55 protein-coding genes, 1 tRNA gene and 2 pseudogenes (1 of these 58 only partly in view) are annotated in these 56,997 nt (G+C 55.1%); 23 read left to right on the forward strand and 35 right to left on the reverse strand.

What is annotated here, in order from left to right; all coding sequences use genetic code 11:
• Positions 1–255 precede the first annotated feature (255 nt).
• Together msrQ and msrP are read right to left on the reverse strand one after the other, a co-directional pair.
• Positions 256–870: a protein-methionine-sulfoxide reductase heme-binding subunit MsrQ gene (gene msrQ / locus ACR0JF_RS21660; protein ID WP_170663141.1), complete on the reverse strand. Its 615-nt coding sequence runs from the start codon at positions 868–870 to the stop codon at positions 256–258.
• A 3-nt stretch (positions 871–873) separates the two neighbouring features.
• A complete protein-coding gene (msrP, locus tag ACR0JF_RS21665; protein ID WP_170663140.1) occupies positions 874–1,776 on the reverse strand; it encodes a protein-methionine-sulfoxide reductase catalytic subunit MsrP in 903 nt (300 codons plus the stop codon).
• A gap of 198 nt (positions 1,777–1,974) precedes the next feature.
• On the opposite strand from msrP, the gene ACR0JF_RS21670 reads away from it, so the two are divergent.
• From ACR0JF_RS21670 to ACR0JF_RS21680, 3 genes are all read left to right on the forward strand, one after another.
• Entirely contained in the window at positions 1,975–2,934 is a 960-nt protein-coding gene (locus ACR0JF_RS21670; protein ID WP_170663138.1) for a hypothetical protein, read from the forward strand.
• A gap of 128 nt (positions 2,935–3,062) precedes the next feature.
• Positions 3,063–3,878 (forward strand): cyclase family protein, encoded by an 816-nt coding sequence (locus ACR0JF_RS21675; protein WP_170663136.1) that lies wholly within the window; start codon positions 3,063–3,065, stop codon positions 3,876–3,878.
• 77 nt (positions 3,879–3,955) lie between these two features.
• On the forward strand, positions 3,956–4,882 hold the full coding sequence (locus tag ACR0JF_RS21680; RefSeq protein WP_480669876.1) for a class I SAM-dependent methyltransferase: 927 nt from the start codon (positions 3,956–3,958) through the stop codon (positions 4,880–4,882).
• 57 nt (positions 4,883–4,939) lie between these two features.
• Here ACR0JF_RS21680 and clpB read toward each other — a convergent pair whose 3' ends face one another.
• Entirely contained in the window at positions 4,940–7,558 is a 2,619-nt protein-coding gene (clpB, locus tag ACR0JF_RS21685; RefSeq protein WP_170663132.1) for an ATP-dependent chaperone ClpB, read from the reverse strand.
• 192 nt (positions 7,559–7,750) lie between these two features.
• Between clpB and ACR0JF_RS21690 the strand changes: the two genes are divergently transcribed.
• A complete protein-coding gene (locus ACR0JF_RS21690) occupies positions 7,751–8,335 on the forward strand; it encodes an isopropylmalate isomerase (protein ID WP_170663130.1) in 585 nt (194 codons plus the stop codon).
• Here ACR0JF_RS21690 and ACR0JF_RS21695 read toward each other — a convergent pair.
• A complete protein-coding gene (locus tag ACR0JF_RS21695) occupies positions 8,305–8,622 on the reverse strand; it encodes a hypothetical protein (RefSeq protein WP_170663128.1) in 318 nt (105 codons plus the stop codon). The genes ACR0JF_RS21690 and ACR0JF_RS21695 overlap by 31 nt on opposite strands.
• A 139-nt stretch (positions 8,623–8,761) precedes the next feature.
• Here ACR0JF_RS21695 and pyrF point away from each other — a divergent pair, with 139 nt between their 5' ends.
• Positions 8,762–9,466 (forward strand): orotidine-5'-phosphate decarboxylase, encoded by a 705-nt coding sequence (gene pyrF, locus ACR0JF_RS21700; protein ID WP_170663126.1) that lies wholly within the window; start codon positions 8,762–8,764, stop codon positions 9,464–9,466.
• Between the two features lie 388 nt (positions 9,467–9,854).
• Positions 9,855–11,108 carry a DNA polymerase IV gene (locus ACR0JF_RS21705; protein WP_170663124.1) on the forward strand — a complete coding sequence of 418 codons (1,254 nt, stop codon included), beginning with the start codon at positions 9,855–9,857 and terminating at the stop codon, positions 11,106–11,108.
• A gap of 3 nt (positions 11,109–11,111) precedes the next feature.
• Here the strand turns inward: ACR0JF_RS21705 and ACR0JF_RS21710 are convergent, their stop codons facing one another.
• Positions 11,112–11,972, reverse strand: a complete 861-nt coding sequence (locus ACR0JF_RS21710; RefSeq protein WP_170663122.1) for an N-formylglutamate amidohydrolase — start codon at positions 11,970–11,972, stop codon at positions 11,112–11,114.
• 147 nt (positions 11,973–12,119) lie between these two features.
• On the opposite strand from ACR0JF_RS21710, the gene ACR0JF_RS21715 reads away from it, so the two are divergent.
• From ACR0JF_RS21715 to ACR0JF_RS21735, 5 genes are all read left to right on the forward strand, one after another.
• Positions 12,120–12,194 (forward strand) — tRNA-Val (locus ACR0JF_RS21715).
• 91 nt (positions 12,195–12,285) lie between these two features.
• Entirely contained in the window at positions 12,286–12,411 is a 126-nt protein-coding gene (gene ykgO / locus ACR0JF_RS21720; RefSeq protein WP_008755722.1) for a type B 50S ribosomal protein L36, read from the forward strand.
• A gap of 202 nt (positions 12,412–12,613) precedes the next feature.
• Positions 12,614–13,630, forward strand: coding sequence for a Fe(3+) ABC transporter substrate-binding protein (locus ACR0JF_RS21725; RefSeq protein WP_170663121.1), 1,017 nt, complete (start codon positions 12,614–12,616; stop codon positions 13,628–13,630).
• Positions 13,631–13,749: 119 nt separating this feature from the next.
• The gene (locus tag ACR0JF_RS21730) at positions 13,750–14,304 is read left to right on the forward strand and encodes a helix-turn-helix transcriptional regulator (protein ID WP_170663119.1); all 555 of its coding nucleotides are present in this window, start codon (positions 13,750–13,752) and stop codon (positions 14,302–14,304) included.
• The gene (locus ACR0JF_RS21735) at positions 14,301–14,834 is read left to right on the forward strand and encodes a GNAT family N-acetyltransferase (protein ID WP_170663117.1); all 534 of its coding nucleotides are present in this window, start codon (positions 14,301–14,303) and stop codon (positions 14,832–14,834) included. Before ACR0JF_RS21730 ends, ACR0JF_RS21735 begins: the two co-directional genes overlap by 4 nt.
• A gap of 164 nt (positions 14,835–14,998) precedes the next feature.
• Here ACR0JF_RS21735 and ACR0JF_RS21740 read toward each other — a convergent pair whose 3' ends face one another.
• The 3 genes from ACR0JF_RS21740 to ACR0JF_RS21750 form a co-directional block, all read right to left on the reverse strand.
• The gene (locus ACR0JF_RS21740; protein WP_480669881.1) at positions 14,999–15,655 is read right to left on the reverse strand and encodes a lipid-binding SYLF domain-containing protein; all 657 of its coding nucleotides are present in this window, start codon (positions 15,653–15,655) and stop codon (positions 14,999–15,001) included.
• A 164-nt stretch (positions 15,656–15,819) separates the two neighbouring features.
• Complete coding sequence (locus ACR0JF_RS21745; protein ID WP_170663115.1) at positions 15,820–16,680, reverse strand: tyrosine-protein phosphatase; 861 nt, start codon at positions 16,678–16,680, stop codon at positions 15,820–15,822.
• Between the two features lie 67 nt (positions 16,681–16,747).
• Positions 16,748–18,406, reverse strand: a complete 1,659-nt coding sequence (locus tag ACR0JF_RS21750) for a sulfatase-like hydrolase/transferase (protein ID WP_480669883.1) — start codon at positions 18,404–18,406, stop codon at positions 16,748–16,750.
• Between the two features lie 342 nt (positions 18,407–18,748).
• On the opposite strand from ACR0JF_RS21750, the gene ACR0JF_RS21755 reads away from it, so the two are divergent.
• Positions 18,749–19,642: a helix-turn-helix domain-containing protein gene (locus ACR0JF_RS21755; RefSeq protein ID WP_170663113.1), complete on the forward strand. Its 894-nt coding sequence runs from the start codon at positions 18,749–18,751 to the stop codon at positions 19,640–19,642.
• A 21-nt stretch (positions 19,643–19,663) separates the two neighbouring features.
• Here the strand turns inward: ACR0JF_RS21755 and ACR0JF_RS21760 are convergent, their stop codons facing one another.
• Complete coding sequence (locus tag ACR0JF_RS21760) at positions 19,664–20,434, reverse strand: hypothetical protein (RefSeq protein ID WP_170663111.1); 771 nt, start codon at positions 20,432–20,434, stop codon at positions 19,664–19,666.
• 74 nt (positions 20,435–20,508) lie between these two features.
• Positions 20,509–21,024: a DUF805 domain-containing protein gene (locus ACR0JF_RS21765; RefSeq protein ID WP_170663109.1), complete on the reverse strand. Its 516-nt coding sequence runs from the start codon at positions 21,022–21,024 to the stop codon at positions 20,509–20,511.
• Between the two features lie 393 nt (positions 21,025–21,417).
• On the opposite strand from ACR0JF_RS21765, the gene ACR0JF_RS21770 reads away from it, so the two are divergent.
• The 3 genes from ACR0JF_RS21770 (at position 21,418) to ACR0JF_RS21780 (ending at position 26,245) form a co-directional block, all read left to right on the forward strand.
• Positions 21,418–21,717 carry a hypothetical protein gene (locus ACR0JF_RS21770; RefSeq protein WP_170550033.1) on the forward strand — a complete coding sequence of 100 codons (300 nt, stop codon included), beginning with the start codon at positions 21,418–21,420 and terminating at the stop codon, positions 21,715–21,717.
• Positions 21,718–21,841: 124 nt separating this feature from the next.
• A complete protein-coding gene (locus tag ACR0JF_RS21775) occupies positions 21,842–23,386 on the forward strand; it encodes a ShlB/FhaC/HecB family hemolysin secretion/activation protein (protein ID WP_480669886.1) in 1,545 nt (514 codons plus the stop codon).
• Between the two features lie 1,326 nt (positions 23,387–24,712).
• Positions 24,713–26,245, forward strand: coding sequence for a phospholipase D family protein (locus ACR0JF_RS21780; RefSeq protein WP_170663105.1), 1,533 nt, complete (start codon positions 24,713–24,715; stop codon positions 26,243–26,245).
• 467 nt (positions 26,246–26,712) lie between these two features.
• Here the strand turns inward: ACR0JF_RS21780 and ACR0JF_RS21785 are convergent, their stop codons facing one another.
• From ACR0JF_RS21785 to ACR0JF_RS21825, 9 genes are all read right to left on the reverse strand, one after another.
• A complete protein-coding gene (locus ACR0JF_RS21785) occupies positions 26,713–27,894 on the reverse strand; it encodes an adenylate/guanylate cyclase domain-containing protein (RefSeq protein ID WP_170663103.1) in 1,182 nt (393 codons plus the stop codon).
• A 424-nt stretch (positions 27,895–28,318) separates the two neighbouring features.
• Complete coding sequence (locus ACR0JF_RS21790; protein WP_170380082.1) at positions 28,319–28,489, reverse strand: hypothetical protein; 171 nt, start codon at positions 28,487–28,489, stop codon at positions 28,319–28,321.
• A gap of 263 nt (positions 28,490–28,752) precedes the next feature.
• Positions 28,753–29,307, reverse strand: coding sequence for a CIA30 family protein (locus ACR0JF_RS21795; RefSeq protein WP_480669889.1), 555 nt, complete (start codon positions 29,305–29,307; stop codon positions 28,753–28,755).
• Positions 29,308–29,318: 11 nt separating this feature from the next.
• Positions 29,319–29,771, reverse strand: a complete 453-nt coding sequence (locus tag ACR0JF_RS21800) for a TspO/MBR family protein (protein ID WP_170663101.1) — start codon at positions 29,769–29,771, stop codon at positions 29,319–29,321.
• A 13-nt stretch (positions 29,772–29,784) separates the two neighbouring features.
• Positions 29,785–30,288, reverse strand: a complete 504-nt coding sequence (locus tag ACR0JF_RS21805; RefSeq protein WP_170663099.1) for an aggregation factor core — start codon at positions 30,286–30,288, stop codon at positions 29,785–29,787.
• Positions 30,289–30,424: 136 nt separating this feature from the next.
• Positions 30,425–30,808, reverse strand: a complete 384-nt coding sequence (locus ACR0JF_RS21810) for a nuclear transport factor 2 family protein (protein WP_170663097.1) — start codon at positions 30,806–30,808, stop codon at positions 30,425–30,427.
• 144 nt (positions 30,809–30,952) lie between these two features.
• Positions 30,953–31,333, reverse strand: coding sequence for a VOC family protein (locus ACR0JF_RS21815; RefSeq protein ID WP_170663095.1), 381 nt, complete (start codon positions 31,331–31,333; stop codon positions 30,953–30,955).
• Positions 31,334–32,347: a zinc-binding alcohol dehydrogenase family protein gene (locus ACR0JF_RS21820; protein ID WP_170663093.1), complete on the reverse strand. Its 1,014-nt coding sequence runs from the start codon at positions 32,345–32,347 to the stop codon at positions 31,334–31,336.
• Positions 32,348–32,373: 26 nt separating this feature from the next.
• Positions 32,374–32,664, reverse strand: coding sequence for a putative quinol monooxygenase (locus ACR0JF_RS21825; RefSeq protein ID WP_170663091.1), 291 nt, complete (start codon positions 32,662–32,664; stop codon positions 32,374–32,376).
• Between the two features lie 104 nt (positions 32,665–32,768).
• Here ACR0JF_RS21825 and ACR0JF_RS21830 point away from each other — a divergent pair, with 104 nt between their 5' ends.
• Positions 32,769–33,656, forward strand: a complete 888-nt coding sequence (locus ACR0JF_RS21830) for a LysR family transcriptional regulator (protein ID WP_170663090.1) — start codon at positions 32,769–32,771, stop codon at positions 33,654–33,656.
• A gap of 32 nt (positions 33,657–33,688) precedes the next feature.
• Here ACR0JF_RS21830 and ACR0JF_RS21835 read toward each other — a convergent pair whose 3' ends face one another.
• From ACR0JF_RS21835 to ACR0JF_RS21885, 11 genes are all read right to left on the reverse strand, one after another.
• The gene (locus tag ACR0JF_RS21835; RefSeq protein WP_170663088.1) at positions 33,689–34,594 is read right to left on the reverse strand and encodes a haloalkane dehalogenase; all 906 of its coding nucleotides are present in this window, start codon (positions 34,592–34,594) and stop codon (positions 33,689–33,691) included.
• Positions 34,595–34,823: 229 nt separating this feature from the next.
• Positions 34,824–36,713, reverse strand: a complete 1,890-nt coding sequence (locus ACR0JF_RS21840; RefSeq protein WP_170663086.1) for an SLC13 family permease — start codon at positions 36,711–36,713, stop codon at positions 34,824–34,826.
• A gap of 340 nt (positions 36,714–37,053) precedes the next feature.
• Positions 37,054–38,160, reverse strand: a complete 1,107-nt coding sequence (locus ACR0JF_RS21845; RefSeq protein WP_170663084.1) for an alkene reductase — start codon at positions 38,158–38,160, stop codon at positions 37,054–37,056.
• Between the two features lie 112 nt (positions 38,161–38,272).
• The gene (locus tag ACR0JF_RS21850) at positions 38,273–38,869 is read right to left on the reverse strand and encodes a TetR/AcrR family transcriptional regulator (protein WP_170663082.1); all 597 of its coding nucleotides are present in this window, start codon (positions 38,867–38,869) and stop codon (positions 38,273–38,275) included.
• A 242-nt stretch (positions 38,870–39,111) separates the two neighbouring features.
• Positions 39,112–39,753, reverse strand: coding sequence for a 3-oxo-tetronate 4-phosphate decarboxylase (gene otnC / locus ACR0JF_RS21855; protein ID WP_170663080.1), 642 nt, complete (start codon positions 39,751–39,753; stop codon positions 39,112–39,114).
• A complete protein-coding gene (gene otnK / locus ACR0JF_RS21860; RefSeq protein WP_170663078.1) occupies positions 39,750–41,027 on the reverse strand; it encodes a 3-oxo-tetronate kinase in 1,278 nt (425 codons plus the stop codon). Before otnK ends, otnC begins: the two co-directional genes overlap by 4 nt.
• A complete protein-coding gene (locus tag ACR0JF_RS21865; RefSeq protein ID WP_170663076.1) occupies positions 41,024–41,821 on the reverse strand; it encodes an N-acyl homoserine lactonase family protein in 798 nt (265 codons plus the stop codon). The genes otnK and ACR0JF_RS21865 overlap by 4 nt, the downstream gene beginning before the upstream one ends.
• Entirely contained in the window at positions 41,818–42,105 is a 288-nt protein-coding gene (locus ACR0JF_RS21870; protein WP_170663074.1) for a putative quinol monooxygenase, read from the reverse strand. Before ACR0JF_RS21870 ends, ACR0JF_RS21865 begins: the two co-directional genes overlap by 4 nt.
• A complete protein-coding gene (locus ACR0JF_RS21875) occupies positions 42,105–43,616 on the reverse strand; it encodes a tripartite tricarboxylate transporter permease (RefSeq protein ID WP_170663072.1) in 1,512 nt (503 codons plus the stop codon). The genes ACR0JF_RS21870 and ACR0JF_RS21875 overlap by 1 nt, the downstream gene beginning before the upstream one ends.
• Positions 43,617–43,620: 4 nt before the next feature.
• Positions 43,621–44,370 (reverse strand): hypothetical protein, encoded by a 750-nt coding sequence (locus tag ACR0JF_RS21880; RefSeq protein WP_170663070.1) that lies wholly within the window; start codon positions 44,368–44,370, stop codon positions 43,621–43,623.
• Between the two features lie 57 nt (positions 44,371–44,427).
• Positions 44,428–45,435 carry a tripartite tricarboxylate transporter substrate binding protein gene (locus tag ACR0JF_RS21885; protein WP_170663068.1) on the reverse strand — a complete coding sequence of 336 codons (1,008 nt, stop codon included), beginning with the start codon at positions 45,433–45,435 and terminating at the stop codon, positions 44,428–44,430.
• Between the two features lie 135 nt (positions 45,436–45,570).
• On the opposite strand from ACR0JF_RS21885, the gene ACR0JF_RS21890 reads away from it, so the two are divergent.
• From ACR0JF_RS21890 to ACR0JF_RS21910, 5 genes and pseudogenes are all read left to right on the forward strand, one after another.
• Positions 45,571–46,659, forward strand: a complete 1,089-nt coding sequence (locus ACR0JF_RS21890) for an isocitrate/isopropylmalate family dehydrogenase (protein WP_170663066.1) — start codon at positions 45,571–45,573, stop codon at positions 46,657–46,659.
• The gene (locus ACR0JF_RS21895; protein WP_170663065.1) at positions 46,656–47,687 is read left to right on the forward strand and encodes a Gfo/Idh/MocA family protein; all 1,032 of its coding nucleotides are present in this window, start codon (positions 46,656–46,658) and stop codon (positions 47,685–47,687) included. The genes ACR0JF_RS21890 and ACR0JF_RS21895 overlap by 4 nt, the downstream gene beginning before the upstream one ends.
• The gene (locus ACR0JF_RS21900; protein ID WP_170643587.1) at positions 47,684–48,361 is read left to right on the forward strand and encodes a GntR family transcriptional regulator; all 678 of its coding nucleotides are present in this window, start codon (positions 47,684–47,686) and stop codon (positions 48,359–48,361) included. The genes ACR0JF_RS21895 and ACR0JF_RS21900 overlap by 4 nt, the downstream gene beginning before the upstream one ends.
• Positions 48,362–48,763: 402 nt before the next feature.
• Positions 48,764–49,111 (forward strand): aldehyde dehydrogenase family protein, encoded by a 348-nt coding sequence (locus ACR0JF_RS21905; protein WP_480669902.1) that lies wholly within the window; start codon positions 48,764–48,766, stop codon positions 49,109–49,111.
• Positions 49,080–49,955, forward strand: a pseudogene (locus tag ACR0JF_RS21910) (aldehyde dehydrogenase family protein). Before ACR0JF_RS21905 ends, ACR0JF_RS21910 begins: the two are co-directional and overlap by 32 nt.
• A 194-nt stretch (positions 49,956–50,149) precedes the next feature.
• On the opposite strand, the gene ACR0JF_RS21915 reads toward ACR0JF_RS21910, so the two are convergent.
• The 4 genes and pseudogenes from ACR0JF_RS21915 to ACR0JF_RS21930 form a co-directional block, all read right to left on the reverse strand.
• A complete protein-coding gene (locus ACR0JF_RS21915) occupies positions 50,150–51,949 on the reverse strand; it encodes an NAD(P)/FAD-dependent oxidoreductase (RefSeq protein WP_170663063.1) in 1,800 nt (599 codons plus the stop codon).
• 148 nt (positions 51,950–52,097) lie between these two features.
• Entirely contained in the window at positions 52,098–53,840 is a 1,743-nt protein-coding gene (locus tag ACR0JF_RS21920; protein WP_170663145.1) for a sigma-54-dependent Fis family transcriptional regulator, read from the reverse strand.
• A gap of 281 nt (positions 53,841–54,121) precedes the next feature.
• A pseudogene (locus ACR0JF_RS21925) lies at positions 54,122–54,760 on the reverse strand (LysR substrate-binding domain-containing protein); the annotation flags it as partial.
• A 21-nt stretch (positions 54,761–54,781) separates the two neighbouring features.
• Positions 54,782–55,051: a LysR family transcriptional regulator gene (locus tag ACR0JF_RS21930; RefSeq protein ID WP_170663061.1), complete on the reverse strand. Its 270-nt coding sequence runs from the start codon at positions 55,049–55,051 to the stop codon at positions 54,782–54,784.
• A 79-nt stretch (positions 55,052–55,130) separates the two neighbouring features.
• Between ACR0JF_RS21930 and ACR0JF_RS21935 the strand changes: the two genes are divergently transcribed.
• Together ACR0JF_RS21935 and ACR0JF_RS21940 are read left to right on the forward strand one after the other, a co-directional pair.
• On the forward strand, positions 55,131–55,868 hold the full coding sequence (locus ACR0JF_RS21935) for an isochorismatase family protein (RefSeq protein WP_480669897.1): 738 nt from the start codon (positions 55,131–55,133) through the stop codon (positions 55,866–55,868).
• A 245-nt stretch (positions 55,869–56,113) separates the two neighbouring features.
• Entirely contained in the window at positions 56,114–56,491 is a 378-nt protein-coding gene (locus ACR0JF_RS21940; protein ID WP_480669899.1) for a hypothetical protein, read from the forward strand.
• A gap of 31 nt (positions 56,492–56,522) precedes the next feature.
• Here ACR0JF_RS21940 and ACR0JF_RS21945 read toward each other — a convergent pair whose 3' ends face one another.
• Positions 56,523–56,997, reverse strand: the 3' portion of a protein-coding gene (locus ACR0JF_RS21945; protein WP_170663056.1) for a class I SAM-dependent methyltransferase. 203 nt of this gene lie beyond the right edge of the window; only the last 475 of its 678 coding nucleotides appear in the window; its start codon lies off the right edge, out of view — the gene reads right to left on this strand; its stop codon occupies positions 56,523–56,525.

The following is a 56,997-nucleotide window of genomic DNA, read 5'->3' on the forward strand; positions in this document are numbered from 1 at the left end:
GCGTCTCCACCGCCTCAGCAGCGCCCCAGCGCCTCAGCAGCGCCGGTGAAGGGGGTTCTAAGGTTTACCCCACAAAGCCGCAAGCGGAAAAAGCAAAAAAGTGGAGAAAAGTTTGAAATCTCCATTTTACAACATAAAAACAAAAACTTAATGGATGCAATTACCGCGCAGGCACACCCAATCACCGCTCCAACTACCCGGAATCACTGCCACCAGATCATTGTCCACACAGTTACCCACAGACTCGGTCAAAGCTCACGCGGAATCGGCCTGCCTCAGCCGGGTCAGCAGGCCCGGTATCGGCAGACGCGCGAGCAGCAGCCCTATGATCGCGGCGAGATAGAGAAGTGGCTCCAGCTGGAAACCCTTCGCCAACATCACATAGTGGATACCGCCAAGCAGAACGGCCGGATAGACCAGTTTGTGCAGCTTGCGCCAGCGCGGGCCAAGTTTGCGTACTGACCAATTGTTCGATGTCACGGCCAAAGGCAGCAGCAGAATGAACCCCGCCATGCCGACAGTTATATAGGGGCGCTTGAGGATATCAGCCCAAATCTGGCCAAGCAGCTGAACGTCCAGCACCAGCCAGACCAGCAGGTGCAGCGCGACGTAGGAAAAGGCCAGCACGCCGATTGCTCGGCGGAACTTCATAAGGTTCAAGCCAAGATGCTGGCGCAGAGGGGTCACCGCCAGGCCAAGGATGAGCAGCTGCAGGGCCAACTCCCCGAGTTTATGTTCAAGCGCTGTGATCGGCTCGACCCCAAGCCCCCCTGTGAGCGCAAGATACAGGAACCAAGGGGCAGGAAGGGCCCCAGCCAGATAGACAGCCCAAATGGGGATCTTGCGTATGGCCTGGTTCACCGCCTGCATGGCTCAATAGTATTCCTTGAGGTTCATACCTTCATACAGGCTGGCGACCTCTTGTTCATAGCCATTGAACATGAGCGTCGGGATACGCTTGGCAAACAGACCGCCGCCGATCTGGCGCTCGGACGCCTGCGACCAGCGCGGATGGTCCACATTCGGGTTCACGTTACTATAGAAGCCATACTCACGGGGCGCAGACATGTTCCAACTGGTTGGCGGCTCATCCTCGGTCAGAGTGATCTTTACGATCGACTTGATCGACTTGAACCCGTATTTCCAGGGCACCACCAATCGCAGCGGAGCACCATTCTGGTTCGGGATCGGACGGTCATAGATGCCTGTCGCCATGATGGTCAGCGGGTGCATCGCCTCATCCAGACGCAGACCCTCGCGGTAGGGCCATTCAAGAATCGGGAAGCGCGTGCCGGGCATCTCATCGGGACGGTAGGCGGTTTCAAAGGCCACGTATTTAGCGCCCTCCTGCACACCCGCCATATTCAACAGGTCGGCCAGTTCGAACCCGTTCCACGGAATCACCATCGACCACGCCTCGACACAGCGGAAGCGGTAGATGCGTTCTTCAACTGTCATCTCGGACATGATGTCCTTGAAGTCATAGGTGCCGGGGCGATCCACCAGACCGTCGATCTCAATGCTCCAGGGTTCAGTCACGAGGGTATGGGCATATTTGGCTGGGTCGTCCTTTCCAGTGCCGAATTCATAGAAATTGTTGTAGCTGGTGATCTCTTCCCAGGTGTTCGGCTCCAGCGTTTCTTGCGCGGCAGCGGGGTGGGCTATCGCGGTCAGCCCGACACCTGCCAGCCCGGCCATAACCTGCCGCCGGTTCAAAAACGCCGCCCTTGGGGTGACGTCGGCATGTGTCAAAGTGTTGGTCCAGCGATGCGCCATTTGGGTCTCCGTAGTGAATCCGCCTCAGGGTGAGGTAGTCCGCTGATAGCACAGAGCCAAGGAAACAGGCGTCACGATTGAGCGAACAGACTGTAACGCAACTGCGTCAGCCCGTGACTAAGGCATATTTGGCGACTGGTTCTAGCAGTCTCAATCAAGTATGCGGGAATCATCCAATAGTTGATCAGAGTTGGTCCCGTGCTCGTATTTCAGGCCTTTCCTTTTTCGCTGTCCGTTTTGTGGCGCTATATCATTGTCTTTCCCGTCCTGCTGGTCGCGCTAATCGTCTACGGGTTGATAGGCGGGATACTGAGCGCGCTGATCGGGCTGCTCATTCCGGGCCTGTCGATTTTGATTTCGTTTTTTGTAGGCGCATCCTCAGGCGTCATCCCGATGTTGGTCGGCAGCCGTTTGGGCCTGCAAGCCTGCGAGGTTTCTCCGAGTAACAGTTACCGCAAGTTTGTCTTTCCGGCGGTTATCTACGGCGCCGTCGAAGCCATTGGGATCAGTGTGGCCGCCGCGCTAATCGCCGCGCTCTCCATCGGTGCCGTCAGCGTAGGGGGCGGCGTTCCCGAGGACCCGGCCGCGTTCTTCGCGACCCTGACGCCCATGCATATCACGATGTTCTCAGGTGTTGTGATCCTGCTCTTTGCAGCGATCTGCGCGCTGAGGGCCGGATTTCTTGTACCGATTGCGGCGGCCTCGATCGGGCGGGACCCCAATGGCCGCCCTTATACGCCATTCAACCATTTCGGTGCTTTCTTTCTGCAGCTTTTCGCCGTGGTGGCGATCAGCTTTGTCGGTGCTATCTTTTTCTTTGCTCTGTTTATCGTTGGACTTACCGCAATCTACGGTCCGAGCACCTTAGTCGACGATGTTCAATTAATCGGCGAGATGACGACTGGAGCGGCGCCGTTTTCCGTCACTGCGCCGATGATTGCAACGGTCGTGGCCTATACTCTTCTGGCCAGCTGGGCTTTCAGCTATCAATGCGCCGGCGGGGTTCTGGCTTATCTGCGCCTCAGCGGTGGTGCCGTGCGCAAGGCTCCAAGCACTGAGACATTAACTCAACCCGCACCGCAGCCCACGACCAGCTCAGGCCCCAAAATGAGTTCGGAAGAGCTGCGTGCCCTGCGCAAAAGCCGTGAGTTCCGCTAGGACGCCCAGCGCGTCTTAACAGATAGCACCCTTTACACAGAAGGGGTCAGCGCGGCACTCTGCCTGATAGGTGGTACGGTCCGCGACACCGGTCGCCCGACCCTGCCACCCATCAGGGAGGATACCGTATGTGTGATATCTGCGTAATGAATGCCGTCAAAGACAAGATGCTGTCCCGGCGGAGCTTCTTCAAAGCCGCCGCAGCCACTGGCGTGGCAGCCGCCGTAACAGGCGCGCGTGCTCCGGCGGCATTGGCCGCAGGGCATGGCGGGGTCGAGGACATGACTCACACCCTCAGCCCCGAGTTTCCGACATGGGGAGGAGAACCGGGCGTCTCCGCCGAACAGGCGTTCAACTTTGCGGATCACGGGTTCAACCTGTTCAACTTGTCGATCAACGAACATACTGGCACCCATATCGATGCGCCCCTGCATTTCTCGGCCGACGGAACCTCAGTCGATGAGATCCCGGTGACTGATCTGGTTGCGCCGCTCTGCGTCGTGGATATCGCCGCCCGTGCCGCCGAAGATGCCGATACCCGCGTGACGCCTGATGACCTCAAGGCGTGGATCGCGGCGAACGGAGACATCCCAGACGGCGCCTGTGTCGCCATGCATTCCGGCTGGGGTGGGAAAACTGCGACCGACGAGTTTCGCAATTTCGACGGAGAAGCGCAGCACTATCCCGGCTTCCACGTCGAGGCCGCCCAGATGCTGATGGAGGAAACCGGCGCTCGATCCATGGCGGTCGACACGCTGTCGCTGGATCACGGCATGTCCGCCGATTTCGCCACCCACTATGCCTGGCTGCCCACCGGCCGGTTCGGGATCGAGTGTCTGGCCAATCTCGACCGCGTCCCAGCCGCCGGGGCCACCCTGGTGATAGGAGCGCCCAAACACAAAGGCGGCACCGGAGGCCCCGCCCGGATTTTCGCGTTGATATAAAGAACGACCCGCCAAGTTGGCGGGTCTTAATTTTTGTCGAGCCCGATTTTGACGAAAGCAACCGCGACGAGGCTGAAGTGTTTTACGTTCCGCAAAGCGCAATTCCCGGTTTAAGTCGAACCGCCCTTGGCGTTTGTGCTTTTTGCGCTCTTGTGAATCGCAACCCTACATACCGACGCGTATTTTATGATCCTTTTGCCGAACAGCTATTTCGCGACGGAGCTGTCGAAGGCGCCGAAGTCCTGGAACAGGCGACCGATTGGAATGCCGTTCTCAAGTTTGCAGATGATCGCGGCGTCGCTCGGCGGCTGGTCGCGTCGGTTCTGTGGCGCAAGACTTTCATGCAAAGCCGGACCCTTTCAGCAATCGCGCATGGCGCACGGCAGATCGTCATTCTTGGCGCGGGGCTCGATACACTGGGCCTGAGACTGTCCAACAGTCATAGCCGCATACCAGTGTTTGAAGTCGACCGCCCCGAGACCATCGAAGCCAAGCGATCTTTGGTTTGTTCCAATTTCGGTACGCCGCCCAACATCCACTACACAGCGGTGGATTTTGCACGTGAGACAACGCTCGATAAACTTCGATCCCTTGGCTATGACCACGAACAAGGCACGATCTTTATCGCCGAGGTATCGCTGGAATACGTGCCGCCGCCAGAAGTTGCAGGTGTTTATGCGATGATCCGTTCGAACGGCTCGCGAGATACGCGTTTCCTGCCGACATACGCATCAACTGCAGCGGCCTCGCAGGCGCAACAGCAGATCGACAGCATCGACAATTCCGTAGCCGGGATTGGTGAACCCTTTCGCTTCAACATCGCTCCTGATGAGGTTGATGCCTACGCGGCCGAGCAACGGTTTTCTGTGCTGGAGCACATTTTTGGGCGCAAAGGGATCGAAGGTTATTTGGCTGAATTGGGGTTGGGAACAGAGACAATGGATTTTCCAATAGACTCTCTGGACGCTTCTTCGTTTTCCCTTGTTCAGTTGCAGCCCAGCTAATGGATTGTCACCTCACAGGCAAAAAGGCCCGCGGCAATGCGGGCCTTTCTTTTCAGATCAATGCACCACGGCATCATCCGGGCGGGGGCGTTCTGACGTCCCCAGCCGGTCACCAATGATCAGACCATCGGAGCCTGCAGTCACTGGCACCGTCTCGCCATCCTTGATCTCACCGGCCAGCAGTGCCTCGGCCAAGGGGTTCTGCAACGCACGCTGGATCACGCGCTTCAGTGGGCGCGCACCGAAGACCGGGTCATACCCTTCATCGGCCAGCCACTGTTTTGCGCCCTCGTCCAGAACCAGCTCGATCTTTCGAGCGGCCAGACGTTTTTGCAGACGTGCCATCTGGATATCGACGATACCATCCATATCGGCCCGCTTGAGCCTGTCAAAGATGATCGTTTCATCGAGTCGGTTCAGGAATTCCGGCCGGAAATGTGCCCGGACCGCATCCATCACATCCCTCCGTGCCTGCGCGCTGTCGGCCCCTTCGGGCAGTTGGCTGAGCGCCTGAGACCCGAGGTTCGACGTCAGGATGATCAACGTCTGCTTGAAATCAACAGTGCGGCCCTGACCATCGGTCAGCACGCCATCATCGAGGACCTGCAGCAACACGTTGAACACATCCGGGTGCGCCTTTTCGACCTCGTCAAATAGCACGACCTGATAGGGTCTGCGCCGCACGGCTTCGGTCAGCACACCGCCTTCGTCATACCCAACATAGCCCGGAGGGGCACCAATCAGACGCGCAACCGCGTGTTTCTCCATGAACTCGGACATGTCGATGCGCACCATCGCATTGTCGTCGTCGAACAGGAAGTTCGCTACGGCCTTGGTCAGTTCGGTTTTACCTACGCCGGTCGGGCCGAGGAACAGGAACGAGCCCAGCGGGCGGTTCTCATCGTTCAATCCGGCTCGCGCACGGCGCACGGCGTTGGCCACGGCTGTCACCGCCGCATCCTGACCGATCACGCGAGAGTGCAAATCGTCTTCCATCCGCAGCAGCTTCTCGCGTTCCCCTTCCAGCATTTTCGAGGTCGGGATACCGGTCCAGCGTTCGACCACGCTGGCGATTTGCTCGGGACGCACGGTTTCCTCGGCCATCATGGCGTTACTTTCGGCGTTTTCGGCCTCGGTCAGCTTTTTCTCAAGCTCGGGGATGACGCCATAAGACAGCTCACCGGCTTTCGCCAGATTGCCTTCGCGTTTGGCGATTTCCAGGTCAGCGCGCGCCTTGTCGAGCTGTTCTTTCAGATCACGCGCACCCGCGAGCTTGTCACGTTCGGCCTGCCACTGGGCGGTCATCTCAGCCGATTGCTCCTGCAGATCGGCCAGATCCTTTTGCAGGGTTTCCAGACGATCCTTCGAGGCCGCGTCGTCTTCCAGTTTAAGCGCCTCTTCCTCGATCTGCATCTGCAGGATCTGGCGATCCAACTGATCAAGTTCTTCCGGCTTGGAGTCCACCTCCATCCGCAACCGCGACGCCGCCTCATCGACAAGGTCAATGGCCTTGTCGGGCAGGAACCGGTCGGTGATATAGCGATGCGACAAGGTCGCCGCCGACACCAATGCGGAATCCGAGATACGCACGCCGTGGTGCAGCTCGTACTTTTCCTTGATGCCACGCAGGATGCTGATCGTGTCCTCGACGGTCGGTTCGGTGACCATCACGGGCTGGAACCGGCGCGCAAGGGCCGCGTCTTTTTCCACGTATTTGCGATACTCATCCAACGTGGTCGCGCCGATACAATGCAGCTCGCCCCGAGCAAGCGCAGGCTTGATCAGGTTGGCGGCATCCATCGCGCCGTCGGATTTACCGGCGCCGACCAGCGTATGCATCTCGTCGATGAAAAGGATGATTTCCCCGGCGGCCTCGGTAACCTCGGTCAGCACCGCCTTGAGGCGTTCTTCGAATTCACCACGATATTTCGCACCAGCAATCAGCGCACCCATATCCAGCGCGAGCAGCTTCTTATCTTTCAGCGATTCCGGCACGTCACCGTTGATAATGCGCAGGGCCATGCCCTCGGCAATCGCGGTTTTACCAACGCCGGGTTCGCCGATCAGAACAGGGTTGTTCTTGGTACGACGCGACAGAACCTGCATCGAGCGTCGGATTTCCTCGTCCCGTCCGATGATCGGATCAATCTTGCCTTCAGCCGCCGCCTCGGTCAGATCGCGCGCATATTTCTTGAGCGCGTCATAGCCTTCTTCCGCCGACGCGGTGTCCGCGGTGCGACCCTTGCGGATATCATTGATGGCTTCGTTCAGTTTCTGAGCAGAAACAGCACCGGCCTCCAAAGCGTCCTTGGCTTTGGATTTCACCATGCAGAGCGCCATCAGCACCCGTTCCACGGGCACAAAGCTATCGCCCGCCTTGGTGGCAATCTTCTCGGCCTCGTCCAGAACCTTGGCGGTCTGGCCATCCATGTAAATCTGGCTCGCGTCACCGCTGACCTTCGGGATTTTCCCCATCGCGGCATCCAGCGCCTCAACCACGCGGTTCGGCGCGCCGCCCGCGCGGGTGATCAGGTTGCTCGCCAGCCCCTGATCATCGTCCATCAATGCTTTAAGTATATGTGTGGGCTCCAGCCTCTGGTGCCCCTCGCGCAGCGCAATCGTCTGCGCCGCCTGCACGAATCCCCGTGCCCGCTCGGTGAACTTGTTCAAGTCCATAGCATTCTCCTTTTCTCAAGCGCCCCGTTTTGATGCGCCCGCTTGGCGGCACGCGTCGATTGAGGCCTCACATTCAATTTGGGTAATGTCGGCGTGTATTCAAGATTGTCTTGGCAGAATAACATGATGCATGCTGGGAACCTGAATGATCTCGGTCAATTGCGAAAAAAACCGTCTTAGGAGCGCGCCTCTATGATCTCAGCCACCGCGCTACGCAGCTGTATTGCAGAACAATGGTCGCCCACCATTGGCGACCCAAGCGTGATCGGTTGGCTCACGGTTGCCGCATACGGTTTCGCCGCACTGCTATGCCTGCGCGCAAGGCGAAATTCCCACGTCCGATGGTTCTGGCTGATCCTCGCGCTGCTGTTGTTTGCTTTGATGATCAACAAACAACTGGATCTGCAATCCGCGCTTACGGCCAGCGCCCGCTGTCTGTCGCAGATGCAAGGCTGGTACGAGGATCGCAAGTCTGTCCAGATCGGCTTTATCATTGTTGTCGTGTTCAGCGGCTTCTGGATCTCGCTTGTCAGCCTCTGGTTCCTTCGTAAACAATTGCGAGAGGTCGGCATCGCCCTGATCGGCTTTGTCACTCTTATCTGCTTTGTGATGATCCGCGCCGCCGGGTTTCACAACTTCGATGCGTTTTTGGGTGCCGAGATCATGTCGATCCGAATGAACTGGCTTCTGGAACTATCCGGAATCGCCCTGATTGCGGCGAATGCAGCATGGGTGGGCAGACGCCGTCAGCCGCGCGGAATGGAGTATACCGAATAGCCGCCGGTTTGCGCCACCGGCTCTAACGTATATGTCTCGACCAAGGATTGTTCGGCGCTGCTGCCGGTCGGGCACGAGACAAGATCGGCGGTGTGATCCAGAAATTCGACGGTAAAGGCGCTCTCACCTGTAAGCTGGCACCAATCATCCTCGGATCGGTAGCCGCGGACCAGAGGCAGGTTGTCATTGGTCGGCGCGGGCGCCGCGCCTGTGTCAGATGTGTCTGAGGCGGGTTCATCGCAGGCGCCCATCATCAGCGCCACTCCCAGCAAGGCAAGCTTTCTCATCTTCTGTCCCTTCATGTGAGCTATTGATCGATTTGAGCCACTGTAACACAGATCATCCTCTTTCGATTGGACGGACCTGCATGGACAGTTGCGCCCGAACCCGCTAGGAGGCAGACGTTTGCCAGCAAGGAGACCCAACATGTCCGATGACCGCCTGATCGTAGCCCTTGACGTCCCGAACGCTCTGCAAGGTTTGGCGATGGCCGAACTGTTGGGTGATGCGGTCTCGTTCTACAAGATCGGGCTGGGAATGCTGACGGGCGGTGGTCTGGCTCTGGCCAATGAGCTGAAACAGGACCATGGCAAGCGCATCTTTCTGGACATGAAGCTGTTCGACATCGGCAACACGGTAGAAAACGCTGTCCGTGGTCTGGCGCAGTTCGATCTGGATTTCCTGACCGTTCATGGCGACCCGCATGTGGTACGCGCGGCAAAAGAGGGTGCCTCCGGCAAGGACCTTAAAATCCTCGCGGTAACCATCTTGACCTCACTGAACCGCGACGATCTGGATGCCAGCCTGTTGAAAGCAGGCGATGTGCAAGATCTGGTCGTTGAGCGCGCGGCCAAAGCGCTGGAGGCCGGGGCCGATGGCGTGATCGCAAGCCCGCAAGAGGCCGCGCTGATCCGCGCCCTGCCCCAGGCCGAGGGCCGCTTGATCGTGACACCGGGCGTGCGCCCTGCCGGGGCTGCTCTGGGCGATCAAAAACGCGTCGCAACGCCGGCCAGTGCGATCGGAGATGGGGCGGATCATATTGTTGTCGGGCGTCCGATCTATCAGGCGGAAGACCCGAAAGCCGCAGCCGAGGCCGTTCTAACCGAGTTAAAATCGTTAACACGTCATTAATCGCGGACAGGTATTCAACGCCTCATATCCTCGAAACGGCAGTGATATCTTTACCTTAGGTCAACAGGGGGAATATCCCCCGGGTTTCCCCCTGTGCCCGAAAACACACAAACCCGGCGCAAGTTTTGGGGAATGACGCTGCCACCTATCTAAATATAGCGTTTTGAGCGATTCTGGGGCGGAGTTACTCCCCAACGAACTACCTCTTCCTGTGGTTCGTTACCTTCCCCCCGCCCCAAGCGGGGGGTTTTCTTGACAGTCCAACTCTCTGCTCAAACCGCCAGATTTCTGAAGACTGTCGAAGCCTCTGTTGCGTTCTCACGAAAGCCGATAGACACTATAGTTTCGAACACCCGGAGCCACCCTTTTCGGGTCGGGAAAAGCAACCATGCCAACGATCTGCCGCGAATGCCTGACCAGTTTCCCGGACGCGCCGCGCTGCCCGTCCTGCGGTAGCCCGCGGCTGAAATCGCACCCTGAGCTGTTTGACCTGTCGATTGCGCATATGGATTGCGACGCGTTCTATGCCTCGGTCGAAAAGCGCGACAATCCTGAATTGGCGGACAAGGCAGTGATTGTGGGTGGCGGGAGACGCGGGGTCGTTTCAACCGCTTGTTACGTGGCGCGCATCCGGGGCGTGCGCTCGGCCATGCCGATGTTTAAGGCGCTGCAACTGTGTCCGGACGCCGTGGTGATCAAACCGCGCATGTCGGTCTACGCCGAGGTATCCCGTCAAATCCGTGCGATGATGGATGAGCTGACGCCCAAGGTCGAACCCCTGTCGCTGGACGAGGCTTTCCTTGATCTTTCCGGCACCGAACGTCTGCATGGCGCGCCGCCAGCGGTGATGCTGGCGCGTCTGGTCAAGCGCATGAAGGATGAGCTGGGGCTGACCGGCTCCATCGGGTTAAGCCACAACAAGTTTCTGGCCAAAGTCGCCTCGGACCTGGATAAGCCGCGTGGGTTTTCCGTGATCGGAAAGGCGGAGACGGCTGACTTCCTGCACGACAAACCCGTCAGACTGATCTGGGGTATCGGCCCAGCAGCGCAGGAATCGCTGGAGCGCGCCGGGATCCGTACCTTCTCGGACCTGCTGCGCTGGGATCAAGAGGCGCTGACAGCGCGGTTCGGATCGATGGGGTATCGCCTATGGCATCTGGCACGCGGCCAGGACAAGCGCCGGGTATCGGCCCATGAACCGATGAAGTCGATCAGCAACGAAACCACGTTTTTCGAAGACACCTCCAACCTCGAGATTCTGGATGGGCATCTGTGGCGCATGGCGCTGAAGGTCTCGGACCGGGCCAAGGCCAAGGATCTGGCGGGCCGGGTGGTGACGCTGAAGCTGAAAAAGGCCAATCACAAGATCATCACGCGCCGCGTGTCGCTGCGCGATGCGACTCAGATCGCGGACCGCATCTACAGAACCGCACGCGGGCTATTCGATCAGGTGGGAGATCAGGGTCCCTATCGCCTGTTGGGATGCGGGTTGTCCGATCTGTGCCCGGCGGATCAGGCTGATATCTCGGGCGACTTGCTGGACCCGAACGCGACACGCAGGTCTCAGGCCGAGCGCGCCACGGACGAGATTCGCAAGCGGTTCGGAAGTGATGCAATCGTGAAAGGCCGCGCGCTGCGGTGACGCCTATTCCGCCGCCAGCCGCTGCGGTTCGGAACCGATCTCGGCAATCTCGGCGATCACTTGCCGCAATATCTTGGAGAACGCCATGAAATTGGCATTGGGCGAGATCGTGTCTTCGTTCATGTAGATCGAGCGGTCGATCTCAACCTGAATCGCGTGTTGTTGACGACCGGGGCGGCCGTAGGTTTGGGTCACATAAGCCCCAGCAAAGGGCGCATTCCGAGCGACGACCAATCCGGCCGTGGAAAAGGCAGCCTCAATTCGGTCCACGATCTCGGTTGATGCCGATGCACCGAAACGATCGCCCAGAACGATCTCGGGGCGTGTGTTGCGCGCGGTGCTGGCCATGGCCACCGCCTCATGCGGCATTGAATGGCAATCGACCAGAATCGCCTGCCCGAATTTCGCGTGTGATTCCGCCAGCAAGGCCTTGAGGCGGCTGTGATAGGGTCGCCAATAGGTGTCGATGCGCAGGCGCGCCTCATCCATGGTCAGTTTGCCACGATAAATCGCCCGCCCATTTGCCACCACGCGGGGAATCACCCCAAGCCCCGAAGCCACGCGTGGATTGTGCCCTTGCCGTTTCGCCCCTTGAATCAGGGCTGGGTCCAGCTCATCCGCGCTGCGGTTAAGGTCCAGATAAGCCCGTGGCATCGCCGCTTTGATCAACGGCGCACCAAAATCCGAGGCCGAGGCAAAGAGCTGATCCACAAAGGCATCTTCCGAGGATCGAATCACATCAGACCCCAAAACCGAGCGCGTCAGAAACGCCTCTGGATAGTCACGGCCACTATGCGGCGATGAAAAAACCACGCAGGAACTGCGGTTTTCGGGCATATCCAGAAAATAGGAAGGGTTCTTCATGGTCTCTCCGTGTTCAGGATTAACATAGACTGGAAAATAGTTCTTCCAAACCCCTTGAACCCCTTTGCGACTCCTTTTATAGACCCCGCTACCGGCGCGGGTATCCGCGCCCCATTTCGTTATGGGGCAGGACACGCAAAGGGACGTGGGCGGTTAGCTCAGCGGTAGAGCACTTCGTTGACATCGAAGGGGTCACAAGTTCGATCCTTGTACCGCCCACCATCTATTCACTGCTTCGGCTCGCCGGAGCACCCGACAAACCCAGGCGCTGGCCACGTCTTTGATGAAGGCGCCGCAGATTGGAGACAGACCCATGAAGGTCAAGAACTCGCTCCGCTCGCTCAAGAACCGGCACCGTGATTGCCGTATTGTGCGTCGCAAAGGCCGCGTCTACGTGATCAACAAGACGCAGCGCAAGTTCAAAGCTCGCCAGGGCTAAGAACTGCACATATCTCTTCGAAAGAACCGCGCCTTTGGGTGCGGTTTTTTTGTGCCTGTTGGCTTCATTCGGTTTCGCCGATCAAAGGGCTCGAGATTTCGCACAATTTTTGTCGGGTTTTGCTTGCAAACCAAATCCAATCCGTTAATTGAGTGTTTAACTCGGGTTTACCCCGGTGGACTACTCAATGTTGGGAGCAATCATGTTTAAATCCACGACCTGTATCGCGGCTGGCCTTGCAGCCATGGTCGCCACATCCGCAGCAGCAGAAGGCGAGCTGAACATCTATTCGTCGCGCCACTACGACACCGACGAGCGCCTCTATTCGGATTTCGAGGATGCAACCGGCATCACCATCAACCGAATCGAAGGCAAGGCAGATGAACTGATCGCGCGCATGGAAGCCGAGGGTGTGAACTCCCCCGCCGATATTCTGCTGACCGTCGACACCTCGCGGCTGGAGCGCGCGAAGAACGCGGGCGTGCTACAGACGATCGACAGCGCCGTGCTGGAAGAGCGTATTCCGTCGAACCTTCAGGACAGCGACAACCAGTGGTTCGGTTTCTCGCAGCGGGCGCGCATCATTTTCTACAACAAGAACGCAGTCTCCGAGCCGCCGCAGACCTATGCTGATCTGGCAGACTCCAAATACAAAGGTCAGTTGTGCATCCGCTCCAGCACCAATGTCTACAACCAGACCCTGCTGGCCTCGATCATCGAAAACGCCGGATCCGAAGCCGCCAAAACCTGGGCCGAAGGCGTCGTGGCCAACATGGCGCGTGACCCGCAAGGCGGTGACACCGACCAACTGCGCGGTGTCGTCTCGGGTGAGTGTGATCTTGCCGTGTCCAACACCTACTACTTTTCCCGCGCGATCCGGAAAGACGTCGATGGTGTCTCGGCCGAGCGAGACGTGATCGGCTGGGTGTTCCCGGATCAGGACGGCAATGGCGCGCATGTGAACCTGTCGGGTGGCGGTGTTGCCGCAAATGCGCCCCACAAGGACAATGCCATCAAGTTCCTAGAATACCTGGCAAGCGATAAGGCGCAGCAGTACTTCTCGGCCGGCAACGACGAATACCCAACGGTTAAGGGCGTCGCCGTTTCCGAGTCCGTGGCCGAACTGGGCGATTTCAAAGCAGACGATGTCGATCTGTCTGCCGTTGCCAAGAACCTGCCCGAAGCGCAGAAAACCTTTAACGAGGTTGGCTGGAAGTAAGACGCCTCCATACTTAGGAAGTATAAGGGGCGCGGTAAATACCGCGCCCTTTTTCTTTTGCAATATTATATTTTAAAGCTACTATTCTCACATACGGTAATTTATCTCATAATTGATCAATGCTGGATTCCCTCGCAAACCGCCTTGCCATTCGCCTGAAAGAGCTGCGCCAAAGCCGCGGCTGGTCATTGGATCAGCTGGCGGACAGTAGCGGCGTCAGCCGGGCAACCCTGTCGCGTATGGAAAAGGCTGGGGTCAGCCCGACGGCAGAAACACTCGCCCGACTTTGCGCCGCTTACGGTTTGCCAATGTCGCGTCTGCTGATGATGGTCGAGGAGAGTTTCGACCCCAAGGTCCCGTTTGAACGGCAACCCGAATGGAACGATCCGGAAACAGGCTTCACGCGCCGATCCGTCTCGCCGCCCTCAACCGGGTTGAGCGGTGAGGTGCTGGAATGCCACCTGCCGCCGGACACGGTGGTTCGGTACGAAACGCCTCCGAAACCGGGGCAGGAACACCACCTGATCGTTCTGGATGGAAGCCTGAAGCTCACCGTTGACGGAACAGCGCACTCGCTCGGTGGAGGTGACTGCCTGCGATACCATCTGTCCGGCCCAACACAATTTGAAACCGGCGCCGCCCGAGGCGCGCGCTACATGCTGGTGCTTATATGATCACACGACTGACCGATGCCACTTTCGACACGGCGCTCAATGACCTGACCGAGATCCTGCATGGTTGCGTGCATGCGGGCGCGAGTATCGGGTTCATCTTGCCGTTCCACCACGTAGACGCCCAGCGCTATTGGGAGACTCGCGTTCGCCCTGAACTGCGCGCAGGGGCCTTGGACCTGTTTGTTGCGGAAAGCGGAGGGCGTATCCGTGGGACGGTACAGTTGATTCCGGCCTCAATGCCCAATCAGCCGCACCGCGCCGATGTCGCCAAGCTTTTGGTCCATCCCGATGCGCGACGCCAGGGCCTGGGGCGCAGCTTGATGAACGCGCTCTTCGCTCGCTCATCTGAGCTGGGCAGAACAACGCTTGTGCTCGATACGCGCAGCACCGACCCATCGCGGATTCTCTACCAAGGCCTTGGCTTTCAAACCGCAGGAGAGATTCCGAACTACTGCCGCAACCCGTTCGAACCCGCGCTGGAGCCGACAACCTTCATGTTCAAGGACCTCACCCAAGCGCTAAAGCCATAGTCCGGAGACGCACTTTGAGTTGATCTGTCCAGGTCGTCAGGTTTTCGGACGGAAAGCAGGCGACCCTCGCGACAGATCAAGCGGGACTATTTGAACAGAGGCCATGGGTGCCTCGTATCAAGAAATGAGCGATCCTTGCATGTGTAACGCAGTCACCCCGCAGTTCACTTTTCGATCTTGGTGATCTTAGTGCCCTGAAGACCCGCGCCTGCCATAAGCCCTTCTTGCCCAAAGATGATTGGCACGATGTCGCCCTGCAGATCGTTTGTTCCCATCGATGCCGACCAGCCTTCGTCACCGCCAACGAGCGTGGGGCCACTGCCGACCTCCCACCCATCGTTGTTCTGCATATAGGCAAGGGCGTCGGAGTTGAGGAAAAACAGAGCGTAAGAGAAATGCTGAATACCAGCCTGAAAACCATAGGACGCACCGGCAATATTGTAGTACCCGGTCGTGACGCCGTTTTCCCGCATCGCGCCTTCTCCAAACTGACCTCCAACCATCAGGCCGCCTTTGGTGATCCTGGGAAAAACCAAAACAGCAACTGCCTTGTTGGACAGATCCGCCGCCTCAGGGGAACTCGCGAGAAGTTGCGCCAGTGCTGCATCTACACTGGCGTCGATCTCGGACGCAGTCGCCCCGTCCGCCGCATGCAGTACGGTCTCGCCTGCCGATTCAGCAACATCCCCAACCTTTTTGGCCGCATCAGAAACCCCTTCTGTCACTTTGTCTAAGAAGTTCTGAGCGTTGGCAGTTGAACTGCTTGAAAGGTGGAAAAAACCCACCATCGCGATGAAAGCCAAAGGCATAAAGCGCAGCATTTCTTCCTCCTCTGGATTTTGTTCTGCAGAACCGTACCTGAGACCCTTGGCGGTGAAAACCCGTTGACTGGCATGTGGTACGAACGCTTGCTTCGCACCGCTTTGGTGTCCGAAACCGCCAGACTTCGGACGGTTGTTTTCGCAAGTTAATTTTCCCGACCGGATTAGTTCAGATACCGGTTGCGGAGGGTTTCAAGGTCCGCGTCCATCAGCCCTAGCCCCTGGCGAAGGTAGTCGTCCACCGAGCCGTAGCTTGCCTCAACGCTCTTGTAGAACTCATCAAGATAGGTCTCTCGCACCCCCAACGACGGCCAGACTGCTTCCGGCGTCATATTTGTCCCTACGGCCGCATTGACCTCGGCCGCGATCTGTTGGGCCTTGTTGTCCGCGTCCTTGAGCGCATTGCTCATCATGAAATCCGATTGGATCTCGTCTTTGGAAACACCAAGCGCTGTCAGGACGAGCGCAGTCGCGACACCGGTACGATCCTTGCCGCCCGAACAATGATACAGAACCGCCTCACCCTCGGGCTGGTCCAGCAACACGTCGAACAAATCTCGATACTCTTCGGTGTAGTCAGTTGCGATATAGCCAAAAGCCCCTAAGAACAAACCATCTGTTTCTGCTTCGGTTGCCGTGCCCTTCTTGATGCTGGCCCGCATATCATCAATCATCTGGCTTTCATTCTCCATCACCGGGAAATTGTGGCGCGCGGGCCCCTCTCCTTCGGGCCATTGCGCGGGATGCGTCGTTGCCTCGGACGTTGTTCGCAAATCAACGATTGCGCTGACGCCCATGTCTTCCAGGAGCTGCATGCTGGGTGCGCTGATCTGATCGATCTCACCGGATCTGATGAGCTGCCCTGCCCGTACGGTGCGACCGTCTTCGGTTGTAAGGCCACCCAGGTCGCGCGTATTCAAAACCCCCTCTAGCGGGATGGCGCGATCTTCGGCCGCGAGAACAAGGTGAAAGGTACCGGCGACAAACAGCAGGGTCGCAGCACCGATGAATCTGAATATTCTCATGACTCTCTCCATTGCTGTTTCGAGCGGGACCGTGACCGCCGCGCTCCGAAGGACGCGCCGTTGAAGGCTATTCTTGCCAGCTCATGAACACCTCGCGGGCCTCTTGGCTTTCGGGGCGCAGGTTTTCGATGCCGCCATAGGGGATATCTTTGCCGATCTCGGAGTTCGGATATTTGGCGATCATTTTCTGATGGCGCTTGATCATATCCTGGAACGAGGCACCGGCCCAAAGAGAGTATCCAACCAGCGGGTGTTCTTCGCGGGGGTCGCGATAGACGTTATAGGTCGGCGCTGCGGCCCCGGGGGCGCCGGGCGCGGGTAGATGCATCTTGAATTCCTGCTTGACGACCGAACGCAGAACCGGCCCCTCGTAGACGTACACGTAGTCGCGGCGGCCATTGCCCTCACCCTCAAGAAGCAGGGCGGTCTGGTCGATACCGTCAATCACCCGGTCGCGCGGGATGAAATCCGTTGCACCTGCGATGCGGGCCATCGTCGTGTAGATATCCGAGACGTGAAAGATGTCACCGGCAGCACTGTCGGCTTCAATCACTCCGGGCCAGCGGATGAAGGCATCGGTGCGGACGCCGCCCTCAAGATGCTGGGTCTTGCCGCCGCGATAGATCAACTGGTTCAGGCCCGAGGTCCCCTCGTAATGATACATCAACCCGTTATCCGCCATGATCATGACGATAGTGTTGTCGGCCTCGCCGGTCTCATCCAGTTTGGCCAGCACCTCTCCGATCCAACCGTCTAGCAGTTGCAGCTTGTCGGCATGGAAGCCGCCGTTCCGCGACAGCGCCTGATCCGGGTAGGCGAAGTTCAGCGGGTAAAGCGGCCAGTATTGCAGAAAAAACGGCTCATCCTGCGCGGCGACTTGTTCAAGCTGCTCCAATGCCTGCGCCTGATAGCGTTCGTTCATCTGTTCGTACTTGGCCTGCGTCCATTCTTCGCCCGCTTCCATGTCAACTTCGCGCGCGGTGCCGCCTGCCTGTGCCTCGACACCGGTGACCAGACCGTAGGGCTTGAACCGTTCATCCAGCAGGAACTGGTTGTTCTGCCCCGAGGGATGATATCCCAGCATGTTGTTGGCCTCCATGGCCTCGCGGGTCATCAAGCTGAGTTGTACCTGCTGGTGCAGCGGAAACACCGCGTAATCAAAGCCCTGATTGTGCGGATAGGCTTCTTCGATATCGCCCTGATGCCACTTCCCTACATGCGACGTGTTGTAGCCGGCCTGTTTCAGGATCTCCGGCAGGGTAACCTCGCTCGCGGGCAGTCCCTCGCCGACCAGGGCAACCTTAACCTCTTCTACTCCGGCCCGGATCGGGTGCCGACCGGTCAGCATGGCCGTGCGTGTTGGCGTGCAGGAGGGCTCCGTATACATGCGCATCAGCGACATGCCTTCACTGGCGAAGTCGTTGATATTGGGGGTCTCGATCCCCATCACATAGTTCATCTTGCGCTCGCCCATCTGGCCGAAGCTGATGTCGTCGATAAGAATATACAGAAAGTTCGGAGGCTTGCCGTCATTGGCCTCGCGGATCTCGGCCAACCTGGCCTCGATCTCAGCATCCTGCGCATCCCATTGATCCCCGAACTGGGCCCGCAGGAATTCGAACTCACCATCATGAACGATCGCCTCTTGCTGCGCGCTTGCAGGCATGACGCCCAGCATGGCAAACAAACAGGCTGCGACACTGGTCTTACCTAAGGCTTTAGTCACTCTCGGACCTCCTTTTGACACTCGTAGATTCCAACGCCTGAACGATCAGTTCGTGGCATTTTGCGGAAAGGGATTGATTTGACTGTTTTGCCAGCTCTGAAAGCTGGCAATGTTCCGAAGGCGTCAGGAACGTCACCACACGTTCGGATCGGGCATCCCCCTTCGGTAGCCGAGGGCGGCCCATTATCGTATCGCTTGAAGACTCCGGCTTCACTTGACATTCCACCTATCGAATTCGTTACATTACCGGTAAACTGTCAGGATCTGGGGGTGGACCACATCAAGAATTCGCCAAATATGCCAAACGCGGCGCCGTTCGGCTGGGGCGGAGCGTCACCGGCGATGGCCCTATCTCTTGATCATCCAAACAGAATCGGAGAGCTCACGCCTTGGGAGATCGACTTTCGGCAGCTCGATCCCGGGCGGTTGTCCACGGCGATAACCGTGCGCTCAGGACAGGCTGTCTCTGCCCTCAACATCGCGATGAACCAGCGCGTCCACCAGCGTGGTGTTTCGCCGGACGGATGGAAGACGTTTGGCATCCCCACGCGCGGCGCAATCGAAAAATGGCAGGCCAAAGACATCACGGACAGCGCTTTTCTGGTCTTCGGCGATCGGGATGGCTTTGATGGCATCACGACCGCAGGGTTTTCAGGAAGCGTTGTTTCGTTTGAAACCGAAAGGCTAGAAAAGTTGGCCGAAACTTGCGGGTTTCATCTAGAGGGTGACGAACCGGAAGCCCGCAAATTTGGGACCAAAGCCGGGTTGGCCAGCATGGCGCGACTGCAGGGGGCTGTCGTCCGGTTGCTGAACGACGCAACTGCCATCTGGTATCAGGACACTGAAGAGGCGCTGATGCTTGAGGCCCTCAAGATCTTGACCGATACGAGCGCGTATTTTGACAAAAGCCAAGCCGAAACCAGGCGGCGCGCCCTGAGCCGCGCAATTGATCTGATGCTTGCCAATCTGGAGGACCCGATCTCAATCGAAGAGATCTGCTCGGAATGCGCGGCCTCGTGGCGCACATTGGACCGCGCCTTCAAGGAACTGTTCGGCCTTGGCCCGAAGTCATATTACATGAGGCTCCGGCTGAACCGGGTTCGCGAGGACCTTCTGAACAGATCCTTCGATGGCTCAATAGCGGATGCTGCCAACCGCCACGGGTTTTGGCATATGGGCCAGTTTGCGAAAGACTACCGACTGTTTTTCGGCGAGCTGCCTTCGGAAACAAGATAAGGTGCCCACTGGAGGGTGGGATCAATTACATTGATCATACCTGTAGTCCCCGTACTCCAGCCAGTTTGACGAGCCTTCGCTAAAAATCAGAAACTCGGATCTGTCTTCCCCAAGCAGGGCAACGACAAATCCGGCGGGCGGCTCATAGTTTCCGAAGTAACTGTAGGCCGTCATGGCTCTGATCGACTCGCCGTTGACCGTTACTCGCGCGTCCCATTCTCCCTCCGGGTTATCCAAAATTACGGGTTCGATGACTCGCTCTACCGCTCCGCCCCCACAATAAACGATGCCTTCTGGGGGTTCGTAGGAGGCCCCCTGGCTAGCACTTGAATCGCAGACTGAACGAAGGGACTGAATTGCCACGCTGGAACCTTTCAAGTCAAAGATTCCGTAGCTGACATCTTGACCAATCATGGACAGGTTTACCGATGCATTGGCCGCAAGCTGATCCAGTACAAAACCATAATCCTGCTGACTATTGAAACTGACCTCGACAGGATAATTGTCGACGATCTGCACGTCAGCGTTTTCTGCGCCAACCTGAAATGCGCCAACTTCGGTGGTGCCGTTCTTCAAGAAACGAATGGAAAGCCCCTGCTTCTCCACAATGTCCTGGCTATCCTCATATCCAGCCGGAGCAAAGCGGATACGGTTACACTGAAGTTCCAGCGTCATGTTTCCGGTCTGAATAAAAGCATTGGGGTTAGGCCCAGAGTTGAACGACCACTCCGCTGATGCTGTGGTCGCCATAGCCATCAGTAGCATTCCAATGGAAATCGTTTTGAAACTCATTTTCTCTCTCCATGGTGTTGTGGTTCGTATTGTCATTCAGCCAGAGTTTCCGGCCCGTTACCCGGGCAACAAGGTTAGGAAACAGGTGCGCCGTATTCGTTTGCGCCTTCTTGGGAAGGTCGCGTCAGCCACCAGATCATCAGGATGGACAGAACCAATTGAAGAATTGAGACAACAACAATACCGGTCACACCCAGAACGGCCGCAGGTCCTCGCAATGCATCGGGGTTTTCGGTCCCTTGCTCCAATACCGAAAAGAACGCCACCCCACCCAGCATAACAAAAAGAGTTACAATGCTGAGCGCCATCGGCAGCAGCAAGTACCAGCCAGGTCGACCTGTATCATGTAGCCTCCGCCAACCGGCGGCCAGCATTGGTATGAGAACGGCCAGTTGGAAAACAGAGGAAAGAACCCGAGATCCCTGCCCGGTTTCGGGGTTGGTCCCGAATATGATTGTATCCAGCACAGCTAAAGCCGCACTCACGAGAACCACAAACAAGAAGAACCACCAGTATTCTGAGCGTATAGCCCGACCGGAGAACTGCAAGTATTTCGAGAAACACGTTTTAACGGCTTCACCAAATCCCATTTTTCAATCCTTTCTTCGTTTCTGTGCGGCCTCAGAACGCCTCGCGGACCCAAAAGCACGCCTTCGCCCTTCTGGGTTTTCCTGCCTTCTATTTTTGTTTGAACGCCAAAAACCTATCTTTCAAAAAGGTAGCGAAATTTACGCGCGGAAAAAATGTTGATTTATGAAAAATAAGATTCAAACATGCGAATTCGACTAAGCTTTATTTGACCCCCGTTGTTATCGGCCCCGGTAATCAACCCAATATCGTTCTCCCGACCAATCTGTTGGCGACAAATCTTTGGGATAGGTAAGCACCGGATCGAGCTGTGCTCAATTGGCTGAATAGAAGCGGGCGCTTCAAAAAGGAGTGTCCAAATTCATTAAGTTCGAAGGACCCTGATGGAGAAAAAAATGACCAAAAAGACAGTGATGATTGCAGGCACAACTTTGTTTGCATTGCTTGCGGCATGTGACGAAACGAGTACGTCGGGCGCATCTGCCGAACCCACACCCGCTCAGCAGGCATGTTTGCGAGATGTGGCCAAAACCACGAACAATTCGCAAGTCGTTGTGCTCTCGTCCGCGTTTAGTGAAGCTGGAACACAAGTCACTGTCGGCGTTGGTGAGGATCGCGCTCCTTGGAATTGTATTGCTTACACGGATGGTGCGACAGCTGGTATCGAGTTCCTGGGCGACGAAGGCGCACTGTAATCTGGTCGCTGTGTATCTCGAAAGCACCAGTCGAGATCAAATTTGAACAACGGTAAGCTCAGACATTCAAACCTCGTAATAGGATTGGGTTCTAACATGCTCAATCATGCTAAGGTTGTGGAAAATGCCCGTATCAAACTCGGTTGTATTTGCGATCATCTGCACTTTTGTGGCTATTGTATCAGTCCCAAAATACAGCATGGCCCAGACTTGGGACATCGCGTCCCAGCACACTGTCAGTGGAGTAACGGTGTATGATACGGATGAGCTGTTAACGTTTGCTGGTCAGTTGGCCTTTGATCGGTCGGGGCGCATCACAGCGGCGGATGCCGCATCAACGATCACGCAGATCTACCGAGAAGACGGTTACTTCTTGGCTGAGGCCTGGCCCGGTCCCGATGGGCAGATCATAGTTGTTGATGAAGGGCGTATTCAAACCATCGAAATTGAAGGTGTAGATACACGCACGTTCCAAACCTTGGAAAAGATTTTTCGCCCCCTCACCACCGCATATCCAATAACTCTCAAACGATTTGAGCGGGCGGTTATGTTAGCCGAGGACATACCCGACTTGGACGTGTCGACCGAACTTGATTACCCGGATCAGGGCGGTGCGCGGCTGAGAGTGTTGGGAGAGCCCCTGCGCAAACAAGCCGGCAGCGCGACACTCGACAACCCTCCGCGTGAGCTTGGAGAAGCGCTCAGCTTCTATATCGTACAAGAATTTTATTCGACGCTGACCGTCGGGGATTTGCTTCGATTTGAGGGGTCAGGCAACTACAATTGGGACAAAGACGACGAACACTCTTTGTGGGGCGCTGTTACCTATCGCACGCCGCTGAACAGCAATGGTCTGTACGGTGAGATTTTCTACGGAAACATAAACGCAAAACGTGACCTCTCGGGTGATTTTGCAAGAACAGATGTTGATGGCGAGAACTTCACCGTCGCGTTGGGATATCCCGTGATCCGCGATGTGGCCCGCTATGGGTACCTTCTGCTGGATTATCGCATTTCCGAAGCGGACTCAGTCAGTGGTGGCGTTCCACTGTCCAGTGACGCAAGTGTCGTTGGCCTGACATATCTCTACGGCCAAAACTATGCAAAAGGACAAGCTCTGGAAGCAGGGATAACCTTATCTTTTGGTGACAATGACAACGACACGACAAACGCCAATTTTGACGACGGAGACTCTTCGTTCTGGCATCTGCGGGGCGGTATTGGATACGAAAGCCCGCTAACGAGCTTGTCGCCCAACACAGCTTGGCGCACTGAGATTTGGGGGCAGTACACCACCGACCGGCTGCCCTCGGTCGAGGAGTACTTCCTTGGTGATCGTTATGCTTTGCGTGGATATCGGTTTGACGAAGTGGATGGTGATTCCGGGATTTCCGCGATTTTCGAAGTGTCTCACTCCTACTTTCCAAGTTCCCAAAGCATTCATCGCTTAACGCCCTTTGTCTTTTTCGACGTGGGCTACATCTCGAACAATGACCCTGCGAGTTTTGAAGTTGATAATGCTACACTGGCCTCGACAGGTCTGGGTTTGGACATTGAGTTTAAGCAAAACCTATTCCTGTCCGGATATGTCGGTGTCCCTTTGAGAGACGGTCCCTTGACCGACTCTGGAGATCCTGGCGCGTATCTTGCTCTGACAACAAGTTGGTGAGGATGTTATGAAACTGAACCGCATTGCTTTAATTGCCGCAGCTTGTTTGTTTGCAGAACTGGCCGCGACGCAGGTCGCCGCGCAGGGAAATCATTACGGTTGGTGCCGTGGCGTAGGGAATCCGCACCGGTCGAGCCAAGGATGTGGGCAGGCCGGTGGGCAAGGGGTAGGCAATCAAATTACCGGCCCAACGCAACCGGTGGCAAATCAATTGCCGCCTCAGGGAACACAGCAAACACCCACGTCCGTTGCTGTGCCGGTCCTTGCGCCGGGCGCGGTCCCGAACGCAATTCCCGGTCGGGTTCCGATCGCAACGCCAATAGCGGTTCCGGGGCAAGTTCCAACGCCAATCGTAGCGCCGACGCTCGCTCCGCCTTTGGTGCCAAATCCGACACCAAACCGGGTTCCGACAGCCGTTCCTAATCAGGTTCCGCCATTGGCTAATGTGCCGCCGCAAGTTCCGACTGCGACTCCTAATCAAGTTCCGATAGCTGTCCCTGGTCAGGTTCCGCCTCAACCCAATGTGCCGCCCCTTGTGCCAACAGCGACACCCAACCAAATACCAGTCGCCGTTCCCGGTCAGATCCCGCCTCAGCCTACCGGTCAAACTGCTGTGCCACCGCTTGTCCCAACCGCGACTCCTAATCAGGTTCCCATTGCGGTTCCTGGCCAGGTTCCACAGTTGACGCCAAGACCCACGGCAACTCATGTAGCCGTCCCAGGACATCAGAATCCACAAGGCGTCGTGACAATCATGCGCCCAAGGCCGAGGCCAACAACCGGTACTGCTCAGCAACCTGGCGCAACACAAGTGACCCACCACTTAACCCACCAAAGCAATTCAAAGAAACACGATCACGTCGCAGCAACACCCGGACGGCATGACCCGCACGACCTACCGAGATTCCGCAACGCTGCGGCCAAGGAAAACTGGGAATGCGTTGCCAGCGGATTTGGACAGCGCCGCTATGATGCTGGTCGAGGCGTGTTGCTGAACAACGGAGCGTTGCGGCACCTTGGAAACGTGGATGCAATGGCACGGGATGTACCTGCACGGCACCCAAAACACTCGGGCTGCATTATATCGGTCAAACGAAAGCAGCGTTGACCCGGTTTGGTGGGTTTTAGTGCTCGTGAGTCAGTTGGCACACCTACAAGAGCTATAGGAGCGCTCAAGAACCTGCGCTTGCGCCACTGATTTTATTGAAGAAAACTAGGGTTTCACCAAACAACAACGATCAGAGAAACAATCTCATTCCTAACAGAACAGACTTACAATCACCCGTCTGGGCGTAGTCACCTAGTATAAGGGGATGGAGAAAGCTGATGACGCAATTTAAGTTGGTGGTCTGTATCTTGTGCACGCTGACCCTTGTTGCTTGCGCACCCAAAACTCGCACATATGAAAAGACAGTATCGGCTTCGCTGCCGGCGGACTCGCGCACAGCTCTCAGTCGGGCGGCCAATCGGCTTGGCGATCCCAAAGACGGTCGGTCGGGCGTAAAGCTGATCAGTGACGGCGAAGCAGCTCTTGTCTCAAGACTATTGCTCTCTGCGGCGGCCGAGAGAACGATAGACGCACAATACTACCTTCTGCACGACGACCCAACGGGCCACCTATTCGCTGCCAGTCTTTTGCAAGCGGCTGATCGGGGTGTTCGTGTCCGATTGTTGCTAGATGACATGGATACGTCCAGCTATGACGCGATGACAGCCGCATTGGACAATCACAAAAATATTGAGATCCGGCTTTTCAATCCATTCTGGCGGGAACAAAGCCTTCTGATCGCAGGTTTGACCGATTTCAAACGCATCAATCGCAGAATGCACAACAAGTCCATGACCGCAGACAATGTGTTCACGATTGTGGGTGGGAGAAACATCGGCGATGAGTACTTTCTCGCGCGGGAAGAAATGAACTACGCTGATCTGGATGTGCTGGCCGCAGGCCCCGTTGTACGCGAGGTGTCACAAAGCTTTGACTCATACTGGAACAGCGAATTCGCCGTTCCGGCTCGGGTAGTCGTTGGAGAGCCACAGGAATTTGACCTTGGTGATGCGCGAGTCAGGTTGAACGAACTGGTCGAGGAAGCGAAGCAGACGCAGTATGGCGCGGCCCTCAGAAAGTCGGCACAAGAGAACTTCGCAGATGGAGCACTGTCATTGGATTGGCTGCCTGCGAAGCTTTACGCTGATCCGCCGTCAAAAGCCGCCGGTCTCGAGAATTCAGGTCCCGTTCTGGCATCTCAATTGCTTCCGTACTTTGAGAATGCCAGCCGCGAGGTGAACATCGTCTCCGCCTATTTCGTGCCGCGTAACAACGGTGTGAAATGGCTGACCGAATTGGAAAGCCGCGGCGTCGACGTAAAGGTTGTAACCAATTCACTTGCCTCTAACGACGTCGCACCCGTCTACGCGCACTATGCCAAGAAACGCCGTGCACTTCTACGCGGTGGAGTAGAGCTCTATGAGCTGCGACCGGACGCCTATCAGGTCCAACGACGCGGTATTAACTGGGCTCAATCCAGGTCAGGCCTGCATTCCAAGGCATTTGCAGTCGATGACCGATACTTGTTCGTAGGATCGTTCAACTGGGATCCGCGATCTGTCAACATCAACACCGAGATGGGAATTCTGATTGACTCGCCAGTATTGGCGACACAGACCATGGGTGCCTTGGACGACGCGCTACCCGCATACACATATAACGTGACGCTCGAGAAAGCTGGTCAGCTTAAATGGACGACAAGAGGCGATGATGGCAACGTTCTTGAGTACCAATCCGAGCCGACAGGATCGGCTTGGGATCACATAGTTGCCGGTTTTCTTAGTATTTTGCCAATTGGCTCCCAGCTTTAGTTTTTTTGGCAGTTGGCCGACGCTACTAGAATACTCCGGCCTGCAAAAACGGCTGGATTGGGTTCAAAACGTCCGTTGCTCTTTTCCAGCCGGTCGTTTGGATTGCCATTTGTGGTACTCCGTTTCCTAAACATAGCGGTGGACCAGTTCAATTAGGGGGACTCAGGCCTAGTCGTGCTCGTCTTGCTTTACATGGCTAAAAGCGACCACGAAATTCCCTTGGCAGAGTGGTCGGTGAACTTTGACTTATTGCACGTGTTTTCCGCCACTTGTCACCTCTCCAAGATGCTTGGGTAAAGCTTTCAATCCGCCGACTACACTCGTTGAGTGTTTCGTTTAGCGATCCGTAGTATTGAGGCCGCGTGTTCAGTGCTGCCGTTTCCTGAAAAGTGTGCTTCACGCGGCTAGCAGCCCAAGGCAGATCTTGAAAATACGAAAGTCCATTGGATTCCCAACAATATAGAGCATCACTTTGTTTGATGAGAGAGGCTGATAACGCGAAAAATCTGCACAGGGTTGCCGATGCCCTTCAGTTCCCGCTCTCCCATTTCTTCTGTCTCCACATGTTCTTCTATGTCTAGAAGCGCTCGTTGGTTCAAAAGGATCTGCCCGTCGCTGGCAAAGTCGCAAAGTCTGGATGCGGTATTAACAACCCCACCTATTGCGGTGTAGTCGGCGCGACCATGAAACCCGATAAGCCCAAGAGTCGCATAACCACTACTGATCCCAATACCCAAACCCATCGCGTGTCCGAGTTTCTGCCAGGGCGCTCGTATTTCTTCGAAAGCTTCGCGAATTGCCTTAGCCAGCCGTACGGCTTGCAGAACGGGCTGATCGCAGGGAACCGGGTCATTGAAAAAGACCATCAATCCGTCTCCGGCTCGATACCCGATTGTTCCCTTGTGCTGGGCAACTAAATGGCCAACCTCATCGTGGAAATGCTGGAGAAGGGTAATGACATCTTCCGGCTCAATTACCTCGGAAATCGCTGTGAAATTCCGGATATCGCAGAATAGGCAAGCGATATATTGACGATGAGTATTAAGAAGCTCGTCAGAGTTTTCTTCAACGACAAGCTCCGCAACTTGAGGCGCAAGGAATTGTTTGAGTCGCCCCAGCCTGTCAATCTCGCCTTCCTGGCGCTTTACCTTCTCAGTCAGTCTTTCGTTCAATGCTTCTATTTCATGTGTCTGGTTGCGAACCGTGTGGTTCAAAGCATCGAGTATAAAGTTCTGGTTTAGCAAAGCCGCGATCATCAAAAGTACATAGGCAAGCGCTTCGACACGTTCATCATAACCAAAGTAGAGTGTGACAATCAGGATGACAGCAGCAATCCCACCGAGGACGAGTGGAAGCTCCTTGGCATGCCGTTTCCGGTCTCTCCATAAGAAACTAACCGCCAACAACGCAAACACCCACATCAGCACCGCTTGCGCATGTGGGTTTATGGAAAGCGCTTCATAGCCAACCAAATAGGTGAGCAAAATCCCGGAATAACACGTGGCCAAAGAAGCCAGAGCAGCCAAGACAGCTCCGATCCCGATTGGCATCGAGATTTTGAATTCCTCCGTTGCCACACCGATACCATCGGCGACAGCACGCGACGAAGGTTCCGCGGCGGGGTCACTTCTGTTCTCGGGATCAGACATGGTCCTCGTTTGCGCTTGGTTGCTGGTAGAGTACGTTTGAATTGAGATTGCGTCAAAACCGCTAGCCTAAAAATGAACGGTCGAGGTTTGCGCGGAACTAGCGCGGTCAGACAAATCAACCTCAAGCTCCGCAATGAAAAAGAAACGAGAAAATGTGAGGAAACTGAAATTTTAGGAACATCACTTTTCGATTTCGCTTTAGTAGTGAACTTTGCTGCGCATAGTGATTTCAATGACAACACAGTGGCGTTTCAACACCGCCTGCCAGAAACCGCGAGACTCCCGTTTTAAGCCTTCCCACAAGGATTTGGCACCAGTGTTGGCTCCATGGTACTCCGAGGTCATTGCCAAGCAAAGCCGAGGGCTACCGTGAACTTCTCGATCAAACAATTCACAGAAAGCTTGGTGTCTTGTCCAGAAATGCTCAAGCTTCAGCGATCAATGTTCCCCAACTGGAAAAGCCACCGTCTGTCTCGCAGATGATCGTCTCCATCCCGGTTACCGCATCGTTCCCAAAATAGCAGTCCGCAAACGCACCGGTGCCAACAAATGATAGGGTCAGGGCAACAAGGCCCAAAGCTGCAATCCTCTTCATGATACTCACTCCTTTAGATGAGCTTCATGTGGGAGTTGTCTTTTGCTGAATGTATTTTGCTTTGATTAAGTTTTTTTAACTGAAGACTGTCTGTGGAGTCGTCTCTTCGGAACGCAGCACGCTCTGAATGTTCGCTCAGAAAAGACAGGTTCAGCATCCAAAATGAAGGAACCGCACATCCGCGTCCAGGCATTGGCACAACTCGATCTCAAGCGGTCTCAGGCAGACCTATCTGAATATCACAGCCCTCTCTTTGTAGATCTTCAATAGAAACCAATCTCACTAACATCTACGCGGGCCTCGTGATCGCGCCCGAAGGCGACAACTCCGACGGAGGTGATTTCGTCAGCAACGGGAATAGCGCGCAACATGGCACCTGAAGCCTTGAAACCTGACAGAGGCAAACAAACTTCGGTCCACTCGTCAGAAGTTGCGAACGCGGCCTGATAGTATTGCCACGGAAGAACCGTGCCACGCGTTCTGAGGTGAACGAAGTATGGCTCGCCGTTCCCCCGTACCAATAGCCTGACGCCTGATACACCCTCATCTGGTCGATCAGACAACTTGCGCCGGAACTGGATGAAGCCGCCGTTATTTTCCGTACTGACGGTTCCGGTCAACCGCGCGAATGCAACATCACCTTCCGAAGGAAACTGCACCTGACCTGAGGACACTCCTCCCATGACGGTGTCGGCAACGTAGTCCCAACGCGTCTCCGGAGACTTGGAGAAGTCTTCAGTTAATTTTTCATCAGCCTGAGCCATTGTGCATCCGATGATAACAAGACCTGAAACAAGCCCAACGAAGTTGGCACGCATATTGTTCCTTCTCAGTTCAATATCGCAATGGAAAGGTTAAGCGCCGTGGCAAATGCGACCCATGCAAAGTACGGTAGGAAGGCCAGCGCGGACACTCGATCTGAATCCCTGACCCGAGCGATGAACATGGCGATCACAATCAGCAACCCGACAATGACCACAAGGGCAAACCACGGCAGTTGCAGTACGAAAAAGGCTGGGGACCACAAAAAGTTCAGACCCATCTGCGCCCACCACAGCTTCATGGCGGTCGAGCTTCGGTCCGCTTCGAACTGACGCCAACCCACCATGGCGATCAAGACATAAAGCACCGTCCAAACCGGTCCAAAAATCCAATTTGGTGGGTTGAAAGCCGGTTTAGAAAGCTGCGCGTACCATTCGCCAGGTGCGGTCAATGTCCCGATCAGGATGCCGCCGCCCACCATGAGCGCAAGGAATGCTATGCGGATCAACCAATTCGACATTGTAGGAAAGTTTTCAGCAGTCCTTGGTTGTTACGTTGACAAGTGCTTCAGAAGAGAAGGTCGCCGTACTGGTTTTATCTGCATCGGTAAATGACACTGTGGCGCCTTCGATCTCCGACCCCGTTACGGTGATTTCGCGTTGCCCGATGGTATCATCGACATCGATGGTAAAGGCGAGTTTGTCCCCGGCTGCGAGGGAGGCGATCTCAAGTTCTATTGTATCTTGCCCGTCCACGACCGCTGGAATTTGCCGCAGAGCATCCGCACCCTCAATGAATTCGAGAGGTTGGAAGACCTCTACACCCGCGCCTTTTTCGGTAACGTCGAAAATCAGTCGTCCGGCAGATTGCGACAAGTCAATTTTGAGGGTCGAGGCTTCTACTTCGCAAGCTCCGACATTTGTCAAAACAAAACGGTCCTTGGGTGCGCCTTCTATAAAGCGAATTTGTACACCAGCTTGAAGCGAAGTAGCTGCAAATAACAGAAGGGCCGCCGTAAGAATACTCTTCGAGAACATATTTATCTCCTAACTAAACGGTTCTTGATAGATACGCCTCGGCGGGTCTCCTGGATCAGACTTATACCCTTTGACTATCGTGGTTTAGCAGACAGCAGCTTTCGAAGTTCCATGCTCCGCAGTGAGAACGGCGAAGTCAAAACATGCCATTGTCATTTTCGCTGTTTGCTGGAATTTCCTGAAGAACGTCCCAGTGTTCGACAACCTTGCCATCAGCATCCAGGCGAAAAATATCGATCCCCGCGTACTCGAGACCATCGGGCCAAATTTGATGGCAATGCAGAACAACGTGATCGTCTTCAGCAAAGGCACGTTTGATATCCACACGCTTTCCCGGGTATTCGGCGGCCATGCGCCCAAAGTAGTCAACAAAAGCTTGCTTGCCGTCGCCAACATGCGGGTTGTGCTGCGTATAGGTTTCCCCAACAAAGGTTGCGATGGCCTCGGCGGGTCGACACGCGTTGAACATCATTTCGTAGAAAGCTATGACGTTTTTCTTGTTTGTTTCGAGGTCCGGCATGCTGATCTCCAAATTGACGTTTGTACCGCCCTAAAATGTTGGTCCGAGTAATTCTTGGAAGCAACCCGGCAAGGATCTCGATCATTGATCGGCAAAGAGTTTCGAGCTTGATTTTGCGTTCCTACTATTCCGAGGGTTAGCCACTTACTCGGTTTCTTCGAAGTCTATATGAATATGATTTCCATCAGGATCGGCCACATGGATTTGGACCATTCGGGCGCCTGGGACGTCAGTTTTGCGATACTTGATCTGACTCGAGTTCAGTTTTTCTTCGAATGCGCTCAAGCCCTTGGCTAAGAGCGCAAAATGCTCGAGCTTGAGCTTCACTTCGGAACCGACATTTGGCGTTCCTTCGTGACCCACAAGGTGAACCACGGCGTCATCACCCGCATACAACCAAGCTCCGAGAAACGGAAAATCAGGGCGGGCCCCGAGTTTCAAACCCAGGACCTCTTCGTACCAAGTAACCATCTCAGGCAACCTTGTGGTCACGATATTCACATGATCTAGTCGCTCAATTCTCATCTAAAACCCCTCAAGCACGAGCTTTCCTTTGGCCTTGCCGCTTTCGAGGATAGCATGCGCTTTCATTAAGTTTGTAGCATTGATCCTACCGAGTGTATCGGTCGCTGTGGATCTAATCTTTCCATAGTCTATCAACCCGGCGACCTGATTCAGGATTTCGCTTTGACGATTCATATCTCCAGTCCCAAAGAGCGACCGAGTGTACATGAACTCCCAATGCAATGAGATCGATTTAGGTTTGAACGGCGCGATGTCGAAGGTCTCAGGATCATCGATCAACCCAAAGCGACCTTGGGGTGTCATCACCTGTCCAGCTTGAGAGGCATAAAGCTGGGAATGGTTTGTCGAATAGATGAAATCCACACTTTCGATACCGAGAGCCTCGAGTTGTGAGCCAAAAGGTTCTGAGTGGTTGATGACATGGTGTGCGCCAAGCTCTCGAACCCATTCTTGTGTCTCGGGGCGGGACGCAGTGGCAATAACCGTCAAGTCAGTGAGAGCCCGTGCCAATTGAATGGTGATTGACCCGACACCGCCTGCGCCACCAATAACCAGCAACGTATTGGTCCCGCCGGAAACGGCATCTTGTACTCGCAAGCGGTCGAACAGCATCTCAAAGGCAGTAAGCGTCGTGAGCGGCATCGCCGCAGCCGCTTTTGCCGGTATGGATTTTGGCGCGGCTCCGACAATACGTTCATCCACCAGATGAAACTCGGCATTGGTTCCCGGTCGGTTGATCGCGCCGGCATACCAAACTGTATCGCCCGGACTGAAAGTCTCAACCGCTTCACCAACGGCTTCGACGACGCCTACTGCGTCCCAACCCAAAATATCAGGTGCTGGACCTACAGGAGCACGTTTTTGCCGAATTTTCGTATCAACCGGGTTCACTGACACGGCCTGCACTTTCACCAATAAGTCGCGCCCCTTCGGCGTCGGTTTGTCGGCTTCGAAGTCAACCAGGGCGTCCACCCGATCAATCGACCCTGTCTCACGGTATCCGACGGCTTTCATAGCGTGCTCCTTTGTCCGGTTCTGTATCAACCGATGATTGTCATCTCATTCAACGTGAATTCTGCAACGGCGCCTTCGGTTGCTTCCAGGTAAGCCGCAAGGTGCTGAGCACCCATGTGGGTTTGCCAAAGCTCTCGGCTTTCCCAATTTTCGTAGAATACGAAATGAGCCGGGTTGTCGTTGTCCTGGTGCAGGTCGTAGTTAATACAACCCTCTTCGGCACGGGTTATGTCGATGAGCTTGATCAGCTCACCTTTTACGAGGTCGATCTTGTCGGGGTTGGCTTTGATGTTGGCGAGGATTGTCAGCTTGGCCATTGGATTAGGTCCCTTGTTTTCCTGAGCGATGCGCCAGATTTACGCCGCAGTACTTTCGGGATAAACAGGTCAGGATCGAACATATAATCCGGAATTTCCGTTTAATGCTTCTAGACAATCTTCGCTTGTTTCTGACGATAGCCGAGAAAGGCAGTCTTGTGGCCGCGGCGCGCGAGACAGGGATGTCGAGCACGACAGTGTCCGAGCGGCTCGCGGCTCTGGAGGCACATTACGGTGTGGTTTTGTTCAACCGCACCACCCGTTCCATTAGCCTGACCGAAGAAGGCCGAGTATTAGCCGATGGGGCAAGAAACGTTCTCAGTGAGGTTGCGGACCTGGATACACTAGTTCGGCACGGCGCGGAAACTCTGTCTGGTCCAATTCGCATAAGCGCGCCGATCGACTTGGGACGAAGCATTGTTTCCGAAGTTATCACCGAATTCACCGAAGAGAACCCTGCCGTCTCAATCGAACTGTCCCTCTCGGACGGCTATGTCGACCTTGTCGGCCAGGGTTTCGACCTCGCCGTTCGCTTCGGCAACACTACAGACAGCTCGCTCAGGTTGCGAAATCTAGGAAGCTACCAACGTTTCGTGTGTGCGTCCCCAAGTTATCTGGCCTCATTCGGAACGCCTGAAAAACCAGAAGATCTATTAAACCACAACTGCTTGGTGATGAGGTTTGGCGACATGATCGACAATGTTTGGGAGTTTGGAACAGGACCAAATGCCCAGCGCGTATCGGTAAGGGGAAATCGAATAGTCAATGATGGTTCACTCATCCGCGATTGGGCGATTGCAGGCCATGGGGTCGTCTTGAAGTCAGAGCTGGATGTCGGCGACGATGTTCGATCTGGCAGACTTGTTTCTCTCTTGCGCGACTTCCTCCCACCGCCGAAACCTTTGCAAATGATGTTTCCGCCGAGCCGAGCCCAACCACGTCGCATAACGGCCTTGGCCGAGCATTTGCGTCGCAAATTTGGTGTGGGTTGAGGCCGCAGGGGAAGACACTAATCTGATAGCCGCTATGTTCGCTCAATGAATTTCAACGTCGCCTGTGCCAGCTCTCTGCCAGCATCTTCTTGAATGAAATGCCCGGCTTTTGGCACAACGATATGATTTTGACCAACTGCCCCAGGGATCGACTTTTGGAACAGTTTGTCTACGCCCGCCATGACCCTGTCATCTTCTCCAAAAACAGTCAGAAACGGAGTGTTCAGGGTCTTGAGGGTTTCCCATGCGGCTCGGTTAGCTTCAGAAGCTGGATTATCAGGCGAGTCGGGCACCAACACGGGAAACTCGCGAGCGCCTGCCAGATAGCGCGCATCCGGGAACGGTGCGTTATAGGCTGCGACTTCTTCATCTGAAATCTTGGATGTCGTGCCACCGAATACGATGCGTCCCGAATTAAATTCAGGCACGGATTGTGAGTATTCCCGCCATGAAAGAAATGCGTCGCCTAAGGGCACGTCACCGGTGGGCAGGGCCGTGTTCGCCACAACCACACGAGAGAACCGCTCGGGCATACTCGCAACCAGCCGCAAGCCAATGAGTCCGCCCCAGTCTTGGCAAACCAATGTGATGCCCGTCAGGTCAACTTTCCGCAACCACTCGGACATCCAGTCCACATGGCGTTGGTAAGTGTAATCGGATCGCTCAGTGGGCTTGTCCGACCGGCCAAACCCAATCAAATCAGGAGCCAGAACTCGATGACCCGCATCTTTGAATAACGGAATCATGTGCCGATACAGGAAGCACCAGGTTGGCTCTCCATGCATCAACAATACTGGCGGTGCCTGCGCCGGTCCCTCGTCCAAATAGTGCAGTCGGAGAAGACCACCCTCGGTATCATCCACATCAAGATAGTTCGGGCCAAAGTCGAAATCTGGCAATCCGTCAAACTGGTGGTCCGGTGTACGAAGGAACTTCATCGTGAACTCTCCAAAAATGCCGACGGTCTTGGTCCGACAACATTGATCGATAAAACTAAAACGGTCCAGTTCCAGTTCATACCGACTTCAGGTTTGGTTGAGTTGGACGCATTGCTTCGGCCCCTCGCGGCGGAGGTTCTTTTTGCAGACGTCTTGAATCTGCAGCAAAATAATCGGTCTCAAAAACCTTGTATTTTGAGTTCATCTGTACGGATCGCCGAGAGGCAGCTCAGAAGAAAATCGCAAGCCCGGTCATTGAGACAACCAAGAAAAGGAGAGTCATGATTCCGCCCGAGCGAACAAAATCGACCACCCTGTAACCTGCTGGGCCCATGATCAACGCGTTCACCTGGTGTGTTGGGATCAAAAATGAGTTGGACGTTGAAATTGCCACGGTGAGAGCAAATACAGCCGGGTTTCCACCCGCCGATACAGCAATAGAAACTGCTAGCGGCACCAGCAGGACAGTTGCACCTACGTTGGACATGACCAGCGTGAATGCCGTCGCCAAAACGGCTATTCCTGCTTGCAACGACCAGATCGGCCACCCCTTCAAAAGGGCCAACACATGCGCTGCAATCCAATCCGCAGTGCCGGTGTTCTGAACAGCCTGCCCCAACGGGATCAGTGAAGCGAGTAGAAAAACTGTGCTCCAACTTATCGACTCGTAGGCCTCATCAATCGACAACACCCGGCTCAAAACCATGCCAACAGCGCCAACTAACAGGCACAATGACAAGCGCAAATCGGAAAACAGAATTAAGCTCAACGCTATTAGGAAAAAAGCGAGCGCCCATCCGACCTTGTGTGGCCGCAATTCTTCCTGGGGAAAGTCCGAGGTGACAACGACGAAGTCCCTGTCTGACTTCACTCGTGTCAGACGGTCCCACTGCACGTGCACCACACACGTGTCGCCGGCTTGCAAAGGAACTTGCCCGATATGCGTAGCTGAATGATCTTCGGTCTCAACGTGGCTTAGTGTTTCTTCGCCACGCTGAATGGCCAACAAAGACAAACCATGCGTTTGGCGGAGACGTAAATCGATCGGAGTCTGGCCGATCACTGAAGAACCGGGAGGAATAACAACCTCGGCCACCCCCGATTGGGTCGCGGCGAAATCATCCGCGAAGACATCTAGTTGGGGCAGGATCTCTAAGCCGTAGGGCTCAGCAAACTGGTGCTCAACCACCCGACGCAGGCCAAGCACTGCGAGCCGCGCCGGGGCTTCGATCTTGGTATCCGCCATCGGCGCGATGACCTTGTGGCCGCGATAAGATGTGCCCAGAATGTACATGTTATGAGCGACCATCAGATCCGAAAGCGTTTGCCCGATGATGATCGAGCCTTCAGGGACACGTATCTCAAACATATCGGCCCTAAGCCCGTATGTGGTTTCGACATAAGCCTGCATGGACCGAGCCGAGCTTGCGTCTTCTCCACGCTCCCGCTGAGCGGGAAGGACCCAACGACCAAAGAGCACAAAATAAAGCACGCCTGTAAGCACCAGCATCACACCGATGGGCGTGACTGAAAACAACCCAAATGTCTCCATTTGTTGGTCAGCTGGAAGGGATGAGTTTGCCGAAACAATCAGGTCATTCAGCAGGATAAGGGGCGACGACCCAACCAATGTGATCGTACCACCCAGAATCGCGCAAAACCCCATGGGCATCAGCAACCTACTCATCGGGATTTCCGTACGTGCCGAGATGCGGCTCACAACAGGCAGAAAAAGCGCAGCAGCTCCGACGTTTTGCATGAAGGAGCTTATGACACCAACCGTTGTTGCTATTATGGGGATTATCCGGGCTTCTGTCGTTCCACCATTCTTGAGGATCAAGGCCGCAACCTTTGACATAAGTCCGGTCTTATCAAGCCCAGCGCCAATTATCATAACTGCGATGATGGACATCACTGCGTTTGAGGAAAAACCTTCAAAGAGCCTGGAGACATCGGCAAGATTACCCAGCCCCGGTAGATAGCTAAGTGCGCCAAGCAGCACCATTACGAGAATTGCTGCGACATCGATCCGTATAATCTCGGTAACAAAAAGTAAGACAGTAAAAGCTAGTAGACTCAGTACGGCTATCATTTCGTACGTCAGTGTTGGTAATTCCATATCGTACTCCCAACCTAACGTTACCTGAATAGTAGCAAATGCGAAGGACCAACTCTGCGCACAAAGTAAGGCCAAAATCTATTAGGCCGGCTCAAGAAGCTCGTTTTCTCGGACATGGTATCTGCTGAAACATGGAATTCGCCAACTCAAAGAGACCCTGATGATAAACTCAAAAGCGTCTCTTAGTCACCGCAATCGGAGGGAGAGTGTCCATTCGCAGACTTGTGATAGATCCCCGCGTCCAGAATAGGTATTGCCTTACCCGCGAAAAGAGCGCGCCCAAACCGGCGCGCTCACTCTATTTGCTATTGCCTGCAAACAAGGAGTTGAGAGTGAGGCATCACTCTGCGGCAACCGCTTCCTCTTCCAGAGCTGGGTAGTCGGTGTATCCTTTTTCATTGCCACCGTAGAGGGTCGTTTCATCCAACTCTTTCAGCGCGGTGTTCTTCTTCAGCCGACTGACAAGATCCGGGTTGGAAATGAACGGTCGGCCAAAAGCCACCAGATCGAGGGCGCCGGTATCAACCGCTTCTATTGCCATTTCGCGGTCATAGGCATTGTTGCCCATCTTCGGACCGTCAAACAAATCATAGAGCGCCTTTAGATCGACACCTTCGGGAATATCGCGCGGGCCACCGGTCTGTCCTTCTACGAGATGGAGATAGGCCAACCCATAACTATTCAACAATTTGATCGCATGCGAGAACGTCGCCTGTGGGTCACTGTCGGAAATGTTGTTGGCGTTCGAGAAGGGGCTGAGGCGGACACCAACACGGTCGGCGCCCCATACGTCGACAACTGCGTCCATGACTTCTTTGAGGAACCGTGCTCTGTTCTCGACAGGACCGCCATATTTGTCTTCACGCTTGTTGGACTCGTCCCGCAGAAACTGATCAATAAGATATCCGTTGGCTGCATGAACTTCGACACCGTCAAATCCAGCTTTCTTGGCGTTTTCTGCGGCCCTCCGGTAGTCGCCAACAATGCCAGCTATTTCTTCGATCGCCAGAGCACGCGGCTCAGACGTTTCAACAAACTGCTCACCATCAAAGGTCTTGGCCTTAGCGCCAATCGCGGATGGCGCAACAGGGGCACCGCCATCCTGCTGCAAGCTGTTGTGCGAAATTCTGCCCACATGCCAAAGCTGGATCACAATCTTTCCGCCCTCAGCATGGACGGCTTCAGTCACTTTTTTCCAGCCGTCGATCTGTGCTTTGGAATAAACACCGGGCGTCCATGCATAGCCTTTGCCTTGGGGCGAAATTTGCGAAGCTTCCGTGATGATCAGACCAGCACCCGCCCTTTGCGCGTAGTACTTGGCCTGCAATTCATGGACGCTGTCATCCTCGGCTCTTGCCCGGTTGCGGGTCAGTGGCGCCATGACAACGCGGTTTTTCAGTTCAATTGCGCCAGCTTTGATGCCGGAGAACAGTTTTTCATCAGCCATTGCTGCTTCCTTCTTTGGTTTACTTCTATCAGACAGTTTTGGACTATTTGATCCAAAATTAGGGCTGCGATTTCTTCATGTTTTTGATTTCAAAACATTAAGTTAGGTGGAGCTAAGGTGATATCACCAACCGAGCTTGATTCAGAGTTTGCGATATCTGCTCCGCGGGAACACCCGCCTTCCGCAAAGCTAAAGTACCGATTGCAAGGGAGGCAAAGGCACGCGCCTTGTCGAGGGCCTGTCCCGGATTCGAAGGCTCAAGCGCTTTCGCAATAATCTCGTCAATACTTTCTAAATGTTGTCGCCCGAGAGCCGCGACTTCCTCATCATGAGGAGCAAGCTCCGTTAGGCAGTTGATCAGCATGCAGCCGTCACGACCGCCTTGCGGGTTCGCCAAAGCTTCCATTATTGCACCAACGGGGTCATCTCCGCCCGTGTCCGCGACCTCACGCAGAGTTTTCAAACCACGCCTGGAATAGTGGCTGAGGGCTTTGTGAAACAAAGCTCGCTTGCTGCCGAACGTTCCATAGAAGCTGGATCGGCTCAAACCCATGGCCTTGGTCAGATCATCCACAGATGCGGTCTCATATCCCTTGTGCCAGAATACGCACAGGGCTTTTTCCAAAGCCTCGGCTTCATCAAAGCCACGAGGCCGACCCGGGCCAACAGGCGAATTGTTGTCGCTAATTTTAAGAGTATCTTCGCTCATGCATTAGATTTGGAATGCCTGGTCCAGAATTTCAAGGGACCTCTCGAGGATTCTGGAATAATCAGTCCGAATTGCAGCTAACGACACTATAACATCTGTAGGTGCGCTCAAAACGCTGCGTTCCTGCTATAGATTTCGCTTGATAGATCCAAGCTGCTTGCCCATGAATTTCCTTGGTATACGCGCATAACTTTGCACGATTTGCGCAAATGTTTGCACACTGCCCCCCTGTCGGTGTCTGACTACATCCTTCCGAAAGTCTCTTTGAGTTCTGCGACTTGAGCTACATCCAGCAACCGGGTTGGCAGGCCGCGCAAAGCCACTAGCAGCTTGGCTGTTTCTTCTAACTCTTCTGCTGCACAGACCGCTGAGAAGAGATCCTTTCCCGATACGACGGGTCCGTGATTGGCCATTAGAACAGCACTATATTTCCCGCCCAGCTCACGGATCAAATCACCGGATTTCGGGTCACCGGGCTTAACGTATGGAACCAGTTTGACCGTGCCGACGCGCATGACCACGTATGGTGTAAGCGGCGGAATACAGTCATTGGGATCGGTGTCTTCCAAACACGACAGTGCGGTGGCCCAGGTCGAATGTAGATGCACCACTGCACCAGCTTCTGGCCTCGTCTCATACAAGGCTTGGTGCAGAAAGACCTCCTTGGTCGGCTTGTCGCCGGAGACGTGGATGCCATCCAAATCAATCTTAGCGATACGCTCTGGGTCGATATCACCCAAGGTGGAATTGGTTGGCGTCATGAGGATTCCATCATGTAAACGCGCAGAGACATTGCCCGCAGTGCCAACGGAAAAACCACGCGCAAACAGCGAGGCGCACAGCTCAGACATCTGCCGTCGCAGGGCCTGTTCTTCAGAACTCATTTGCCTGCCTCCATCATTCTCAATGCTTTCGAGAAGAAATCTGGAGCGCCAAAGTTTCCAGACTTCAAAGCCAGTGCAATGGGTTCAGATTTTCCAACGCTCAAGACTGGCACGCCCGGATCAACCTCTGGCCCAATTGACATGGCTGGAGACCCCACTGCCTCAGAGATGACCTTGGCAACAGCTCCCGACGTCTCACCTCCGGCCACGACAATGCGCTTGTACCCCATTTCGGCAAGTTGTCGGGCTGTATCTGCAAAGAGATTGTCCAACCTGTCCGCAACTACTTCCTGACCAAATTGATTTTGGATCGCTCGTACATCCTCCGGGCTTCCCGATGAGTGTGCAAGTGGCGCCTGATCGGGATGCGCTTCGAAGAAATCCAGAAGCGTTTTCGTGGTCACATCCCCGGACATGACGCCTGGCACATCAATGGCGAAAGTCGGATGGGATTTCGAATGAACATCAATCTGCCCACGGGTTGCACCCGAGCACGACCCGGCAAGGATCGCGGCAGGCCCAGCGATACCGGTGAACACGCTGCCCGCACTTTTCGGCGAAGTCTCTCTCAAGAAGTTTCTTGGTAACCCCAGTGCTAGGCCGGATCCCCCGGTAATAAGCTCCGCATCCTTTAGAGCCTCGCCCCAGACAAACAAGTCTTCGTCCGAAATCGCATCACCGATCACAAATCGTTCGTCGGCGTTCTGTAAAGCTGTCGCAATCGCCTCTGATCCTTGCTTCACGGCGTCGATCGACACCAACCCGACCGGTTCTTTGGTTTGATGCTGCAACCATCGCCTAATGTTGGCATCCGTCATCGGAGTAAGTGGGTGGTTTTCCATTCCTGACTCGTTCAACAGCTTGCCGAGCACAAAAAGATGACCGTGATAGACCGTGCGCCCCGTTGTCGGAAAGGCCGGACAGAAAACCACCTTTTGCGCATCCAGTTCGTTGGCCAGCGCTTCCGCGACGGGGCCGATGTTTCCCTCCATCGTCGAATCAAAGGTCGAGCAATACTTGAAGATGAACTGCTGGCATCCTTGATCTTTAAGCCAGCGCAGGGCCCGCACGCTGTCCGCAACAGCTTCTTCGACAGATGCGGTGCGGGTTTTGAGCGAGATCACCCCCGCTTCAATCTCTTCGTCGACCGGGGTCGTTGGAACGCCTGGGAACTGCGCCGTTCGCAATCCACCTTCCGGCTCAACTCCCTTCGCCAAAGTGTTCGCAATGTCGCTCGCACCTGTAAAATCGTCCGCTATGACGCCGATCTTCATAATTTGATGTCCCTGGTTGGCCCGGGATCCAGCCTGTGGATATGCGGTGCTGCTCCGACGGGGAAGATCTTACGCACAAGTGGATCATGGCCAGGCACGATAAGTCGAGGATGCGAGGCCAATCTCTCGAGCGTCTCGAAACCATCCATCATGTCTTGCAGGTCGACGACGATGGGAAAGGCTTTGCGCGCCATGAAATTCTCGTAGTAATGCGAGGCATCAGAGGCGAGCACCATCCACCCGGCTGCCGTTCTTACGCGAACGCATTGCAACCCGCGTGAATGCCCCCCGACGCAGTGCACCGTGACCCCATCTGCAATCTCAGCTTCTCCATCGTAGAACACGACCTTGCCTGAATAGAGACGCTTTACGACCTCGCAAACATGGCCAGCCGTGAAGGGCGCACGCAGGTGGTCATGGCACATGCAAGGACCCGTGGCGAAGGCCATTTCCGCCGACTGCATGTGCAACTTTGCGTTAGGGAACATATGCAGCCCCCCTGCGTGGTCATAGTGAAGATGGGTCACGATGACCTCAATCACCGCTTCCGGCGCGATGCCTAGAGGACGCAGAGCCTCGCGAGGGTCCATCGCGAGGGGACGATCACGGGCGGCAGCCTCATCGGAGTCGTAGCCAGTATCGACCAGAATGACTTTGTTGCCACGTTTGAGCACCCAAACGAAATAATCCATCGCATGAGGCGCGTCATGATTATCATCGACGATGAAACTATCAGCGCGTGTCCGGGCATTTCGATCCGCGTACTTCACCGCATGGATTTCCCAATTGTTCATCGGATGACCTCGGAATACTGGTGAACCACCTTGGTGGCGATCATATCAGCCACTGCCGTATCGAAGGACTGAAAATGCGCACTTTCTAGGTGGGCAGAAAACGCCACGCTGTCATCATAAAGTTCATAGAGGAAAACTTTCTCGGGTTCGTCGCCGAGGCAAACGTCGAACTGCTGGCATCCGGGCTCTTCACGCAAAGAAGTTGAAGCGTTTTCGACCATCAGTGGTAAAAAGGTGTCTCTCGTACCGGGTTTGAGAGTGAAAGTTACAGTAACTACAAGCATCAGACAGAAAGTCCTTTCAGACGTGAGAAAGCGCGCTTTGCGACGGGCAGTTGGCTGAGGATCAGACCAATATTGAGCACCAGAAGAATGGCCGCACCGGGTCGTGAAAAGAAGACCGAAAGATCCCCGTCCGACAAGAACAGCGACCGGCGGAAGGTTTCATCAAACAGGCCGCCTAGGATAACGCCGATAACCAACGGCGCGATTGGGTATTTCATCAGGTTCATGAAATAGGCAACCGCACCGACGCCGAGCATCAGGTAGAGGTCATTTATGCCACCGCCGACGCTGAAAGACCCAATCGTTGTAAGAACCATCACGACTGGCAAGAAGATGGTCTGCGGGATGGCAAGTATCTTGATGAATACCCGAGCCGTGAAAAGCCCCATCAGGAACATTGTCAGGGAGGCCAGCACCAGGATCGCAACCACGCGCAGAATGATCTCGGGGTCGATCGTCGGCCCCGGGATCACGTTGTTGATCTTGAAGGCCCCCATCAAAGCGGCGGCGGGTGGTGAACCGGGAATGCCCAACACCAAAAGCGGGATCAGCGCGCCGCCAATACAAGCGTTGTTTGCAGTCTCAGAGCACAACAGACCTTCCAATGACCCTTTGCCGTACTTGTCGCCCTCGGCAGATAAGGTCTTGCCGACACCGTAGCTGACCCAACCCGCCACATCTTCGCCAACGCCCGGAAGTGCTCCTACCCCTGTCCCGATCACACCTGACCGGCCGATGGTGGGCAGATAGCGTCGAATAGATTTAAGATTCGGAAGGATACGACCTTTCAGGGCCAGAACTTTCCCGGCCTCAACGTGTCTCAAACCTTCGATTATTTGGGGAATAGCAAATGCCCCCATCAAAACTGGCACAACCTGAAATCCGCTCATCAGGTAAGACCAGCCGAAGGTATAGCGTGGCTCAGACAACAGAGGGTCGAGCCCCACCATGGACATCGCGAGCCCGATCAGACCGGCGATCCATCCCTTGATCACCAGGTCTTCGCTCATCAAAGTGCCAGAAAGCAGAATGCCGAAAAGGGCCAATAGTGCTTTCTCCGGGCTTGCGATGTTCTTTGAAACCAAAAGCAGCGCCCAGACAAAAATCAAAAGCGTGATGGTCCCGATAACTGTGCCAATAAAACTGGCTGTTGTGGTCAGTCCGAGTGCTTCGCCCCCTCGACCTGCTTTGGCCAGAGGGTAGCCATCCATGGCCGTCGCCGCGCTGGCGGCTGTGCCCGGTATATTCAATAGAATTGAGGGGTAAGAGCCGCCGTAAATCGCGCCAACATAGGCCCCGAGCAACGCGATGAGCGAATAGTCCAGTGGGATTTTGTTGCCAAAGAAACCCGTCAGAATCGTCACAGCCAGGGTTGCCGTCAGACCGGGCAATGCGCCGAACGTGATGCCGAGGAACACGGAAGCGACTAAATACAGATAGGTCAGCGGGTCTATTGCCAGGCCCACGAAGGCGGTCCCAAACCCAGCCAGTTGCGAAAGGATAAAGTCCATCCGGTCAGTCTTTCCAAAGCGGACGAAGCGTCACGTAGTAGTGGTATTCGATTTGCTTGAAGATCAGCCCGCCGCGCGCGGGCACGTTCTGCCGGAAAACAAAGGCCATCGCGCAAACAAGGAGGAGCGGGGCAAGTATTGCCACCAAAGGAACGTACCGCAAAACGGGCTCAGAAGCCGCTTTAGCCAACACTACAAATGTGAGCGAGACCCATAGGGCCAGTGTAAACCAATCATCACCGTGTGCATTCCAATCCGCCTGCGCGGGAAAAACAGCAAACGCAAATAGTCCAGCAGAGACAACTGCGACACAGGCAACCAAAGCACGCCGAGCATGGCCACCGTAGTAGCCGTAAGTCAAAGCTGTAATCAGCAACCCAGAACACAGAATGAAGTCCACTCTGGGAACGAGCCCGACGACATATGCAAGAAGGATCAGGCCTATTGTTGAAGCTCTATAGGCTTCCGACTTGTCCCATCCGATCCCCAAAGCACTGAGCGCGTTTTGGGCTCCACCTGCGCGGATCGAAATTGCCAGCAAAACGAAGGAAAAACCAAGCAACCCTCCGAAGATGAACAGCGGTACAATTGCAGCTGAGTTGTACCAATCCGACCCACTTACGCCTGCGCGGTTTTCACCCCAAAGGGGGATGTCCAACGTCTTCCAAAGAAAAAAGACGGACACTGATGTAAGAACAATTGCTGCCCAAAAGTCGCGCGTCCGCATGACCAATGTTTCGTCAGGTTTGTCCATTGCCTGCCTCCTGAGGGAAAGGGCGCGATCCAGCGCGCCCTTTCAAAAGTGATCGGATTAGGGCTTCTCAATACCCAGCGAGGCCGGATCGACGGTTGCGGCACCCAAATCTTGCAAGGTGTAGGCAAAAGTAGCCTCGAGGTTCGCAAACAGCTCTTGAGCCTCTTCACCGTGCTGACCACCGACGTCGTAATTGTTTGCCGCAGCCCATTCGGCAACGGTGTCAGACGCAATAGCCTGCTCGAACGCATCGCCCAAGGCAGCCTTAACGTCTTCCCCAGCCGAGTTGTGAACAGCAAACCCGATGGCCTGTTTAAGCGGCAGATACTGATCAAGACCGTCATAGATGCCGAAGGCAGACGGCACGGTTGCCCCTGCGATCTGCGCGTCCTCGGGCGTCAACATAGCAAGCGGTTTAAGTTGACCGCCTTCGATCAACGGAGCCTGTTCAGCCATTGACGTCACAACCAACGCAACTTCACCCGCTATCGCTGCCTCCTGCCCGGGCGCGGAGCCTTTGTATGGCACAAACTTGAATTCTGTACCGGACCCTTTTTCGATCGCCAGAAGGTTCAAGTGGTGGATCGAACCTGCGCCGGAAGCTGCGGCGGGAATAGTGCCCGGAGCAGCTTTCGCGGCGTCGACCAGTTCTTCCAGAGTATTGTAAGGGCTGTCCGCCGGAACCGAGATCAGATCAGGTGATCCGCCAACAATGAAGGGATACCAAAAGTCAAATTTCTTATCCCAACCACCCTGCACAGCAGCGGTGACATTCGATTCAGACAGACCAACCAGTGTGTAGCCATCGTCTGGTTGGTTCATAACGTAGACCATACCGTTGGAGCCTGCGACACCACCTGTTTGATTGATCACATTGATCGAGACCGGAAGGTGTTTTTCCATCTCGGTCATGATCATACGGTTGATCGTGTCCGTACCGCCACCGGCCCCCCAGACCACAGCTGTGGTGATATCACGATAGGGGTAATCCTGCGCAGCAGCTGCGCCTGCAATACTGGTCGCCATCACAGCTGCGGCCGCCAACCGCCCTAGCATTAGTTTCATTTCCAAGTCCTCCCAAACAACTTCGCGTTTATTGTTGCATTTATTTGCGTATACATTAAAGAATGCGTTGTCAACGGACTGTAGTGAAAGCTGCGATCGCGCTATGAATGCGAAACAGGAAGGAAGCGGGGCAAAATGAAAAAGACTTACGATATTGCAGTGTTCCACGGGGACGGGATTGGCCCGGAAATTATGGCCCCCACGCTTGAAATCCTGCGCCAGCTCTCGCTCAGCAATCCAACCTATGAGCTGGTGTTTACAGACGCTCCGGCAGGCGCAGGCCACTACGCCAAAACTGGAGAATCATTTCCGGCAGGATCACTCGAAACTGCCCGTAATGCTGACGCGATTCTGCTGTCTGCCATGGGCTTGCCCGATGTTCGATACCCTGACGGGACCGAGATTTCTCCGCAGATTGATTTGCGAAAGCAACTGGGACTTTTCGCTGGTGTGCGACCTGTAAAGGTAAGCAGCGGACAAATGGCTCCCTTGTCGCTACCTCCTGGAAAAGAGATCGACTTTGTCTTGATACGCGAAAGCACAGAAGGGCTGTTCTTCACCCAAGGCGCTGGCGAAGTTACCGAAGACGAAGCACGTGAAACTCTTCTGATCACGCGTGAAGTGTCCGAAAAACTGTTCCGTTTCGCGTTTGAACTTGCCAAGAACCGCAAAAGAACCGGGCGCGGCCGGGGGCGAGTTACATGTGTTGACAAAGCAAATGTATTCCGCGCCTTTGCGTTTTTCAGATCAATGTTTGATGCGGAAGCCGCCCACCATCCCGAATTGCAGGCAGACCATGCTTATGTTGATGCCACCGCTCTGTGGATGGTTCAAAAACCTTGGGAATTTGATGTTTTGGTCACTGAGAACATGTTCGGAGACATCCTCTCTGACCTTGGTGCCGGTCTCATGGGTGGTCTTGGGCTGGCTCCCTCAGCGGATATCGGATTGAACCACGCTGTTTTTCAACCCTGCCATGGTTCCGCTCCGGACATTGCGGGACAGGGTATTGCCAACCCTTTTGCGATGATCCTGTCCGCAGCAATGATGCTTGAATGGTTGGGGCTGACCCATGATCACCCAGACCTGTCCAACGACGGCGAACGATTGCGTGAAGCCGTGGAAAAGGTGACTGCGAACGGACAGAACCTGACGCGTGACCTAGGTGGCACCGCCGGAACGCAGGATGCAGCCGCATCGGTATTGGAAGCACTACGGGCATGAATACTCGACAAACCATCAGGGTTGCTTGTGTGGGCGCGGGATATTTCAGCAGGTTCCACTACGAAAGCTGGTCCCGAATGCCCGGAGCGGTTCCGATTGCGTCCTGCAACCGTGATATCAACAAGGCTAAAGAAACAGGACTTGCCGCTTACGATGATCTGTCACAAATGCTGGAGGCGGAAAAACCAGATCTCGTGGACATCATCCTTCCACCTGTAGCGCAGGCCGAAGCCATCCGAACGGTACTGAACTCTGGTATCAAGTGGCTGATCTGTCAAAAGCCATTCTGCATGTCTCTGGATGAAGCGGAGAAGATCGTCTCCGAGGCTGAAGCGGTAGGCGCAACTATCGTCGTGCACGAGAATTTTCGATTTCAGCCCTGGTATCGTGCGATCAAGGTGGCGATGACCGAGGGTCGAATTGGAACACCTCTACAAGCGACTTTCCGGCTTCGGCCCGGCGACGGACAGGGACCACGAGCCTACCTTGACCGGCAGCCGTATTTTCAGGACATGCCGCGTTTCCTCGTTCATGAAACAGCAGTTCACTGGGTAGACACGTTCCGATTTTTGTTCGGTGCGCCCAGCGCAGTTTATGCGGACTTGCGCCAAGTTAACCCCTTTATCGCGGGCGAGGATGCAGGTTTCATCCTATTTGATCACCCCAACGGCTTGAAAGCCCTTTTCGATGGCAACAGATGCCTTGACCACAGTGCCGAAAACCTGCGTCAAACCATGGGTGAGGCTCTCATCGAAGGAACCGAAGGATCACTGGTTCTTTACGGCGACGGTTCAGTTGAACTCCGCGCTTTTGGAAAACAGGAGCGACAGCAGATTTTTCCTCCGAGCGATCATGATGGGTTTGGAGGAGACTGCGTACACGCCTTGCAAAGTCACGTCGTTTCAGGCCTTGTAAAGGGCACGCCGTTAGAAAACACGGCCCGAAACTATTTGGACGTGATCCGCATTGAAGAGAACATCTATCTCTCGGCTGCGGAGGGACGAAAGATCAACCTGGAGACGCCGTGAAGGGTCAGGACGCAAAAACTCTTTCCAATACCCAACGCGCTGTTAGGGATTTGCGACAGATGATCCTGTCTGGCGAACTAGCAGCCGGAACTGACCATCTGGAATCGGAACTTGCCGAGACCCTTGGCATGTCCCGCACCCCGATACGGGAAGCTGCGCTGATGTTGGAGAGTAAGGGCTTGCTTGAAATGCGGCCCCGTAAGGGCGTGCGGATACTGCCTGTTTCTTCAGATGATATGCGTGAAATCTACGACATCCTGACGGAACTCGAGAGCCTCGCAGCACAGCGCGCTGCCGAAGCGGGTTATTCAGAAGATGAACTGGCGGTCCTTGCTGGATCAATTGCCAAGATGGATCAAGCCATCGAAGCCGAAGACCTTGAAGCCTGGGCCGAGGCTGACGAGTTGTTTCATCAGGAGCTCGTTCGGTTGGGCGGCAACAAACGGGTCGAAGCGATTGTCGCCATGATGAGCGACCAGGTGCGCCGCGCACGCGCAACGACGTTGTTCATCAGGCCCCTGCCCGTCAAATCCAACGAAGATCACCGGGTTGTTTTTCAAGCGATTAGTGAAGGTCGACCGGATGTTGCCCGTGAACGTCATCGAGAACACAGGCTGCAAGCACAGGCTATGCTCTGCGGGATATTAGAGAAGCACCGGCTCAACAGCCTTTGAACTACTTGCCCATTTGATGCAGATTGTATCGACACTTTCAGTGCAGGCCTTTGAGCCTGCGACTACCCCGCCAGACGTGCCGCGCGACCATTTCATAGATGAGACTGACATGCGGCAGATAGCAAAGACCGCATAGAAAGCTTTGATGCTGGGGCTGGTGAAGCCTTTGCCAATTTCACTGCTGGCACTGCTGCTGATGTGGACCGCGCCATGACCAGCGCCACTAAAGGCTTCGAAGGCTTGCGTAGCGCGCCACCCGCACTCCGCTGCGCCATCCTGAACGAAGTGGCGCGTTTGATGCGAAACGAGGCTGACGAGCTGACGAGCTGACGAGCTGACGAGCTGACGAGCTGACGAGCTGACGAGCTGACGGAAGTCGAAAGCCTCAACAGAGGCAAGACCCTGGCCGAGGCGCAAGGCGACGTCGCCGGTTCTGCACGCCTGTTCGGATTCCACGCCGGCACCGTTGGCAAGCTGGACGGTCGCAGCGTCAATCTGGGCAACGATAATGCTGCCTTTACCCTGCGCGAACCGGTAGGCGTAACCTCCCATATCGTTCCTTGGAACTACCCTACGTCAACGCCTGTGCGTAGTATTCCCCCGTGCGCTGGCAGCGGGCTGCTTGGCTGTGGTAGAGCCCATGGAAACCACGCCCTTTACCGCGCTGATGATTGCCTAGCTGCTGTTACGCGCTGGCGTGCCAGCGGGTGTGGTAAATTTGGTCACTGGGACCGGCGTCGAGGCCCGTAAACCGTTGGTCGCGGATCACCGCGTGCGGCATGTGACATTCATCGGCTCGGTGGCAACAGGCGTCGGGGCGATGCAGAATGTGGCACCCAACGTGACCAGACTGACCTTGGAACTGGGCGGAAAGTCGCCGCTGATCGCGTTTTCTGACGCCGATGCCGAGGCTCTGGCAGAAGGCTTGCTCTGAGCGATCTTCTCCAATTCCGGGCAGATTTGTTCGGCTGGTTCCCGGCTCGTGATCAACCGCGCCCTGCACGCCGAGGTGCTGGAACGGTTAATCAGAAAAGCGCAAGGCCTGCGCTTTGGCCACGGTCTTTGGAGTCCGGATATGGGTGCGGTTAACTCTGAGCGGCACTTTGCACTGATTGCAGGCCATGTAGAGCGTGCCAGAGCCCACGGGGTAGAGATCGTCACCGGCGGCAACATCTCAAAAGACCCAGAAACTGGCAAGGGTTGGTTCTTTGAACCGACCATCCTAGACAGCTTGAGCGACAGCGATGCTGCGGTAACCAAGGAAGTCTTTGGTCCGGTTCTTGCGGCCAAACCTTCGAAAGCGAAGAAGAATCACTGGCGCTCGCCAATGGCACCGAATTTGCTCTGGCCGCTGGGATCCACACCAGCGATTTTTCTATCGCCCTCCGCATGGCCCAGCGGGAGGATGCGGGGCAGGTCACTGTCAACGACTATTAGGTCGGCGGAATCGAATTGCCCTTTGGCGGCAACCGAAAACCCGGTTTCGGTCGCGAAAAAGTGTTGGAGGGTCTCGGTGCCTACACCCATTCAAAATCTATCACGCCTGCAGTTTAAAATAGTGCCAAACCCAAGAATTCCAGAACAAAGGACATAACGCTGCCGACCGCGCAAAACGAAATTCTGCATATTGCATCGGTGATGCAACTCGCACCGTTATCAGCTTTCGAGTTCTTGTGCATACTATAAAAAGATTAGTATCCGTGCCTGGAGATATTCGAAGCAGCCCAAAGCATTGATTGCTACAAAACTGCCAAGATAAAAGTCCGCTTCTTGGTTCTAGCGTATGCTTTAACTGAGGTGATGCACTTCTTGAAGGCCGTAGACCGGCGTCGGGATACCCTCCATCCGGGCCTTTATTTGCAGCGACAGGAACTGTGAATAATGCCGAGACTGATGCAGGTTCCCACCATGCATCCAAAGGTTTGGAACCTGTGTCGGCTTCCACATATTGCGTTGCTCACCTTCCCAAGGCCCCGGGTCCTTGGTTGTGTCAGAGCCCAGACCCCAGCATTTCCCAAGCCGATCTGCCATATCTTGACCCATCAGGTCCGCGACCCAGCCGTTCATCGAGTTATACCCGGTCGCATAGACCACCAGATCGGCATCCAGATGCGTGCCGTCATCAAGGATAACTCCGGTTTCATCAAGCGCAGTGACCTGACCGCGTTTCAGCTTGATCTCGCCATCAATGATCAACTGGCTGGCCCCGATATCGATGTAATAGCCCGATCCGCGGCGCAGGTACTTCATGAACAGCCCGCTGTCATCATCGCCCCAATCCAGCCAGAACTCGGCCTTTTCCAACCCGTCATAGAACTCTTTGTCCTGTTCTTTCATCGCGGCATAGGCTGGAATCTGGAATTCATGAAGAATGCGATAGGGCAGCGAAGCAAAGATCAGATCGGCCTTTTCGGTCGTCATGCCAGACTGCGCCGCACGTTCAGAATAGAGATCGCCCAGTCCGATTTCCATGAGGGTGTCAGAGCGTACAATATGGGTTGAGGACCGCTGCACCATTGTCACATCGGCATCGTTTTCCCAAAGCGCCGCGCAGATGTCGTGGGCCGAGTTGTTGGACCCCACCACAACGACCTTTTTACCGGCCCATTTGTCCGGACCTTCATGTTCCGACGAATGCACCTGTTCGCCTTTGAAAACATCCATACCCGGAAAATCAGGCATGCGTTTCTTGCCGGACATCCCTGTCGCCATGATCAGTTGTTTGGGCCGCAGTACAACCTCTTCACCGTCCCGGTCGACAGTGATGATCCATTCGCCCTTGTCTTCATCGAACGTGGCGGATTTGGCCGTCGTGCGCGTCCAATAGTTCAGCTCCATCACTTTGGTGTACATCTCAAGCCAGTCACCGATCTTGTCCTTGGGCGAGAAGACGGGCCAGTTTTCCGGGAACTTGATGTAAGGAAGATGATCGTACCAGACCGGATCATGCAGGCAGAGGGATTTGTAGCGATTGCGCCAACTGTCGCCCGGCCGGTCATTCCGTTCAACGATGATCGTCGGCACACCTAGCTGACGCAGCCGCGCGCCCATGGCGATACCACCCTGACCGCCGCCGATGATGACGCAGTAGGGCTGTGTCTTGTAGCCCAGTTCAGCCTCTTCCTGCGCCCGTTCTTCGGCCCATGTGGTCCTGTGTTTCCCCGCACCGTGCTTGGCCCCAAGTGGGCGGTTGAACCCTTTAGGCTCTTCATGACCTTTCAGCTCGACCATCGTGGTCAGCAACGTCCATATCTTGCCATCCTTGAGGCGGATCAACCCGTAGCCGCGTGCCACTTCGGTTTCGAACTCGATCCAAGCGGTGGTTATTCCGCCGTCTTCAGTGGGCACCTCACCTTCGGCTATTTTCCAACCGCTCGGCTTGGTTGTGGCCAGCTGATGCGACAGCATATCTGCCACCTGCGCCTTGCCCTCGACCGTTTTAATATTCCAGGTAAAGCTGACCAGATCGCGCCAATAACAATCGTCCTGGAACATTTCGCAGGCGGCATCGATATCTCCTTTGGACAAAGCCGAACCGAAGTCATCCAGAAACCTCTGCACCTGATCCGAGAGTGTTGTGTCGAGCATGTCATCCTCCCTATCTCCACGGAGCAGAAGGCTGGCAAATCCGAAACCCTTCGGGCAAGCGGATTTGGCGCCTCAACACTTGGTTCGGTCCAAAAACGCCATGGCTTGTTGCGCGCGCAACAAGGGCGCAACACGGGTACATATGCGTTTAAGCGGGCGGTTTAAGCCCGGCTTTTCGCATACGGCGCAGGATCGTCGATCGGTTCACACCAAGGCGCCTGGCCAGTTGGGACATGTTCCAGTCGCAGGCACGCAAAAGTGCTTCCAGATCATCTGAGTCCTGCTTTTGCATAGGGGCGAATGCCGGGGCGGGCAAATCCGTTAAGTCGATGATGTTGTCCTGACACAGGGCGACCGAGCTTTGCAGCAGATGTTCCAGTTCACGAATATTGCCGCGCCACAATCGTGATTTCAGGTCGGCGCGGGCAGCGGTCGACAGGCGAATATCATGGCTGGCAAACCGTCGGAGCAGACGATCAATCAGCCAATCCAGGTCCGCACGATGGCGCAAAGGCGGCAGAGACAATGTGGCCCCCGCAATCCGGTGCAGCAGATCTTCGCGCAGACCGCCCTGCAATCCCGCCGGGGGCTGCCGGCATGAGGCGATGATCCTCAGATCAGCCCGCCGCTCAAGCACTGCCAAAAGAGAGGCCTGCGCAGGCTCGCTCAGGTCTTCAACGCCGCGCAGAAACAGTGTGCTGGGTTCGATACCATGGCAGAAATTGAATGTTGGCGTGTCGCAACAGATCACGGTGTGGAAATCCTGTGTCGCAGGATCAGCCATATGGATCGCGCGCGCCAGCTTGGTCTTGCCCGTCCCGCTTTCACCGGTCAGCAAAAGCGGCAGATTGGTCGGCGCAAGACGCGCAGCTTTGTTCAAAAGTTGCTGAAGGCCCGCATCCGGCCCTGCAAAACTACCAAGGGCACCAGGCAGAACCTTTTCCCGTTTGCGCAGAGCTGCCGTCATCTGCGGCGTCTGCGGAGCAACGGCATGACCATAGAGCGCGCGCCCATCCTTGAGGTGTAGAACGCGGTCTTCGGACGGTCTGCCGCGCATGAACTCGGGCATGTCATCAACACTGATTTCAAGCCAGTCCTGTAGTTGCGACCCGATCAGGTGGCCCGAACCGTCCGGGTCCAGTGCGCGTCTGGCCCCCGAGGTCATACCGATGATCTTGCCGCCTCCGTCCACTGCAACCGCCGCTTCGGGATCGACCTCAAGAAATTCGGGGCTGGCTGAAAAGCGCAGGACCCAATCGCGCCGGGTTGATGCCATCAGGTTTGCCATCTCGACGCGACGGGCGGAGTTCGTCACCAATGTCATGGCCAGATTCTGCGACGCCTTCGGCGAGGGTCCACGCAACAAGGACACATCCAGAACAGCCGCAAGGGCACCTTTGGTGTCAAAAATAGGCGCTGCCGTGCAAGACAGCGGCGTATGCGTGATCGAAAAATGATCGCCCTGATGGATCGTCACCGGCTGACCTGTAACGATGCACGACCCCACTCCGTTCGTTCCTGCCAACTCTTCCGTCCACTTGAAACCCAGATGAAGACCCGCAGTTCTGAGCTCGTCTTCGAAGTTCCGGTCGCCAAAGAAATCGACGCAGACGCCATCCGCATCCGCAAGCAGCAGGACGTAGTTCTGCCCTGCCACCTGCGCAAACAGCGAATGGAGCCCCGAGCGCGCCGTTGCGATCAGACGCTCGGATTGTTCCAGATGTTCACGGAATTTGGTATCAGGCAAGATGTGCGCGGGTTCCTGTCGTGAGGGATCCATACCATAGGTTTCAACACAGCGCTGCCAGCTATCCGTAACAAGTCTGTCTCGCCCCGTATCGAACCCGCTTAAGACACGGTCAATCTCTTTTGAGTGCTGGCGATCCAACAGCTTCCCATCCTACAAATCCTTCTTAAAAATAGCATGAGGTTGGCTTCGCGCCTATGTTCAAATTTCGTCCGGCAAACGTTTGGCGCTTTGCCTCGTCAAGCTGGCCTGCGTTGAACGCGCAGCGTTGGGCCCTTCGGGCTCGCAGTAGATCTTCGCCGCTAAGTGGTTCGATGACGGCTGGGCGGACAATGGGGCCTTTGGTGTAGCTTCAGGTCGCCCTGTTTTCGGCAGAGCGACGCGACAAATGCAAACCTGACAATGCTCAGGACAGTATTGTAATGCTACATACTATTCACCCTCACTGCTTCGCGTAACCTCGACGCCACAAAATCGATACACGCCTTTTCCACTGGGCGTTGATATCTCCTCGCAGGATGCAAAATGCGCACTGGCGCATCTACAACGTCCCAATCAGGCAGAACCGGTTCAAGTGTTTTCGCTTCAACCAGTTGCTCACCGACAAACCGAGGAAGCACAACAACCAGCCCGCTATCGCGAGCGGCATCAACCAATAGCCAAGGATTGAGTACTATCAACCTTGGCCGCACGCTACAGCTCTGTTCCTCAGTCTGCCCACGTGTGAGCGTCAAAGTAGACCTGCGTACATCGTCACTGTGCAGCAAGCCCGCATCAACACCTTCCAATTCGTTGGGATGGCTGAACACTCTTCTCGCCTGACCCGCGGAGGAATGCTTTTGATACAACCCGGCGGTTACATCGCCAATGTGGCGCATGACAAGATCATTGTCGGCCTGAGGTCCTACCCAGATAACGAAGTCAAAACACTCATTGACCACATCGACGCGTCTGTTGGACAAGTCCAGAGTGACGTCGCAAGCAGGGTTCTCTGTCAGGAAGGCGCTAACGTTCGGGCCAAGGAATTGATGGCCCAGAATGTGTGGCGCCGATATTCGAACACGCCCGACAAGTGTACCACGCTTCTATTCAATAGATCGTTGCAGCTCATCAACTTCGCTCAGTATCCTTGTCGCGTGCTCCAATGCGAGTTCCCCGGCCTCCGTATTAGTCACGGATCGTGTTGTTCGCTCGAAGAGGCGCAAGCCCGCCGCACGTTCCATTTCGGCGATGCGGCGGCTTAGCGTTGCTGGGGGTATGTCAAGCTTTCGGGCAGCACCGGCAAAGCTCAATTGGGCGTAAAGTTCTACGATAATTTTAGCATCTCGAAGGTCGGTAATGATTATTCCACTCATGTCATCAATGTAACCCGTTTTTGACCAATTAAACTTTCTCAAGACAGAGCAATATTGTCCACGGTCGGAGGCGAAGATCGTGTTCCGGCCCTGCCGCAGGTGCGCGGCGCTACTTAAGAAAGGCTTGAATATGGCGCTTCCAACTTCGGAACTCACACCTGACAATTACGTATTTCTGATGATTGATCATCAGGTGGGACTAATGCAATTCCTCAGCTCCATCGACCCAATGCTTTTGAAAAACAACATTCTTGGGCATGTAAAAACGGCTAAGGCCATTTATATTCCGGTCATCATGGGAACAAGTTGGCCAGACGGTCCGAACGCTCCCACCATGCCAGAACTAGAGGCGTTGTTTCCTGACGTAGAGGTCATCGACCGCCCGTACATCAATTTTTTTTGGAATGATGACGCGTCGCGTAAAGCTGTAGAGGCAACTGGGCGCAAGAAACTGGTCATTTCCGGCCTGTCAACAGAGGTCTGTGCAGCTTTTCCCGCGCTGTCCGCTCTGCGTGATGGCTATGAGGTCTATGTTGTCATGGACGCGTCGTCTGACTTCAATCCATTCATTCAGCAGGTCACAATGACACGGCTTGCTGCCGCTGAAGCCGTCGTGACGACATGGGTCGCTGTTCTGGCGGAACTGGCGTCAAATACGCAAGTGAACGGGAAGCATATCGGCAGTCTTTTGGCCCAACATATGGGTCAGTACCAAGCCGCTATGAATGCGTTCCTTGGATCAGGCAGAAACGCAGATGCGGTGCGCAATGGCGTCGGCCTTACTGGCTATCCCCCAATAGCCATCCATCTCGGTTAACTGAAATGTACCCGGTGCTGTGTGAGTTTCGGGTACGCAAATCTCAAAGGAAGCGAAATGCCTTTCGTAAACTACAAATCCTCGGTCAATGCATCTGCTGAACGGCTTTGGAGCATGATGATTGAGAAAATACGGCACCCTGACCGCTACGTCCCCGGCGTCGTGGATGTGCGTATCATTCAAGAGTTTGGCCCAAACTCAATAGAGCGTGAAATGCTCGTAAAATCTGAGAATGGGGAAAAACGGTGCGTGAGATTATTGCAGCCAATCCGACGACCGGAACTGTCATCTTTAAGCTCAAGAATGATCCTGTTTTCACAGGCTATGTCATAAACATGGTTATTGAAGAAGATGGTGTCGTCGAACTCGACTACACAATGCGCTGGACGACTAAGGATGGAGCGCCCGAAAAGGAAGGCCCCGACTTTTCTGTCGCAATAAAGGGTGCAGTTTTGCAAGCCAAGCAAATGGCGGAACGGACGTGGGGGCTGATTTCCGCTTTGGGCTCGAAGCAGACCTTCGTCTGGTTTGGTCGATTGTCCGCGATGCAGACAAAACGGTCGTTCGCAACAGCTTTCTTAAGGCAGAAGCAGACCAAAGTAACTCCGTTCATTCCAGTATGAAAGTACCGCGCAATGTGACGCAAAGATCGTTTCAACGGATGCCACTGAACGAACTAAAACTTAAAGATTTTTGCGCAACAATATAGCGGCTTTGGAGCATTGAGGCTTGATCAGACTTATAGAGGACATCGAAGCCCGCGGACGCAATCTTCCTCTCAAGCACTGATCCAGACACAAAATGCACAAACGGGGCTTTCCCAAGAGCCTGCATGATTGGGATCGCGACCCGACTGATCATCGCATACTTGAAACCACCGCTCTCAGGGGCGCAAACGGTTTTGGATATGAAAAAACCACCGGGTTTTGTAAGTGCGGAAATGTGCTCAAGCGCTTGGTCCAAATCGGGCAGGAGATGAAGCAAATTGTGCGCCAGGACCGCATCGTAAGACCCTTCGCCAAGACCGTGCTCAAGAACTTCGGCCACCTTGAAAGTGACATTCTCCAATCCTTCTTTCACACGCTTCTCATCGGCAATCTCGATCATGCCCGGAGCGAGATCCGTCGCG

The sequence above is a fragment of the Ruegeria sp. BG11 genome (genome assembly GCF_056538565.1).

Bases quoted from the DNA above. Each gene is read 5' to 3' on its own strand.
- ACR0JF_RS21845 (WP_170663084.1), bottom strand. From the start codon at position 38,160: ATGGCTGATGAAAAACTGTTCTCCGGCATCAAAGCTGGCGCAATTGAA.
- ACR0JF_RS21870 (WP_170663074.1), bottom strand. From the start codon at position 42,105: ATGCTTGTAGTTACTGTAACTTTCACTCTCAAACCCGGTACGAGAGAC.
- ACR0JF_RS21730 (WP_170663119.1), top strand. From the start codon at position 13,750: ATGCTGGATTCCCTCGCAAACCGCCTTGCCATTCGCCTGAAAGAGCTG.
- msrP (WP_170663140.1), bottom strand. From the start codon at position 1,776: ATGGCGCATCGCTGGACCAACACTTTGACACATGCCGACGTCACCCCA.
- ACR0JF_RS21835 (WP_170663088.1), bottom strand. From the start codon at position 34,594: ATGAAGTTCCTTCGTACACCGGACCACCAGTTTGACGGATTGCCAGAT.
- otnK (WP_170663078.1), bottom strand. From the start codon at position 41,027: ATGAAGATCGGCGTCATAGCGGACGATTTTACAGGTGCGAGCGACATT.
- ACR0JF_RS21755 (WP_170663113.1), top strand. From the start codon at position 18,749: ATGGCCCTATCTCTTGATCATCCAAACAGAATCGGAGAGCTCACGCCT.
- ACR0JF_RS21850 (WP_170663082.1), bottom strand. From the start codon at position 38,869: ATGAGCGAAGATACTCTTAAAATTAGCGACAACAATTCGCCTGTTGGC.
- ACR0JF_RS21745 (WP_170663115.1), bottom strand. From the start codon at position 16,680: ATGAGAATATTCAGATTCATCGGTGCTGCGACCCTGCTGTTTGTCGCC.
- ACR0JF_RS21725 (WP_170663121.1), top strand. From the start codon at position 12,614: ATGTTTAAATCCACGACCTGTATCGCGGCTGGCCTTGCAGCCATGGTC.
- ACR0JF_RS21880 (WP_170663070.1), bottom strand. From the start codon at position 44,370: ATGGACAAACCTGACGAAACATTGGTCATGCGGACGCGCGACTTTTGG.
- ykgO (WP_008755722.1), top strand. From the start codon at position 12,286: ATGAAGGTCAAGAACTCGCTCCGCTCGCTCAAGAACCGGCACCGTGAT.
- ACR0JF_RS21885 (WP_170663068.1), bottom strand. From the start codon at position 45,435: ATGAAACTAATGCTAGGGCGGTTGGCGGCCGCAGCTGTGATGGCGACC.
- ACR0JF_RS21770 (WP_170550033.1), top strand. From the start codon at position 21,418: ATGACCAAAAAGACAGTGATGATTGCAGGCACAACTTTGTTTGCATTG.
- ACR0JF_RS21795 (WP_480669889.1), bottom strand. From the start codon at position 29,307: ATGCGTGCCAACTTCGTTGGGCTTGTTTCAGGTCTTGTTATCATCGGA.
- ACR0JF_RS21790 (WP_170380082.1), bottom strand. From the start codon at position 28,489: ATGAAGAGGATTGCAGCTTTGGGCCTTGTTGCCCTGACCCTATCATTT.
- ACR0JF_RS21805 (WP_170663099.1), bottom strand. From the start codon at position 30,288: ATGTTCTCGAAGAGTATTCTTACGGCGGCCCTTCTGTTATTTGCAGCT.
- ACR0JF_RS21820 (WP_170663093.1), bottom strand. From the start codon at position 32,347: ATGAAAGCCGTCGGATACCGTGAGACAGGGTCGATTGATCGGGTGGAC.
- ACR0JF_RS21780 (WP_170663105.1), top strand. From the start codon at position 24,713: ATGACGCAATTTAAGTTGGTGGTCTGTATCTTGTGCACGCTGACCCTT.
- ACR0JF_RS21930 (WP_170663061.1), bottom strand. From the start codon at position 55,051: ATGAGTGGAATAATCATTACCGACCTTCGAGATGCTAAAATTATCGTA.
- ACR0JF_RS21695 (WP_170663128.1), bottom strand. From the start codon at position 8,622: ATGAGAAAGCTTGCCTTGCTGGGAGTGGCGCTGATGATGGGCGCCTGC.
- ACR0JF_RS21760 (WP_170663111.1), bottom strand. From the start codon at position 20,434: ATGAGTTTCAAAACGATTTCCATTGGAATGCTACTGATGGCTATGGCG.
- ACR0JF_RS21675 (WP_170663136.1), top strand. From the start codon at position 3,063: ATGTGTGATATCTGCGTAATGAATGCCGTCAAAGACAAGATGCTGTCC.
- ACR0JF_RS21830 (WP_170663090.1), top strand. From the start codon at position 32,769: ATGCTTCTAGACAATCTTCGCTTGTTTCTGACGATAGCCGAGAAAGGC.
- ACR0JF_RS21810 (WP_170663097.1), bottom strand. From the start codon at position 30,808: ATGCCGGACCTCGAAACAAACAAGAAAAACGTCATAGCTTTCTACGAA.
- ACR0JF_RS21710 (WP_170663122.1), bottom strand. From the start codon at position 11,972: ATGAAGAACCCTTCCTATTTTCTGGATATGCCCGAAAACCGCAGTTCC.
- ACR0JF_RS21915 (WP_170663063.1), bottom strand. From the start codon at position 51,949: ATGCTCGACACAACACTCTCGGATCAGGTGCAGAGGTTTCTGGATGAC.
- otnC (WP_170663080.1), bottom strand. From the start codon at position 39,753: ATGAGTTCTGAAGAACAGGCCCTGCGACGGCAGATGTCTGAGCTGTGC.
- ACR0JF_RS21785 (WP_170663103.1), bottom strand. From the start codon at position 27,894: ATGTCTGATCCCGAGAACAGAAGTGACCCCGCCGCGGAACCTTCGTCG.
- ACR0JF_RS21865 (WP_170663076.1), bottom strand. From the start codon at position 41,821: ATGAACAATTGGGAAATCCATGCGGTGAAGTACGCGGATCGAAATGCC.
- ACR0JF_RS21705 (WP_170663124.1), top strand. From the start codon at position 9,855: ATGCCAACGATCTGCCGCGAATGCCTGACCAGTTTCCCGGACGCGCCG.
- ACR0JF_RS21875 (WP_170663072.1), bottom strand. From the start codon at position 43,616: ATGGACTTTATCCTTTCGCAACTGGCTGGGTTTGGGACCGCCTTCGTG.
- ACR0JF_RS21800 (WP_170663101.1), bottom strand. From the start codon at position 29,771: ATGTCGAATTGGTTGATCCGCATAGCATTCCTTGCGCTCATGGTGGGC.
- ACR0JF_RS21825 (WP_170663091.1), bottom strand. From the start codon at position 32,664: ATGGCCAAGCTGACAATCCTCGCCAACATCAAAGCCAACCCCGACAAG.
- pyrF (WP_170663126.1), top strand. From the start codon at position 8,762: ATGTCCGATGACCGCCTGATCGTAGCCCTTGACGTCCCGAACGCTCTG.
- ACR0JF_RS21890 (WP_170663066.1), top strand. From the start codon at position 45,571: ATGAAAAAGACTTACGATATTGCAGTGTTCCACGGGGACGGGATTGGC.
- msrQ (WP_170663141.1), bottom strand. From the start codon at position 870: ATGCAGGCGGTGAACCAGGCCATACGCAAGATCCCCATTTGGGCTGTC.
- ACR0JF_RS21815 (WP_170663095.1), bottom strand. From the start codon at position 31,333: ATGAGAATTGAGCGACTAGATCATGTGAATATCGTGACCACAAGGTTG.
- ACR0JF_RS21840 (WP_170663086.1), bottom strand. From the start codon at position 36,713: ATGGAATTACCAACACTGACGTACGAAATGATAGCCGTACTGAGTCTA.
- ACR0JF_RS21740 (WP_480669881.1), bottom strand. From the start codon at position 15,655: ATGCTGCGCTTTATGCCTTTGGCTTTCATCGCGATGGTGGGTTTTTTC.
- ACR0JF_RS21895 (WP_170663065.1), top strand. From the start codon at position 46,656: ATGAATACTCGACAAACCATCAGGGTTGCTTGTGTGGGCGCGGGATAT.
- ACR0JF_RS21775 (WP_480669886.1), top strand. From the start codon at position 21,842: ATGCCCGTATCAAACTCGGTTGTATTTGCGATCATCTGCACTTTTGTG.
- ACR0JF_RS21690 (WP_170663130.1), top strand. From the start codon at position 7,751: ATGATCTCAGCCACCGCGCTACGCAGCTGTATTGCAGAACAATGGTCG.
- ACR0JF_RS21765 (WP_170663109.1), bottom strand. From the start codon at position 21,024: ATGGGATTTGGTGAAGCCGTTAAAACGTGTTTCTCGAAATACTTGCAG.
- ACR0JF_RS21735 (WP_170663117.1), top strand. From the start codon at position 14,301: ATGATCACACGACTGACCGATGCCACTTTCGACACGGCGCTCAATGAC.
- clpB (WP_170663132.1), bottom strand. From the start codon at position 7,558: ATGGACTTGAACAAGTTCACCGAGCGGGCACGGGGATTCGTGCAGGCG.